Source organism: Aminobacter sp. BA135 (assembly GCF_050859125.1).
GTDB lineage: Bacteria > Pseudomonadota > Alphaproteobacteria > Rhizobiales > Rhizobiaceae > Aminobacter > Aminobacter ciceronei.
Genome location: NZ_CP139574.1, coordinates 171,073 through 225,101, shown reverse-complemented (window position 1 = coordinate 225,101; position 54,029 = coordinate 171,073). Strand labels below are relative to the sequence as shown.

The window sequence follows — 54,029 nt, the reverse complement described above, 5'->3', positions numbered from 1 at the left end:
TCGATGCGGATCATCGCCGGCTGGTAGGTGACGGTGACCCCGGGCTTCTTGCCCATGAACTCGGCAATCGCCCGTGCTTCGACGGAATCGTTCATCGTGACCCCGCACTGATGCGAGATGGTCTGCTCGAAGGTGATGTCCTTCATCGACTTGAAGATGTTGGACTGTGAGGCGTCGCGTGCTGCAGTTGACATGACAATTGCTCCTTGTTCAGCGCTTGAGGCCGAGTTCGCCGAGGATCTGACCAATCCGTTCCTCGGACTGGGCACGAACGTCCGTGAAGGAAATCGGCTTGGAATGCGGCATCGACCAGATCGGCTGAAGGCCGATGGCTGCCTTGTCGGCGAGTGCGCCGTGTTTCTTGACCCAGCCCTGGAAGAGCTTCCTGTTGGCCGCGCCGTGCTTCTCGTCGTTGGCCAGCAGGTAGATGAGGTCGATGGTGTTCGCGAGGTTGCGCTCGTAGTCGGCCTCCGCCGCCGAAACCACCGGCGGCGTGATGAAGTCGTGATTGGCGGCAGCCGCCTGCATGAGGAAGCCGGAGCGGAAGAGTTCGCCGACAAGCGGTTCGAAGATGATATTGATGGCGAAGTACTGCTCGAGATAGTCGGCCGTTCCCATGATGGTCTCGACCGCCTCGCGCGTTCCTTGCCAGATGCCGTCTTCGAGCCAGTGCTTCTTGCCGAGTTCGTCGTCCCAGCCATCGATATCCATGCCGATCTCGGCGAGGTACAGCGTGATGTCCTGGGCCAGGCGCAGCTTGTAGGACGAGTTGGTTAGCGTCGCGTTGTTGATCATCTGGGTGTAGCCGTAGCGCTGTGCCTGCATCAGCGACGTGCCGAGGCCGAATTCGGCGTGCTTCCAGGCACCCAGATGCGCCTGCAGGATCTTGACCCAGACCTTGTCGAAGGTCTTCGGCGCGCCGGCCCTGCGGGCGTTGGTGATGACGCTTTGCACCATCGTCTCGATCTTCGACTGGCGCTGGTAATGCGTGCGCTCCCATTCCTGGTCGGGCGCGCGGAAGGCGTGCCAGTTGGAACTTTGCGCTGCCGTGTTGTCCTTGATGTAGGCGCCCTTGCCGTTGGAGAAGGAGATGATCCAGTCCTGGATCAGGTAGCGCTCAGGGTCGGGCTGGACGTCGACGGTGACGTCCTCGTAATGCGTGGCGCGCTGGCCTTTCGGGTCGAAGTACCGGTACTTCCGGCTGTCGGAGTCGGCGAATATCGCCGCACCTGCGGCTCCCGATCCGACTGAACTCGAAGTTGCTGGCATGGTCTCACTCCCTTGTTGCAGTTGCTCTGGTATTGTCCGGTCCGGCTCAGTGAGCCGATGTGCCGCCGGACGATGTGGTGAACTTGTCGAAGAAAATGCGTTCCAGTTCGAAGCCGTTCATGAACAGCACCGGCTGCAGCGCATCGATCATCGGCGGCGGGCCGCAGGCATAGACGTCGCCCTGCCCGTCGACCGCGAGTTGCTTGAGCTTGGCGTCGACGCTCTCATGCACGAAGCCGCGCTCGCCATCCCACGCCTCACCGTTGACGTGCGAGAGAACCGGGATGAAGTTGACGTCGGGATGCCGGTCGACGAGCTCGGCGATCCTGTCGAGATAGAACAGGTCGTCGGGCGTCCGGGCGCCATAGAAGAAGTAGACCGGTCGTTTTTCGCCGCTGTTGAGGTGATCGTTGAGGATCGACCAGACCGGCGACATGCCGGAGCCGGCGCCGACAAGGACTAGAGGTCCTTCTCGCTCCTGGCGGCGAAAGCAGGTTCCATAGGGTCCGACGACGGTGACTTCGGCTCCGACCTTGATGCCTCCGGAATCGAGCTCTCCGGAGAACTTTCCTTCGGGATATTTCTTGATGATGAAGGAGAGTTTTTGGGTTTGGTCCGGCGTATTTGCCATGGAGAACGAGCGCGTAATCGTCTCCCCTTTTTCCGTGGTGACCGTGATGTCGACATATTGCCCCGCCCAGAACTTTATCGGGGAGCCGAGTTCGATTTCGATGCCGCGAATGTCGTGGGTCAGGTGCTCGACGTGAGCGATCCGACCTTTGAACGTCTTCACGGCAATCGATTTCGCCAGAACCTCCTCGTCATAGTTGAGAAGTTCGACTTCCATGTCGGAGTAGGCGATGGCCCGGCACAGCAGGATGTGACCGGTGTCCTTCTCCATGTCGTTCAGCGCGAAGGTCGAGTATTTGAGCATGTCGACTTCGCCGTCGAGCAGCACGCATTTGCAGGCTGAGCACTGTCCTTCCTTGCAGCCATGCGGCAGCGCAATGCCCTGGCGAAACGCCGCATTCAGCACCGTCTCCCCGTTCTCGACCTCGAACTCGACGCCGACGGGCTCCAGGCGCACTGTGTGAGCGTCACTCATTAAATTAGCCTCCCGATAGCGAGTATCTTCACTGGTGCTCTTGGCTTCTGACCGAGCGAGCCCTTGTAGCCGGCCGTCACCTTCCTCAAGTCGTCAGCGGGCGGGTGGGCGCCCGTGACGGTGAAAACGGTTGCGGCGATTGCAGCCCAGGCCGCGATGGCGATGGGCAGGGCGAAGCGGGCGCGTGTCATGTCGACCACCAAGCGGTGGGCGGGCCGGTGGTGACCGGCCCGCCTGACCGTCAATTGAACGGCGTGATGGTGAAGCCGGCGCGGTACTCGGCGAGGTGCTTTTCGCGATCGGCCGGCGACATTGCGCGCAGCGCGTTCAACGGCGACCCGAGTGTGTGGCCGCGGACGTCGTCGAGCGTCCACATTTCCTTCGGGTCGAAGCGCAGATGCGGCTGCGGGACCAGCGTCTTGCCATCGGAACGGACGAAGTTCAGGTCCTTGATGGCGTCGGCCAGATCCCAGCCGTCATAGAGCGTCTCCCACTCGCGCTTGCCGCTGAAGCGGCCCATCGCCGGCGTCGGACGACCCTGGTACTCGTCGGCGAAAGCCTCGACGGCGGTCCAGCGATCGAGCTCATGGGCGAAGGTGTGCAGCTTGCCGTCGATCTCGTCGACCACCATGTCCTCGCGGATCAGGCATGGCACCAGGCAGCTCCAGCAGCGGTGCGGATAGACGTAGCCGACGTCTTCGTTGAAAGTGATGATCTTCTCGCCGCGATGGCTGAGCTTGTCGTACCACTTCCAGAAGTCGCCGAACTGCGCGTACCAGCCGGGATACTTCTGCTCGAACCACTCGAAGTCCTTCTCGCCCTGGGCTTCGATGCGCCAGAAGTTGACCGGCCAGCCGACCGCGAAGAATTGCGCGACCTTGTGGACATAGAGCTTCTTGGTGATGCGATTCCACGCCTCGTGGACGTCGTCGTGATGGACCTTGATGCCGTATTTCTCCAGCGGCAGCATGTAGGTGCGGTAGTAGTCTTCGAAGATCCAGCGGTGCCACATTTCCGCATAGGACTCCTTGTCCTTGTCGCGGTTGGTGGTGCCGTATTCGATGAAGGTGCCGATCGCCGCGTCGACGATGGCGTGGTTCTGCCAGAAGGCGTAGCGCAGGTCGCGCTCGAGCAGTAGATGGTTCTCCGGCTCCTTCAGCGCCGCCATCAGCAACGAGTGACCGTTGCCGATGTGGCGGCTTTCGTCCGACTGAACCGACAGGAACACCGTCGGCAGCGCATAGTCGCCGTTGCGGGCGGCTTCCGAAGGCATGGCAACGAACAGCGTGTTGGTGAAAGCGGTCTCGGCCACCACGGTCAGGTACATGCAGGCCGACGTCATCGTATCGCCGGTGATGAAACCTTCACCGAATTGGCGGCCGATGGTCGTGGCGTAGCACTTGCCGAAGGCCTCCTCGGTGATGTCGAAGCCGGCCGGGTCGATGTAGTTCTCCATGTACCATTTCTTCAGGTTCATCTGGATGGTCGAGTGACGGAACTCGTCGACCATCTGCATGGTGAAGCCGGTACGCAGATCCTCGCCGGGGGCCAGGCGGGCGACCATCGCCATCGAGCGGGCGGCGGAGATTTCCGGGAACGGGATGATGGCGAGGAAAAGCTTCATCCACTCGACCCAGCGCGGCTCGACGTTGCGGAACATGTCGCCGCGCAGGGCGGCGTCGAGCGCGCCATAGACGCGGTTGTCCTTTTCCTCCTGCATCGGGAAGTAGGACCGCAGCACCTGTTTCATCGGGTCGCGCGGCGCCTTGGCAATCTTGTAGTCGGTCGGAAACGTCATCGCTTCCTGGACGTAGGTAGGGTTCCAACCGAGGTCGGAAATCTTCTTGGTCGCCTCACCGACGGAAATTCCGCGCTGCGAGGTAATCTTGTTGAGCGTCAAAGACGTCATAGCCATAAGCCTCCACTGGATTGCGCCGTGGGCCTCATGGCCCAGGCAGGAAGCGGCACACACTCGCCGCAAGTTTGAAGTTCGATCGACATGCCAAAGGGTGGCGCCGTCAGGCGCGGCCCCAGGCCAGCCGTTCAAGTGGATCACGGCAAAGGTGCGGGAAGAGGCCTCGGCAGCCCGTCGAAGCCGCCCGCATTTGCGGACACGCCATCGCACGAGGCCGGCCGAAATCTGTCTCCTCCATTCCTTCGTTCTTGTGGCACCGCTCCGGTGGGCGGCGGGCTTCTTATGCGAAAGTACTATGCAAGGGGTGTGCCAACTCCGGGAAAACCCCATCGAGCCGACGAAACGCGGCTCGGCGACGGCAGGCAACGGACCGAGAAGCCGAAAGTGTAACGTTATTTTACATACGTAAATTACACATGTAACGATTATTTATATTTCGTTTTTCTCGCCACCGCACAATAATAATATCAACATTTGGTACCAATATCTGGAATGCGTCGCCAGCAATGGCCCGATGCTTGATCTGGAATGACCATGACGGACAAGGATGGACTGCCAGGACCGCTCGGTCACGATCAGGACGTGACGACCGACCTTGTTCGCCTGATGCCGCGCGACCTGATCTTCACCATGCGCTTCCTGGGCGAGAGCCAGCACCGGCTGCAACGCCATTTCCAGGATTTCATCGAGACGGAGATGGGCTCGGCCGGCATGACCCCGCAGACCCATCCGATGATCCATTCCTTCATCGAACGCCACGCGATCATGCTGCGCGACTTCGTCTTTTCAGGCGTCTCGCTGTCGCGTCAGTTCCATGTTGACGAAATCGAGCGGCTCATGGGCGACACCACCTCGTTGCTTCGCGTCGACATCTGGGATGATCTCAAGAGCTACATCGCGGCAGCGGAAACGCAGTTCAGGTCGCAGGTTCCGGTTCTGCCGAATTTGCTCTCCGGCTGGGAAAGCCCGGCCTCCAGCGCACCGGACGGCGGGCAATGACCAGCCTTTCAGTGCCTCGCCCCGCCGCCTTGCCACGCTCCGAGGATCGACACCGGGCTCTCCGCAGCGCTTTGTGGGCGTCGGCCATCAGGCTGGTCAGCGTCTCTGGATCGAGCGCGGCGAGTGCAGCTTGCGCTGCCGCCGTGGCGTCCCCGTCACCCACTCCGGCCGCCCGTTCGATCGCAACAAGGCATGGATGCCCGCGCTCCAGCCTTCGTTCCGCAGTCGAGCGCAGAGCCTCGAAGAATGGCTTGCCGATCGTATCGAAAATTCAGCTGCCTCACCTTGCGCCGCCCGGTCGTCATCGCATGCGCTATCGCAACGATAGGGGATAGCTATGAACGATCAAGCATCCTCGGCGACCGAGCTGCTGCAGCGGCGGCTGACGCTGGTCGGGCAAATTTCGACGCTCAACGCCCAGGCGCTGAAGCTCCGGCAGTCGCTCGCAGGCATTGAGATGGAAGTGCTGCGACTGGAACTCGAGATCGGCAGAACGGCCACCTCTGCGCAACTGGTGCGGGATTTGCATGAGGCTGAGAAGAACGCCGAGGCGATCCGGGCCGCGCAGACTGACTGCGACGATCGGATTGCCGCTGCCGAAGGGGAAGTCGCCGAACTCGACCTCTTGCTCGCAACGGCGCGCCGAACCTGACGGGAGGAAAACATGAACCAGCAGACCATTCGCAACTTGACCCTGTTCGATCTCCTGGCGCGCAGTTGGAAGCGCCCATCGCCGATCGCCGACGTCCGCTTCAGCGCCGACGGCACGGCGGTTGCGTTTTTCGGCACCGACGGCAGCATCGCCATCGCGCCGACCACGGATGCCGAGCCCCCCGAGCAGCGCATCAGGGTCAGTGTCGATCTCGGCCAGACGACGATCAGGCCGCGGAAAAACCCGCAGCACCGATCACCGCCGCCGCCATTCGCAACGATGGCGACGCCCCCCTGGCGGCGTTTCGGAAAACAGGCTTCGTCTGCGGCGATGCAACCGGCGCCGTCCTTGGCCTCACCTGTACCGCGCGGTCGAGGAAACACTGTTCCGTACGGAAGCCGGTCCGGTGATCGCGGTCGACCATTCCGAGCAGACCGGCATCACCATAGCCACCGATGGCGATCACCTCTCTATCTGTCGCGCGCCTCTGGCGACAAGACCCGCTATGGACGCGGGCCCGGCTCCCACATCGAGGCGCTTGCCATATCGCCTGACGGAAGCCAGGTGGCCGCGTCATTCGCCGACGGCCTGTCGATCTGGAACCTTGATGGCGCCACGCGCGGCGCTGCACGAAATCGCGCTGCCCTCGCGGCCACATTGCTTGCAGTGGAAAGCCGACGGCAAGGCCCTCGCCTGCAGTCTCGAAGGTGGCGGTTTTGGCCTTGTCGACTTGCAGCGCGGATGCGTGGCACGCTTTCCCGACTTCCCTGCCTCCGTGCGATCGTTGTCGTGGAGCAACCCAGCCGATGCGTTCGTCGCGTCGGGCGCGTTCCGTATCGCGGCATGGTCCTCGCACGCATCGCAGAAGGGCGAAGACCGCGCCGCACTGGTGACCGCCGCGCCGGACTGGTGCTGGTCGATGCCGTGGCGGCCCATCCGAGAAAGGCGCTCGTGGCTGCGGGCTACGCCAACGGGCAGAGATCGTCGCCGAGATCGGCGCGCGCGACGAAATGCTGGTCCGTTCCGTGGGCGGCGTGGTCACCGCCCTTGCCTGGTCTGCCGACGGTGCTCATCTCGCCTTGGGCGACGCCAGCGGCACAGCCGCAATCGTCACCTTCCCCATCAGATGTTCAAGTAGCCCTTATCAAGGAGGAAACGATGCAGACCCATCTCACCGCCGATGAACAGAGCAAGGACGAATTCTTTCAGCAGCTGGCAACGCTGTCGGAAGACATGGTTGCGAAACACGGCAAGGATTTCAGCATGGGCGCGCTGGTGCTGGCGGCGCGCTGGATCGCCGAAAACCGGATCGGCGAGAGCCGTGACGGCAAGGCGACGTCAAACTAGGCCATCACCCCGGCCGAGTCCGCGTGCGGATATCGGCCTAGGGGATCGCATCGTAGTCCGGCCGGCAGCAGGCGGCGTGGTGATCGGGTCATGCCCGAACCTGCCGGCCGCCCGCACTCGCTGCCTGTTCGCGCTGATGGAGCAGGCAGACAGTCCGCAACATCGAAGCGAGGTTCGATACGCCCTGATGGATTTCTACGGCTTCGTCATGCAACGCCGAGATCAGCTTCGAGGTCGACAAGCCCTCGCCGCGGGCGATCTCGTCGAGCACGTTCCAGAAGGCCGACTCCAGCCGGATGCTGGTCGAATGTCCGGCAATCCGGAGCGAGCGGCTCACCTGCTCGAAGCGCTGAGGCGCCTGGGTAGCCAGGACTCTGCACATATCGGTTTCTCCCACCTGCATCTTCCTCCTGAGGCAACACGGTCGTTGGGCGCGAGCGCCGTTGCCGGCTCGCAGGCACGTCTCCACCGCCCGATCGCTCCGCCGCCGGCGCGACATCCGGCAGCGGACCTTTCGATCTCTCGGCCAGATCAGGGACCTGGCCGAGAGACAAGCTTACGGGATGAGCACGGCGCGACCGTGGATCTTGCCGTTGTTGAGATCGTGCAGGGCCCGGTTGGCATCGGCGAGGCGGTATTCGACCGTGGTCAATTCGACCAGGCCGCGGTCCGCCAGAGCCATCAGCTCGACAAGTTCGGCCCAGGTGCCAACCAGATTGCCGATGATGTTCTTCTCGGTGATCACCATGTCCACCGTCGGCACACGGATGTCCTCGCCATAACCGACGACATAGTAGCTCCCCATCGGCCGCGTCATGGCGAGGCCTTTGGTGGTGGTGCCGCGCTCGCCGACGAAGTCGATGACAGCCTCGGCACCTTGCCCCCCGGTCAGAGACAGGACGGCCTCGACCTCGTTTCCGTCCGCAAGGACCAGCTTGTCGGCGCCGATCTTGGCCGCCAGGGCCAGCGAAGCCTCCGACTTGTCGACGACCACGACGTCTGCCGCACACATCGCCTTCAGGCACTGGATGCCGATGTGGCCGAGGCCGCCGGCACCGATGACGACACAGTTTTCGCCGGGCAGCAGATGACGCGTCGCCTTCTTGACCGCGCGATAGGCCGTCAGGCCGGCGTCGGCATAAGGCGCGACTTCCTTGGGCGACAGCGTCTTCGGCAGCGGCACGATGTTGCGTTCGGAGGTGCAGAGATATTCGGCATAACCTCCGTTGCAGTCGAGCCCCGGGAACTTGCCTGGCCCGTGCATGTCGAAGCCGCGTCGGCAGGCGAGGCATGTCCCACCCGATATCTTAGGATGAACGATCACCGGATCGCCGACCTTTATGCCTTCCACCTCCTTGCCCACCGCCTCGACCCAGCCGGCATTCTCGTGGCCCATGATCAGCGGCAGCAACTGGCTGCCATTGGGATCCATGTGCGGACGCCAGACGCCCTCGATGATGTGCAGGTCGGTCCGGCATACGCCGGCGCCGCCGATACGGACGATGACATCGGTCGACTTGTTGATCTTGGGGTCGGGAACGTCCTGGAGCGATACCCATTGGTCGGCCTTCAGGCTGTCGTCGTAATTGGTCAGAACCTGCGCTTTCATCTTTCTCTCCCTTGCAGCCGGAAACCTTGGTCCGACCGTCGCCAAGGTACGTCGCAAGTCACGTGCCAACCGCACAATTGTAATAGTATCAACATGTTGCGCGAGAGGCACGGCTTCGCATCCGTCCATCTTCTGAACGGTCGAACCGACAAACTGTTCAGTTTCTGGCTACCGCAAACCGACAGTTCCAGCCGGACCTTTGGGTCGGCAAAATCATCTGGGAGGAACCATGCAACACCTGTCCGGAATTGATCGCGCCCGCGCAGCGCTCGAAGGCGGCGCCCGTCTTCCCGCCGGCACCCTGTCGCCTGCCGTCGCCGACAGTTGGCTGCGCTGCCGCGACCTCGGCCTCGATCCGCGGGCCACGCCGCAAGGTGGGGTGATCACCTTTGCCGACGTCAATCGCCGGCGTGAGGCGAGTTCTGGCCTGCGACGCCTCGCGCTTGCCGAAATGCAGCTGCTGCATTCCCAGATTGCCGGTTCGAATTTCATGATTGCGCTGGGCGATGCCGATGGTGTGGTGCTCGACACGATCAGCGATCATCGCTTTTCCGACAGTGCGGCCGGGCGGTCGATCATCCCCGGAAGCATCTGGAACGAAAGCGATCGCGGCACCAATGCGCTTGGCCTCGCCGCATTGAGGCGCGAACCGGTCGCCGTCTATGGGCGCGAACATTATTTTTCCTGTCACGGACATCTGAGCTGCATGGCCGCACCAATTCTCGATTCCGGCGGCCGCGTCCTCGGATTGCTCGATGCGTCCTGCTCGGAAGAAGCGCGCCAGCAGCACACCCATGTGCTGGTCAGGATGGCCGCCTCCCAGATCGAGAACGGCATGATCTTCCAGGAGCGTACGGAAAGCTTCATCTTCGCCTTCCATCCGCGCGTCGAATATCTCGATACATTGTCGGCTGGCCTCCTGGCTGTCTCAAGGGACGGCGAGGTCCTGTCGCTCAACCGTCCCGCCAACAGCCTCCTGGCGGGGCTGTCGACGGCAAATGGTGTGCATTTCGACGCCTTGTTCGAGGCGGGTTTTGACATGGCGATGGATGGGCTGCTGAATGGCGGCGTCATTCGGACACGCGACCGCGCCGGCAGCGGCGTTTTCATGGTGTGCCGACAGATCGGCCATCGCGGCTCGATCGAAACGCCGCGCCGCGCCGGCGCGGCGCCTGCCGTGCTTGCCTCGCCAGGCGCGCCGGACTTCGTTTGCGAGGATCATGAGCTCAGGCGAGCGACGGCCGAACTTGCAGAAGCCGTGGCGCTGCGCATGCCCGTCCATGTGACCGGTGAAACCGGCACCGGCAAGGAGTTGATGGCACGGCATGTCCACGCCCTCAGCGGCCGCAAGGGCGAGTTCGTGGCAGTGAACTGCGGTGCCGTGCCCGAGGCCCTCTTCATCGCCGAGATTTTCGGCCACGAGCGTGGCGCCTTCACCAATGCACGCACGGAGGGCGCACCGGGTCTTGCCCGCACGGCCGACGGCGGCACGCTGTTCCTGGACGAGGTTGCCGACATCCCGCCTTCTGCGCAGACGGCGCTGCTGCGCTTCCTCGACAGCATGGAGCTACGCGCGGTCGGCGGCCACAAGACACACAAGGTCGACGTGCAGATCGTCTCGGCGACCAACCGCAACCTTGAGGAACTGGTCGCGTCACGCGCTTTTCGCGCCGATCTGTTTTATCGTCTCAACGCCTACACCGTTCGGCTGCCTCCGCTGCGATCCCGCTCGGACTTCGCCCTCGTCGTCCAGCATCTCATGGACAAGATCGCGCCGGGCATAGCCATCACCGATGCCGCGATCGCGAGGCTGTCGCTGCGCAACTGGCCAGGCAACATCCGTGAGCTGCATTCCGTCCTGCAGCGCGCGCTGGTGCGGCGACATCTCGAATTCGTCGACGAGGACTCCTTCGCCGACCAGGAGATTGCTGCCGAAGACTGTTGTGAAGAGTGCCGCGACCATCCGTTGAACCGACACAAATGCCGCGAGATCAGAAGCGCATTTCGCGCTGCCGGCGACAACGTCTCGAAGACGGCTCGGATGCTTGGCCTCTCCCGCACCACTGTCTACAAGCACGCCCGCTGACGCTAGTCGGCTGGCCGGCAGCCGCTGGTAAAGTGGTTCGGGAATCCGGAAGCGCCCCGGATCGCTACGCCTGCCCGGCGAAGACCTTCGCACAGAATACCGGGGCGGGCAGACGACAGGCAGAAATCCGGCCACGCCTCGCGTAGCCGGACTCTGGAGCGCTTGCGACTGTAGGGCACGCCGAGCGCCTCAGGCTGATGCGTGCGCGACCTGAGACCGGCAAGCAGCACCAGCGAGGCGGCATAAGGTAGGATCAGGAAGAAGTGGTGCGGGATCGAGACGCCGACCACCTGGGCATGGATGGCGACCGCCTCGAGCAAGGCGAAGATGAAGATCGCGCCGACCACGCGGAACGGCATCCAGTTGCCGGCAATGATGGCGACGACGACCAGCCAGCCGCGACGGGCGATGAGGTCGGGAACGAAGCGGTCGGAATAGCCAGCATCAGCACCGCCAAAGCCGACATCAGGCTGCCGAACATGATCGCCAGGCACTGGCGCCAGCCAACACTCAGACCCTTGACATCAAGTGCCTTCGGGTTCTCGCCAACACAACGGATCTCGAGGCCGTATTTGGTGCGATAGAGGAAGATCCACACCGCGACCGGCAACAGGAAAGCGAAATTGGTCAGCAGCCGCTGCGAGAACAGGATCGGGCCAAGGACAGGGATGTCGGATAGCAGCGGAATGTCGACCTGGTCGAAGCCGGCGAACTTCGGCGGCTAGCGGCCGATGACATAGGTCTGGAACCAGAACAGGGTCAGCAGGACTGGGGTGACTGATTTGGCGTCAAACTGCTGCATTGCACAATAAACGAGCAAAAGGTGACGCGGATGATCATTCGCTGATCGCAGGCGTAAGAACCCGCGCAAGTGCAACTTTTGCATAACCTGCTGAAAATCCTATTCGAAACCCGCCATGCGCAAACTGGCATGCATTGTGCAATGCAATAGCCAAGACCGAGAGGTCAGACATATCGGCGTCCAATGGCGGGCGTCTCAGGCAAAGCTGCCGACCAGATGACCGCGATCCCGGATGTACGGACGCGCGACCCTGGCCGGCAGCTTTTTTGTTTTTTGACTGGTCAACAGCGCTGACATGCGCCGAACGGAGATGCCAATGACCAAACGCGGCGAAACCGGATCAATTTTCAAGGATCTGACACGACGCAATTTCCTGACGAGTTCTGCCACGACGGCTGCGCTGTTGATGGCAGCGCGCAAACTGCTTCCCTCAGGCGCCTATGCCGCTCCGGTGACGCCGGAAGTCACAGGAGCCAAACTCGGCTTCATCGCCTTGACCGACGCCGCGCCGCTGATCATCGCCAAGGAAAAAGGGCTGTTCGCCAAGTTCGGCATGCCTGATGTCGAGGTGTTGAAGCAGGCGTCCTGGGGGGCGACACGCGACAATCTTGTGCTCGGCGGTGCAGCCAATGGCATCGACGGAGCGCATGTCCTCACGCCGATGCCCTACCTGATCCACTCCGGAAAGGTGACGCAGAACAACCAGAAACTGCCGATGGCGATCGTGGCGCGGCTCAACTACGACTGCCAGGGCATCTCAGTCGCCCAGGAATATGCCGGGACGGGCGTCGGTCTCGATTCTTCCAAGCTCAGGGAAGCCTTTGCCAGGAAAAAGGCCGAAGGCAAAGAGGTGAAGGTCGCCATGACGTTCCCCGGCGGCACCCATGATCTGTGGCTCCGCTACTGGCTGGCAGCCGGCGGCATCGACCCAGACAAAGACGTCTCCACGATCGTGGTTCCGCCGCCGCAGATGGTCGCCAACATGAAGGTCGGCAACATGGACGCGTTCTGCGTCGGCGAGCCGTGGAACGAACAGCTTGTACATCAGGGCGTTGGCTTTACCGCGGCCACGACAGGCGAATTGTGGAAGGGCCATCCGGAAAAGGCACTGGGGCTGCGCGCCGACTTCATCGACAAGAACCCGAACGCGGTGAAGGCGCTCCTCATGGCTGTCATGGAGGCTCAGCAATGGTGCGACGCTATTGAAAACAAGGAAGAGATGGCCAGCCTTGTCGGCAAGCGTCAGTGGATGAACGTGCCTACGCCGGACATCATCGGCCGATTGAAGGGCGACATCAACTACGGCAACGGCCGCGTCTCAACCGGCACCGACCTCTACATGAAGTTCTGGAAGGGCGGCGTCTCCTATCCCTTCAAGAGCCATGACGCATGGTTCCTTGCCGAAAACGTGCGCTGGGGCAAATTTGCTCCCGACACCGACATCAAGGCGCTGGTCGGCGAAGTCAACCGTGAGGATTTGTGGCGCGAGGCGGCCAAGGACCTTGGCGTCGCACAGGCGGACATTCCCGCATCGCCATCGCGTGGAATCGAGACCTTCTTCGACGGTAAGAGTTTCGATCCGGAAAACCCCTCCACCTATCTCGCGTCACTGTCAATCAAAGCCTCGGCCTGATCCAGCACCGGCCGGCGCGACGGCGCCGGCCGCAAGCCACGGAGTTTCTTTCCAATGTCCGTCCAGCCCATCGAGGAAACCGTTGTGAAGGCGTTTCCAATCTTCTCCCAGGCCCCCGAGGTCGTCGCCCTTGCGACGCCCCCAACTCCGCGCTTTAACGCCGGGCAGTTCGTCGGCAAGGTTGCGGGCGCCCTGATTCCACCGATACTGGTGATCGTCGCCATTCTCGGGCTGTGGCAGGTGCTGTGTTCGGAACCGGCGCCAGCCTGCCGCCGCCCAGCCAGGTGTGGGCCGAGGCCTACGACTTATCGCCTATCCGTTCTTCGACTACGGGTCACAGGACATAGGCCTCGCCTGGCGCGTTCTGACTTCGCTGCAGCGCGTGGCAATCGGGTTTGGACTGGCGGCGGTCGTCGGCGTCGCCCTGGGCGCGTTGGTCGGCCAGTCGGTCTGGGCGACCCGTGGTCTCGACCCGGTGTTCCAGATCCTGCGAACTGTGCCGCCGCTGGCCTGGCTTCCATTGGCGCTCGCAGCGTTCCGTGACTCGAGCCCGTCGGCGATCTTCGTGATCTTCATCACCTCGATATGGCCGATCATCATCAGCACGGCGGTGGGCGTCCGCAACATCCCGCAGGACTACCGCAACGTTGCGCGCATCCTCCGGCTCAATCAGCTCGAGTTCTTCGTAAAGATCATGGTGCCGGCGGCAGCCCCCTACATTTTCACCGGCCTCAGGATCGGCATCGGCCTTTCCTGGCTCGCCATCGTGGCGGCTGAAATGCTGACCGGCGGTGTCGGCATCGGCTTCTTCATCTGGGACGCGTGGAACTCCTCGCGGCTGCCCGACATCATCGTAGCCCTAGCCTACATAGGCGTGACCGGCTTTGCCCTCGACCGGCTGGTGGCGGCAGTCGGCGCCTTCGTCACCCGCGGCACATCGGCAAATTGAGGAGAGGCATCATGAAGGCCTATCTGAAACTCGACCACATCGACAAGCATTTCGACCGCGGTGCCCAGCGTGCGGAAGTGTTGAAGGGCATCTCATTGGACATTGCCGAGCGCGAGTTCGTTTCCATCATCGGCCATTCCGGCTGCGGCAAATCCACACTTCTCAACCTGATCGCCGGACTGACCACCGTCTCTGCGGGGGCAGTGCTTCTGGAGAACAAGGAAGTCAACAGCCCCGGTCCCGAACGCGCGGTGGTATTCCAGAACCATAGCCTGCTGCCGTGGCTGACGGTCTACGAGAATGTCAGCCTGGCGGTGTCCAAGGTCTTCGGTGGCACCAAAAGCCGAGCCGAACGCCATGAGTGGACCATGCGCAACCTCGACCTGGTGCAGATGGCGCATGCCGCCGACAAGCGTCCGGGGGAGATCTCGGGCGGCATGAAGCAGCGCGTTGGTATTGCACGCGCACTCGCCATGGAACCGAAGATCCTGCTGCTCGACGAGCCGTTCGGCGCACTCGACGCACTGACCCGGGCGCATCTTCAGGACGCAGTGATGGATATCCATGCCCGGCTCGGCAACACGATGGTCATGATAACCCACGATGTCGACGAAGCCGTGCTGCTATCCGATCGCATCGTCATGATGACCAATGGTCCGGCTGCGCGGATCGGCGAGGTGCTGAACGTCCCCCTGCCCCGGCCGCGCCGGCGCATCGAACTTGCTTCAGACCGCACCTACTTACGCTGCCGCGAGGCAGTGCTGAAATTCCTCTACGAGCGCCACCGCTTCGTCGAAGCTGTGGCCTAGGGATAGCGCTTGCCGAAACGTTGCCCGCGCCGAAGCGCGGCGTGCAAAGCACTTAATCAAGGGAACATTGATGCGAACCCTACCCAGACAGCTCAGCAAATGTGCCCCTGCACGCATCGGCAAGCTCTCCGTGTTGCCGATCTTTGTAGATCTCCGCGGGAAACGTGCCGTTGTCGCCGGCGGTTCCGAAGCTGCGCATTGGAAGGCGGAACTTCTCGCGGCGGCGGGCGCCGAGGTCCATGTCTATGTGCGGACGCAAGAGCTTTGTGACCAGCTTCGCCTGTTCCTTGAAAGAGAAACGCCGGGCGCTGGGCTGGTCCATCACGATCGCGATTGGGGAGAAGATGTTTTTGAAGGTGCGGCGATCGCCGTCGCTGATGCTTCCTCCGAAGAGGAAGCACGTCGGTTTCACCAATGCGCGGTTGTCGCCGGTGTCCCCGTCAACATCATCGATCGGCCGGAGTTCTGTCAGTTTCAGTTCGGCTCGATCGTCAACCGCTCCCCCGTTGTCGTGGGAATTTCGACCTCAGGTGCTGCCCCCATACTCGCCCAGGCAATACGTCGCCGCATTGAAACGTTGCTTCCGGCTTCACTCGCTGCGTGGGCAGCATGGTCACAGGCGATGCGCGCTGCCCTCCATGATCGGCTGCGCGCCGGCGCTCCGCGTCGGGCATTCTGGGAACATTTCGTCGACCGCGCCTTTAGCCGTCAATTCTCAGACCGAGACGCGCGCGATCTTTTGCTCGAAGCGGACAGGATCGCCTCTCATGTCGATCAGTCAAAAGGACGGGTCATTGTTATCGGCGTTTCAGGCGATGCCGACCTGCTGACGCTCAAGGCAGCACGCGCGCTCCACGCCGCCGATGTCGTCCTTTACGACGACTTTGTCTCGGATCAAATACTGGAACTGGCCCGACGCGAAGCCACGCGCATCATGGTTGAGACGCATCGCAGTCACGAGATCCGCCGGCAGGAGGATCTCGACCAGCTGATGGTCGAGCTTGTAACCGCCGGCAAACGCGTGGTGCGCCTTGTTTCTGGTGCTTCAACGTATGCGGAGGTAGCGCAGATTGAACGCGATGGTGGTGCTGCCAGAATAATGGCCGGCGTCCCTGCCATGGCATTCGACGAATTCGCACGTGGTGCGCCTTCGCTTTGAAGCAGGTCCCCAAGGTGCCCTTTCGCTTGCCAACGAGCGATGGAACCCAACACGAGTTGAACATCACAGGTCTGAGCAAGAGCCTTCGCAAAAGTAGTTTTTCCGGTCCCTGGGGGTCCGCTTAAGCGGGCCACGGGAGAACGTCATGAGAGCCCAGGCATTCGGCCGAGCGGTGTTTTTCCGCGACGGCGCCCACATTCGTGAAATCCAAGACATCAACGACGCTTTGGCGTTCATGGGCGCATGGCCAACCAGTCGTCGCGGTCCGATCTATGATTCAGCCCTTCGTGCATGTCATGCAGCTCAGGTGGGGCAGTTACATGCCGATGGTGCGAGCGATGCCATCCGTGCCTTCGCGCGTTCCGTCGGGATCCTTGAGCAAACGCCTGTTGCGATCGACCCTTGGGTGATCGCGGCCCAAGTCCTGCGCGGCGCACCTATTTGATCAGGAGGCCTCACACTTCAAGGGCCAACTGCCGCGACAGGGCTATCTTCCACCACAGCGATCGCTGGAACTCTTCGGTGCTTGATCAGTTACCGACACGCCACTCCAACGAAGGGCCGAGTGCACTGCATTTTTCCGCCCTCACCCAAAGGATGCCTTCTGTCCCAGGCGGCAGGTCAGCCATGCATTGGAGTATGTACGATGCTGCTGAATGGAAAACTTGTCGAACTGGATCAGCCAGCCACCTTCTATGAAGACCGTTTCAATCGCGGGCGAGTTCTTCCCTCACCTGTCCCAAGCCGTCCGCCACGCGATATCGATCCCGTCGGCAAGGCAGCAAGATGCTGCGAGTATCGTCACACAGTCGGGCGAGCAGTATGGCTGGCCAGAAATCTGCTTGCTGAACGACCATATCCGCAACGCGGAAACCAGACGGCGGAATTGATCTCATTTCAGCGACGTTCATGGCGACCCTCACAGCAGTCTGCATGGTCTTATCGTGTGGACGAGTTCGCTGGATGGCACGATGCGTTCACAGGGCTTCCAGCGGGCACCTCTGTGCAAAGGTTCAACGATCGAGACGGAACGGCTCGCGCTTTCGGGAATTGATCAACAGGTGGACACCAACCCCTGCCGGCGGAACCAGGTCGGCATAGGAGGATCCTATGGAACAGTTCAAGATCGTACCCTTTGACGCTGTTTTTTTGCGGATGCGGTGATCGCATCGACGACCAATGCCATGTTGCAATCGGGGCATGGCGGGCCGGACGTTTTCTACGTTCCGTTCAGGGACATCTACTTCGAGTTTCTGGAACCGATGAACAGGACTGTCGATCGGCCAGGTTGGGGAGTTGCCCGCTCCTGGGGTGTATCGGCCGTCGGCGAGGCTGCCCAGGACTTCATGTGGGCGGTACCGGGGCCGGACGATTCGACGCTGACAGGACATGGCACGTTCAATCCCGAACTCGCACGCATTGATGCCGCTCCCGCCGAAGGGAGCGACGCTGACAGGCCAAAGCTGCCCACCGACGACAGCATGGTGAGGCATCTGGTTGAAACGTCTGATCTTTCCGCTCTGCAGGCCCAGGAGCTTGTTCGTCGTCACGGTCACGACAGGGCGAAGCTCGAAGAGATCGCCGAGACGTTCAAGGCAGAAAGCTGACACCCTGTTCGGACGGGCCGGCGGGCCAAAGGTCGGAACCTCGACTGTGGTGAGGTGTTAACTCCTCATGTCCCAGCAGTGGAGAACGTCACCATGTTACGACTATCAGCCGCGCAATTCTGGTCGCGATGACAGGTTCCCAGCCTATACGCACAGACGCTCGTACTCGAACCTGCACAGCAGACCATCGTAAGGGAGTATGTGATCGCCCACCCAGTCACACCAGTACAACCGCCCCCTGACTTCCAAATCGTGGAGGGAGCTGTGCTGCCTGACATTGTGGAGATAACCCCTCTCGACGCGCCGGACCTGTGTGCGAGTTACAGCTACTAGTGGTGATCGGCCAGCAAACCCGTTCTGGTCGAGCCGGGCACGCGCAAGATCGTCCAGATCATTGAGTAACGGACAGTGGCTAGGCCCATCCATTGCCTTGGATGGGCCTCTTTGTACTGCTCCGGCGAAAGACGGGTGAACTAACGCTCGTGAGTTTCGGTCTGGGCCAGCCATCTGGCCGCAACTGTTTCCTCCACATCCATCCATTGATTGCCGCGGCTCCTGATCGAGGCGATTTGTGATTGGAGCTTCCCTGCGGACCAGGATTCGATCACCCCAGGATGAATGTAGCCTTTCCTACAGACAGCGCGCGTGTTGCCGAGACGAAGCGCCACCTGATCGATGACTTCATTGGAAACGCGGGCTGCCGCTCGTTTCCCTTCCGGCAAAGGGCAGTCGGCAAACAGCGTCAACGCCCTGACGGTGCCGCCCCAGGTTCGAAAATCCTTCGATGAAAACTGACCACCAGCGGCTTCGCGGATGTAGTCGTTGACTTCGTCGGAGTTGACGGCCGCCCGTTGGCCATCGTCGCCGACATACTGAAACAGGCTTTGGCCCGGCAGTTCCTGGATCTGCCGGATGACGCGAGACATTCGACGATCATTGAGCTTGACCAGCCATTCCTTGCCAGACTTACCCTTGAAAGCGAATTTGAGCTTCGACCCTTCGATTTCGACATGGCGGTTACGGAGCGTCGTCAAGCCGAAACTGCCGTTGTCGCGGGCATACATGGCGTTGCCGATCCGGATCATCGCATTGTCGAGCAGCCAAACGATCGCCGCGAGCACCTTGTCGCGTGGAAGTCCGCGCCTTCCGAGATCACGATTTATCCGTTTCCGCAGTCTTGGAAGCGCCTTGGCAAAGGCAGCGAGACTGGCAAACTTTGCCTGACCACGGTTCTCCGACCATTTGGGGTGATACCGGTATTGCTTGCGGCCACGCTGATCGCGTCCGGTCGCCTGGATATGTCCTTTGGCATCCCGGCAAATCCAAACATCCGTCCAGGCTGGCGGGATCGCGAGCGCATCTATCCGATCGATGGCGGCTGCTTCCGTCAACCATTTCCCGCTGGCGTTCCTATAGCGGAACCGCTTTCCGGAACGATGGCGTGAGAAGCCTGCTTCCCCGTCATTCACATATCGCAAAGAGGCGGCTGCCGCCGCGTCCTCCGGTGGGTGCTCAATCCGGTTGTCCACGCTGGTGCCTAGGCCCCGCGGCCGGCAAAACGCCGGCCGATTAGATCACGTCGGAAGCTATTGCTCGCTATGCCGCCCGTGCTGCTGTCGCGGGCTTGTTGATGGTCGTTACGGCCAGGTTGGTTAGCTTGTTGTTGGTCGCTTTCTCCTGATCGAGGATTTCGCTCAGCAGCGTATGGGCTTCCTCGTGGCCGAGGTCCTTCGCCCATTCGCGAAGGGATCCATAACGCGAGATTTCGTAATGCTCGATAGCCTGGCAGGCGGCGAGAAGCCCCGCATCCAGCGCGGTGCCGGAGGCCTCCTTCATCAAACCGTCGGCTTCCTTGATCAGGCCCTCAATCGCGTCACACTTCTCGCCCGATGCCTTCTTCCCGATCGACTTGAAAACCTGCTCGAGCTTCTTGATCTGCCCCTTCGTTTCCTCGAGGTGATCCTCGGCCGCCTTTTTCAGCTTGGTGTCCTTTGCCGCCTTCGCCACTTTCGGGAGAGCCTTGGTGACCGCGTTTTCGGCGAAGTACATGTCCTCGAGGGTATGCTCGAATATCTCAGCCAGCGTTTTCATTATGGGAATCCTCCTGCCGGAATTGGCAGGTAGGAATGGATCAGGCGGGCAGATGGTTCCCCTCCCCAAGCACCGTAGTGAACCTTCCGCGTATTGATGCGTTCCGGTCTCGCTACGGGCCGTGTCAACCGGGCCTGACGGTACGATGAACAGGAGGTCTTTTTCCCGGTTTCTCCTCCTGGCCAACGAAATGGCAGACGAGCATCTACCCCGTCCGCCCCGTAGCACTCATCGCGCGCACGTCCGCTGCCAAGGGAACGATGGCGCCGACCCAGCGTTCGAAAGCCAACAACCAAGGGGAAGTCTCATGATGCGCCTAGTTGCCCTGCTGCTGTTCGGATACTGCACGTACCGTATCGGCCGCGAGTTCATTGACAGTGTTCCGGACGAATTCGAGTTCGTGGGTGAACCTCACGCGCTGCTCCCGTCTCCAGAGCGACAAAGGCACGATGCCCACGTTGCTCGCAAAAATCGGGCACTGAAACGGCGTTAGGTCCCAGAAAATGTCGATGTGGTTGACAGGCAGCCGAGCGCTTCCATGAAAGCAGGATTCCCAATGCAGAAGTCCAATCTCGCCTATGCTTTCATCGCCATTGTGGCGGCGGCCATCATCGCGCTGTTCACCGTCGGAGCGTTTGATGCGTTTGATGAAGCGAAAGACGGACACATGTCCGGCAATCGACACGTTGCTCTGAAGCTGGATTAGCCCGGCGATCACATTTGCACTCCCGTTGGAACTGATGGCCAGCTGAGGGGTTGGTCGAACTCACCAGCCAAGGAGTTAGTGATGGACCACACAAATCACGTACGTCTCGTCGAGGCAGAGCTCACTCCGGACATCCTGGAGAACGCCACCGTTTATGGGCTCGATGATGAGGACATCGGATCGGTTTCTCATGTGCATGGCGCGGGCGGCACCGCCCAAGTCGTCATAGATGTCGGCGGTTTCCTCGGCATCGGCGCGAAACCGGTGGCCGTTCCCGCGCGGCAGTTGGATTTCATGCGGGACGAAGATGGCGAAGTTCACGCCGTAACATCGTGGACGAAAGAGCAGCTCATGGACATGCCTGAGCACATCGACTGACACGACAGGTGGCGCGCGGCGACAAGGACAAATACACCGACAAACAAAAACGCAAGGCCGAGCACATCGAGGAAGGCTACAAGGAACAGGGTGTGTCCGAAGAGGAAGCCGAGCGTCGAGCCTGGGCGACCGTCAACAAGGACTCCGGCGGCGGCAACAAGTCCGGTTCCGGCAGGGGCAAGCCGGACACCAATGTTTCCGCGAAGAAGGGCGGACGCTTGGGCGGCGAAGCGGCCGCCCGGCGGCCCGCCGCCGCACGTTCCACCTCGGCCAAGAAGGCGGCGGCCACGCGAAAGCGCAACGCGGCTCATTGAGCGACGGAGAGGGCGATGTCAGCGCAGGCAGAAGCGACGAAGCAGCGTTCGATCCAACTGAAGGAGGCAAATGGATGACCGCAGTGATCAGAACGCCGACGGCAAAGCCATGCAGGCGGGTGCCAGGCTCTATCCGGTGCCGCCGTTTCCAAAACAGTAGCTCCCCAAGCCTGGGCAGGAAGCAAACGTTATAGGCCCGCCCCCTGTTCGATGCGCCCTACTACAAGGACTCCGAAAAGCTCGCCGGCAAGGTGGCCCTGATCACAGGCGGAGATTCTGGGATAGGACGAGCCGTCGCTGTGCTCTGTGCGCGAGGGCGCGAACATCGCTGTCAATTACCTCAACGAGCACCGGGACGCGGAACGCACCCGGGAAGCAGTCGAAGCTGAAGGCAGGAGATGCTGTCTCCTGCCTGGAAATCTAACCGACAGGAAGACCTCATGCAAAGTAGTTGCGGAAACCATGAAGACCTTCGGTCGCCTCGACGTGCTCGTGAACCGCCTTCCAGGTTCATTCAACCGATTTCGCTGACCTGACGGAAGAGCATTTCGACACGACACTCAAGACCGACCTGTACGGCTACTTTCACATGAGCCAGGCGGCCATTGAGCATATGGAACCCGGCTCGGCGATCATCAACACCGGATCAGTGACTGGGATACGTGGCAGCAAGGCACTCGTGGACTATTCGATGACCAAGGGTGGTATTCATGCTTTCACCCGGGCGCTTGCAGCCAACCTCATTGATCGTGGCATCCGCGTCAACGCTGTGGCTCCAGGGCCTGTCTGGACACCATTAAATCCTTCGGACAAGGAACCGGAAGACGTGTCCACATTCGGTGCAAAGACTCCGATGAAGCGCCCGGCCCAGCCCGAGGGTGTAAGGCTAAGCTGCGCAGTCGGTCGCTTTCTCTCGGCTTCCAAGCCAGGTTGGGATGGTTCACTGCCTCCGCCCAGTGCGATCTGCCCTGAGCTGCTTATCGGCGCGTGGCACGCAGGAGGCGTCATGTATGTATGAGCCTCGAAGGCGTCCGCTTCATCCATCAACAACAGGTTTTGGCTCCAAGGGTATGAAGCGGCATGCAATTGTTCGTAGTGCTATTGCATATGCGTTCCGATGCGGATTATTTCGAAAGACATGGTTCGTCGATTTTATAGTCTCCCGTCGCTAGCTGCGCTTGCGGCCTTCGAGGCTGCGGCAAGACATCTTAGTGTGACAAAGGCAGCAGAGGAACTGAACGTCACTCCCGGTGCCATTTCCAAGCAAGTTCGGACGCTTGAGGACGAGCTCGGCAGTCCGCTTTTCATCCGTCGTCACCGGGCCTTGGCACTAACGCGTGCAGGAGAAACGATGGCAGGCGCCCTGCGGGAGGGATTTGAGCGCATCGCCTCGACATTCCTGCAGGTGAAATCAGCAGGTGGCCACTCGAATGTCACCATAGGCTGCACCATGGCTATGGCTCACCTATGGCTGATGCCGCGCATGAGTGCCTTCTGGACAAGTCACCAAGACATCGTGGTGGATCATGTGATTTCGGATCAGCCAAGAGGTCTTGACCGGCCGGACATCGACCTCCGGCTGCGCTACGGTAACGGAGAATGGCCCGATGAGATGTCGGCAAAACTCTATGACGACCGAATACTGCCGGTGGCAAGTCCCGAATTCGCACGTCAACATCCAGTCACGACGGTAGAAGACCTCGCCAAACTGCAGTTGTTGTCGGTCGAAGGCATCGATTGGGACTGGACGACCTGGGCGGGTTTTCTTCAACAAGTCGGTTGCCCCGATCGTCGTCTCAATGTGCGCCGGTTCAATAGTCACGTGATTGCGCTGCAGGCGGCGCGCGCCGGCCACGGAACTGTGCTTGGCTGGGCAAGCTTGGTTAAGCCTCTACTCAAGACAGGTGACTTGGTCCCCCTCACCGATGCCGAAATAATAGCGCCGCATTCCTACTTCGTGACCTGGAGCGCGCGCCGTCCGCTGAGCCGACAGGCGCGCATTCTGAGGGACTGGCTGTTGACCCTGAACGATTGAGTTGAAGTCAATCGACAGCAGTAGTTTATTCGCTTGATCATATGGGTTGCCGGGCGTTCTCTTTATCGCAAGGGAGCCCGCAACATGAGCACCACGGACACCGTCGAGGCCGAACTTTCCCCTGTTCATCGCCGTGGCGCGGGCGCATCGGCCGCAAGGCCCTTCGCGCGCGCCGATGGCGTCATTTCCGACGCTGGTTCGTAACATCCCCGTTTATGAAATCGTCCCCGACGAGGCAGTGGAACTCATTCACGATGAGTCGCTCAAGATCCTCGAAGAAGTCGGGTGCGAGTTCCGCGACGATGAGGCGATCTCGATGTGGAAGGCGGCCGGCGCCGATGTGTCCGGCACCCGCGTCCGTCTTGACCGCGCCCTGTTGATGGACCTGGTTGCAAAGGTTCCATCCGAATTCACGCTGAACGCCCGCAACCCCGACAGGACAGTTCAGGTTGGCGGCAAAAATTCGATTTTCATACCGATGTATGGTGCGCCATACGTACGTGACCTGGACAACAAGCGGCGCTACGGAACGCTGGACGATCTCAACAATTTCCACAAACTCGCCTACATGGCGCCCGCTTTGCATTCTTCCAGCTCAATCATCTGCGAGCCGATGGAGATTGCTGTGCCGAAGCGGCACCTGCACATCATACATTCGGCGCTGAAGCATTCCGACAAGCCATTCATGGGCATCGTGACATCGAAAGAGCGTGCAGAAGACACGATGGCGATGGCAGGTCTCGTATTTGGCGAGGAATATGTGAAGGATAATCCGGTTCTCGTCGCGATCACCAATTGCAATTCGCCGCTCGTGTGGGACGCCACCATGCTGGATGCGATGAAGGTCTATGCGCGTAACAACCAGCCGCTGATCCTTGCGCCCTTTGCGCTGTGCGGTGCTTCAACCTCGGCTTCGGCTGTTGGAGCGGTTGCCCAGGTCAACGCCGAAGCGCTGGCGGGCGTGGCTTTCACGCAGCTCCTGCGCCCGGGATCGCCTCAACTTTATGGGCAGTTCATGGTCACGGTCGACATGAAGACCGGCGCCCCGATGGGCGGCACGCCTGAAGCCGCGCAGATGATGTATCTGATGGGAGCGTTGGCGCGGAAATACAGCCTGCCGTGGCGTACCTCAGGCTTTCACGTCGGGTCAAAGCTGAACGACGCACAGGCCGGCTATGAGTCGAACATGTTGATGCATGCAGCAATCCTTGCCGGCGCCAATTACATCTGGCACGCAGCCGGCTGGCTCGAAGCCGGATTGACGTGCGGCTACTCGAAGTTCGCCACCGATTGCGAGCAACTTGTCGGCTGGTACAAATATGCTGGCGGATTGCCTTTCGACGACTTCCAGGAGGCGATGGCGGCAATCCGCGAGGTCGGTCCACAGGGTCATTTCCTCGGCACCGAGCACACACTCAAACATTTTGAATCCGCCTTCTTCATGCCAAGCGTGATGGATTTCAACTCGTTCGAGCAATGGAGCGCCGAGGGTGCGAAGGACCATGACACGCGCGGCCGCGAGAAGGCGCGCAACATGCTCAAGGACTACGAGGAGCCCAAGCTCGACGAAGGCATCGCCGAGGGACTGCGTGACTTCATTGCGCAGCGCGAAGCAAACCTTTCCGACACTCTTAACTGAGCCGTGGCCCACTATGGTGACGACCGCACGCATTCAGCATGTCACATTCCGGTGCAGAACCTGCTCTCACGCGTCAGGACCTGATGGGTGGAGCTCGGCTCGCCAACAGCTGCTGCGATGAGCGCCCGTTCCTCGGTCCGAGCAGGTAGCCATCCATGAAGGGCTTCGCGACACGTTAGGGTGAATCAAACAAAGGGGAGAACTGGCAATGCGTTTCTTCAAAAGCAATGGTGATCGGGTGCCTGCCCCGATCGAGAAGATGGGCGCCGAAGTGCGGGCCGGACGCATGGATCGGCGCGAGTTCCTGGCCCTGGCGAGCGCACTTGGGGCCTCCACGGCCGTTGCCTACAGCATGGCCGGCCTTGCGCTTCCCACACCTGCTATGGCGCAGGAGGGCCAAAAGGGTGGCACGCTAAGGGTGGCGATGGCAGTCAAGGGTCAGAAAGACCCACGCACCTATGACTGGGTCGAGTTGGGCAATATCGCACGTAGCTGGCTCGAACCGCTGGTAAGCTACACGCGGGACTTCACCTTTGAGCCAATCCTGCTCGAAAGCTGGGAAGTCAATGACGATGCCACCGAATATGTGCTTCATGTGCGCAAGGGCGTCACATGGACGAATGGCGACACCTTCGATGCCGATGACGTGATCTACAATCTGACCCGCTGGTGCGAAAAGGACGTTGCCGGGAACTCGATGGCGGCCCGCGTCGGTGGGCTGATCGACGAGGCTACTGGCAAAGCCAAGGAAGGGGCGATCTCCAAGGTCGACAGTGCGACAGTGAAACTGAAGCTCAGCTCCCCCGATATCTCGCTGATCCCGAATTTCACGGACTATCCCGCCCTGATCGTGCACCGCAGTTTCAACGGTGACGATCCGATCGGCAAGCCTATCGGGACAGGTGCTTTCGAACTCGTGTCCTACGACGTCGGCTCGAAGGCAGTTGTGAAACGGCGCGAGAGCGGCAAGTGGTGGGGTGGGGAAGCGCTGGTCGATAGCGTCGAGTTCATCGACTATGGAACGGACTTCTCGGCGACGGTCAATGCCTTTGAGTCCGGAGAAATCGACATCAACTTCGAGACGCCATCGGACTACATCGACATTCTCGACAAACTGAACCTTGTAAAGTCGGAGGTTGCCACGGCCACGACGCTCGTTGCACGCACCAACATCACGCACAAGCCTTATGACGACAAGCGCGTCCGCAACGCCCTGCAAATGGCGGTCGACAACAAGGTCGTGCTCGACCTCGGCTACAACGGACGCGGTGACGTTGGCGAGAACCACCATGTTGCGCCCATCCATCCCGAATATTATCCGCTTCCCAAGAAGACGCGGGATATGGCCGGCGCCAAGAAGCTCATGGAAGAGGCTGGCCAGGCCGACTTCGAGCATGAGTTGATCACCGTCGAGGACGACTGGCAAAAGAACACCGGTGACGCAATCGCCGCCCAGTTGCGTGAAGCCGGCATCAAGGTGAAGCGGACCGTGCTGCCGGGTTCCACCTTCTGGAACGACTGGACGAAATACCCCTACTCGATGACTATCTGGTACATGCGTCCGCTTGGCGTGCAGATCCTTGCGCTCGGCTACCGGACTGGCGAAGCTTGGAACGAGAGCGCCTATTCGGACCCTGCCTTCGATTCAAAGCTGAAAGAAGCCCTGTCGATCAACGATCCGGCCAAGCGCAAGGAAGTCATGAAGGATCTGGAGACGATCCTGCAGGACTCCGGGGTCATCATCCAGCCATTCTGGCAGAAGCTCTTCAGCCACACAGGCGCCAAGGTGAAGAACTACGGCGTTCACCAGACATTCCAGATGGATCTTCAGAAAGTTTGGATGGAACAGGCCTGATCTCTCCATCCCGTCGGGTCCGGCATGTGCCAAGCGTGCCGTCCCCCTCCACTCCCCCTCCCACTGGATGGAATGTGCCTGCATGTCCGACGAAATCATCCTGTCCGAGCTTTCCGACGACGAACTCGTGCAGCAGATGCACGACGACCTGTATGACGGGCTCAAGGAAGAAATCGAGGAAGGGACCAACATCCTGCTCGAGCGTGGCTGGGCGCCCTACAAGGTGCTCACCGAAGCACTGGTCGAAGGCATGCGCATCGTCGGCGAGGATTTCCGCGACGGCATTCTGTTCGTGCCGGAAGTATTGCTCTCGGCCAACGCCATGAAGGCGGGCATGCACATCCTGCGCCCGCTGCTCGCCGCCACCGGCGCTCCCAAGCAGGGCAAGATGGTGATCGGCACCGTCAAGGGCGACATTCACGACATCGGCAAGAACCTCGTCGGCATGATGATGGAAGGCGCCGGCTTCGACGTCATCGACCTCGGCATCAACAATCCGGTCGAGAATTATCTCAATGCGATCGAAGAGCATCAGCCCGACATCATCGGCATGTCGGCGCTGCTGACCACGACCATGCCCTACATGAAAGTCGTCATCGACACGATGAAGGAAAAGGGCATCCGCGACGACTATGTCGTGCTGGTCGGCGGCGCGCCGCTCAACGAGGAATTCGGCAAGGCCGTCGGTGCCGACGCCTATTGCCGCGATGCGGCTGTGGCTGTCGAAACCGCCAAGGACTACATGAAGCGCAAGCACAATCTGCGCGCATGAAGGCGAGTTGACCCATGCGCATCAGGGAAATCCGGATCTACGGCAAACCCCTGCCTGTAAAGGGCGGTGTCTATCGGATGGCCAGCGCCAGTGTCGCCAAGCTCGACTCAACGATCATCGAGGTCGTCTCTGACAATGGTCTGTCTGGTTGGGGCGAAACCTGCCCGATCGGACCCATTTACCAGCCCCATCACATCCTCGGCGCCAGATCGGCCATGCAGGAACTGGCCCCGGCGCTGATCGGTTCCGAGTTTGTTTCGGTGCGGGATATCTATCGCAAGATGGACGGGGCGCTCGCTGGTCATGGCTACGCAAAGGCCGCAATCGACATTGCCATTCACGATCTTCTTGGAAAGAAGCTTGGGGTGCCGGTATCCGTGCTTTTGGGTGGTGCTCTGACAGGCAAGGTGGCCTCCTACTATTCGACCATCGTCGGCGAGCCGGACGAAACGGCCAGAATTGCCTTGGAGAAAGCCAGGGAAGGTTATCCGCGGCTGCAGATCAAGGTCGGTGGGCGGCCGGTCGAGCAGGACATCGAGACCATTCAAAAGGTCTGGGAGGCCGTCGGATTTTCCGCAAGGATAGTCGTCGACGGAAATCGCGGACTGACCGTTGCCAATGCGGTAACTGTCGATCGACTGTGCGCATCGATCCCGTTTGTGTTCGAACAGCCATGCAACACGATGGACGAGATTGCGTGCCTCAAGGGCAGAATTACGCACCCGGTCTATCTCGATGAGAACACGGAAGACCTGAATGCTGTCCTGCGTGCAATCTCATTGGGAATAGCCGACGGATTTGGCTTCAAGGTCACGAGGCTCGGAGGGCTGAGCAGAATGACAACCGCTCGCGACATGTGCGCCATTCGATCCCTGCCGCACAGCTGCGACGACGCTTGGGGTGGTGACATCATTGCGGCTGCTTGCGTTCACCTTGCTTCGACAGTCGAGCCGCGCCGGTTCGAAGGCGCCTGGATCGCCCAGGAGTACATTTCTGGAAACTACGACAGCCAAAACCCTGTGTTGATCAAAAATGGGCATATCGTCGTCCCGGACCGACCCGGGCTTGGCGTTATTCCGGACGACGGTGTTTTCGGCGAACCGATTGCCGTTTTTGGGGGCTGAATGCGCCGTCCCGGACTCAACTTGTAAGGGATTTCGGGGGCCGACCGCCAGACCGCGCCGATGCAGCGTGACGTCAAAGGCATGCTTGAGGGAGACGCACATGTCCGGGCAGAAGTCGTTCAAGCGATTGTTCTCGCCAGTCGCGATGCGCGGCAAGACGCTTCGAAACCGCATCGTATTCGGCGCGCATACAGCCAACATGGCGGTCGAAGGCGTGCCCACCGAGCGGCATATCGCTTATTATGCCGAGCGCGCCATCGGTGGAGCGGGAATGGTCGTTGTCGAACCCATGCCGGTCCATCCAGCGGCCGTCCTGACCCGCGGCAATTTTCGCCCGGCCGACGACAGCGTCATTCCGAGTTTTCGCAAGGTCGCCGAGGCGATCAAAGAGAACGGGGCAGTCGCTATCCAGCAACTCTATCATGTCGGCCAGCATGCCGATGCGGACAACTCGTTTCATGCTGGATGGTCACCGTCCGGCCTGCCGAGCTACCACGATTCCGACGGTTCGCACCGAATGACCGAATGCGACATTGGAGTGACGATCGATGGTTTTGTCCAGGCGGCCCGCCGCTGTCGCGAAGCGGGTTTCGACGGCGTGGAGGTCTGGGCCGCTTACCATTCCCTGCTCGACCAGTTCTGGACACCCTGGTCCAATCGGCGCGATGACCGCTGGGGTGGCAGCCTGGAAAACCGCACCAGGATGAGCCGCGAGGTCATGGCCCGTATTCGTCGCGAATGTGGCGATGACTTCATCATCGGCCTCGCAATCAGCGACGAGCCCGAAGTTGCGGTCGCGCTGCAGCGCGAGGCACTGGCCGAGATCATCGATCTCCACGACCGTGACACGCTCATGGACTACGTCACCTGCGGTTCTGGCAGCTATTTCGATTTCTACAAGATCATGCCGACCTTCATGTTTCCCGAAAAACTTGGCGCCGATCTGGCATCGGTGATCAAGTCCACGGTCCGCCATGCACTGGTCACCGCCGAAAGCCATGTCCGCACTCCGGAAAACGCCGAAAGCGTACTAAGTGAAAGCCTTGCCGACCTGGTCTCGCTCGTGCGCGCACAGATTGCCGATCCGCATCTGGCCAACAAGGCAGCGGATGGACGACCGCAGGACATCCGCGGCTGCCTCTCTTGCAATCAGATGTGCTGGGGACGACGATCACGCGACTACTGGATCAGTTGCGTCATCAATCCATCGGCTGGCCGCGAATGGGAATGGGGCGGCGACCGCTTCACGCGGACCGTGCGGCCGAAGCGCGTCTTCGTTGTCGGTGGCGGACCGGCCGGCCTCGAGGCGGCGCGGGTCGCTGCCGAGCGCGGACATCGGGTGACGCTCGCCGAGGCATCCGATCGTCTCGGCGGCCAGTTCCGCTTGGCGGGGCTGCAGCCGCGCGCGCGCCCAGATCCTCGACCTGATCGCCTGGTATGAGGGTCAACTTCAGCAGTTGCAGGTCGAGCTGCGCTACGGCGCATATGTCGAGGCCGACGACCTGGAGCGCGAGGCATTCGACCACGTCATCGTTGCCACCGGCTCGCTGCCTCCCGACGGTGCGTTCCAGCGCGCATTGCCGCAATTCGAAACCATTCCAGGGGTGCGCCGATGTTTTCGGCTGAAGCTGTAATGGCACGTGAGGTTCGGCCGGGCAAGCGCATCATCCTGCTCGATGACGGCGGCAATTGGAAGGCTGGAACAGCATGGAGACTGCCGAGGACGGCCATGCCGTGACACTCGTCACCCCCGATCCGCTGGTTGGCAGGAACTACAGCGCATGGCTGTGGACACACACTTTCGCCGAACGCTCACCCGTCTCGGGGTTCGGTTCCTCATCGAAAGCGCTATCGTTCATTGGGACGGGAAAACGGCTGATGTCGCGTCCCTTCTCGATGGGACCGAGACCCAGATCGCGGCAGACAGCCTCGTATTCGCCAACACAAACCTGGCGGAGGACACGCTATCGAACGAACTTTACAAGCGAAGCATCAGCCATGTTTGCGTCGGCGACTGCACCGCATCGCGCCAGGCAGCATTCGCGATCCATGATGGGCGCAAGGTTGCGCTTGCGCTCTGAAATTATAGGAGAATGTCTTGAAAATCGGAGTAATCGGCGCAGGAGGTTGGCTCGGCGGAGCAATCGTCGAGTCGATGCTGCTTGCGGGATCACAGGTCCCGAACCCTGTCCCTGTCCTATCGCAGCAAGCGGCCTGATAGATTTCACGGTGCCAACTGGACCACCGATAATCAGGCGGTTGCCGATCGGTCAGACGTCATTATTGTTTCGGTGCGTCCGCAGGACTGGCCATCCGTCGCTGTGAGTACGCCTGGCAAGCTCGTGATCTCCGTCATGGCCGGCGTACCTCTCGCCACCCTGTGCGAACGCCATGGCACAGAACGGGTAGTACGCTCATTGCCCAACGCAGCCGCCGAAGTCCGAAACTCCTATACGCCCTGGGTGGCGAGCGATGGTGTCAACGAAGGCGATCGCGCCGCCGTCCGTGCAATCTTTGGCGCCTGCGGCGTGCAAGACGAGGTGACGAGCGAGAGCGACATCGATTACCTGACTGGGCTGACGGTTCAGGGCCAGCTTTCCCGGCACTCCTTGCAACTGCAATGATGAAGCACGCTATTTCCCATGGCGTGTCGCCCGAGATGGCGCGCCGCGCGGTGAACATGGTTCTTGTTGGCGCGGGTCGATTGATTGAGTTGCATGGCGATGCGCCTGAAAATGTCGTGGAAACATTCCTCGACTATCGCGGCACTACGGCAGCCGCCATCGACACCATGCGCCTCGCAGGCTTTGAACAAGCCGTTGCTCGGGTTGATGGCAGCGCGTTCGAAGAATCCCTCTCGATCGGCTCATCTTGAGCGTGGTCACCATCAGCTAGCAGCTGCTCCTGCGCCTCGTGGGCCCGGTCGATCTCGCAGAGCAGATGCCTGGCGTCGGCGACGGTCACGATTGCGTCGAGCCTGGTCTTCTGGCGCACCTCGTCGTCTACGAAGAAGGTCTGCGCGACGGGAGCCGGATCGGCCAGTGTTCATCTCGAACACCTCCTCGTCGGCATCGACGATCAGGTCGGTGTCGATGCCGACCTCGCCGAACTCGTTGACGATGACGGCATATTTCTTGCCGTGCTGCTCGGACAGGATGCGGTTGAGCAGGGTGGTCTTTCCGGCGCCCAGATAGCCGGTCAGCACGGTGATGGGTGTCTGGACGGATGCTGTCGCGGACATGGCTGGTCTCCTTATCGTTGGTCGGTCAGGCCCGCCCGGTGGTCGTGGCGGAGCCGAAGAAGCTGCCGATTCCCATGGCGAGTTCGGCGATCACGCGCCTGATGCGCGAAGTCCGGTTGTCGAGAGCAACGTCGAAGAGGCGGCGCACCGGCTCCGATTCGACGCCGTCGGTGACGAAGACCAACCGCGTGCGGTGGTCATCGCTCGGCCACGCATCGAGCATGCGCATCGGATAGCTGCCATGCGGCAACCGCCCTCGCAGGCATTGCAGTCTTTGTTATTGTCTATTGCGCTCAATTAAGTTCTTGGGCGAGCCCGATGAGCAGCCCTCCGGGCCCGCGGATGTAGCAGAGCCGATACGCGTCTTTATAGTCGACGACTTCGCCTGCGAGCTGCGCCCCGCGATGGCGGAGCGTTTCAAGCGTCTCGTTGATGTCGTCCACGGTGAACATGACGCGGAGGTAGCCTAGCGCGTTGACCGGGGCGTTGCGGTGATCTGCGACGACTGCCGGCACCAGGAAGCGGGAGAGCTCTAGCCGGCTGTGGCCGTCCGGCGTGCGCATCATGGCAATCTCGACCCGTTGATCGCCCAGCCCAGTGACACGCCCGGCCCATTCTCCTTCGATCATGGTCCGCCCTTCCAGCTCGAGGCCGAGCTCGCGAAAGAAATCAATCGACGCTTCGAGGTCATCGACGACGATTCCTACATTGTCCATCCGTTTGAGCGCCATGTGTCCAATCTCCAGAATGTTGTCCAAATTGCAAACTCATCGATAGCTTGCCAGGTGAAACACCTTTCCAGATCCTAGCGAGAAACGCCCCCGATCGTCTCGATCAGGGACGAGTTTCGCCGACGTGCCCACGGGTATTATGGATTCCTATTCTGACGTTCACCGTGTGACCAGGCGATGGAGAAAGTATGGTTCCACTGGCAGTTGGGCTCGGCGCTCTACGAAAAGAACGATTGCAGGGCCGCGCTGACGGTGATGAGCAAAATGCCCAGAATCCCGAGCGGCGCACATCGAATGCTTGCGGGGACCCACGCGTGTCTCGGAACACGAGCAAAGGAAGCGCTTGCGGTTTTTCTCAATGTCTCGCCTGGCGACGCCATCGGCAAACAACGCAGGCAATGGGAGAAGATGAACACCGCCCCCGGAAGTCTCGAGCGCTGGATCGGACAAATGCGGTTTGCCGGGTTGTCGGAATGATCGGCTGTCCCGTGCATTACCTCGCAGGAGACCGATTGGCGGCGCTGTCGCCGATTTCGACAGCTGCGGCAAGGATTTAAAGCGACAACAAAGCTCGAAAAGCGCAATGGATTGCCCCACCGACCAGGCCGGCTGACCTTCACGGTGTTCTCGGGCATCTTCCAGCCCTTCTTGCGCGACAGCTGGACACGAACGGGCGCTGTCATAGCAGCAACCCTTGCGCCGGCGTCTGCGCGGCCTCTTGGCATCGCCGGAAATCGATATGGTGCTGGTGCCCAGCCGGTGGGTCAAGGCCGCGTATGAGGCTGACTTGCCGGGTCTTATCGGCAAGATTGCGATCTGGCCGGCGGGTGTAGACGCTGATTATTGGGCACCCTCAGGCGGGGCCCGAAGCACCGTCCTGCTCTATGAGAAGCGCCAGCCCGAAGCGGCAGAACAAGCAGCGGAAATCATTCGAGCGTCCGGCTTCGAGCCCGTGACGATCCGCTACGGACACTACCAGCCCGAGGAATTCAAACGGGCTTTGGACCAGGCAATTCTCTGTGTCGTGGTTGGTCAGAGCGAAAGCCAAGGTCTTGCGCTAGCCGAGGCCTGGTCAATGGACGTTCCGACCTTCGTCCGGCGTTTTGATGTCATCCCCGACGAGGGAACTCCCTGCAGCGCTGCCGTAGCTCACTCCGTCGACCGGTGCATTCTGGTCGAACGATGATGAACTTCGGCATCTGTTGTCATCGGACACGAACGGCTACGCCCCCCGAGATTAGGTACTGGCAAACAACACCGATCGGCATGCAGCCGAAGCCCTGCTTCGGTTCGCGTTCCCGGCGTAGATTAGCGCGCCACCCGACGCTGCTGCTTCAAGCAAGCTGCTTCGATGTTCCGAAGGTCCTCGATAGCATTGAGCCTGTGAAAGGTCGGACAATCACCGATTTCGGCGAGAACGATTGCGATTACTGCGAGGCCAAAATTCATCCGATCGATCCGCTTGGCGATCTCTTCGGTTGCATCAAAGGCACCCGTGGCCCGCAGGACCATGCGTCGGATACGGGCGGTGGGGAACGGATGGTCGGCACTCTCGATGAGGCGAGCGATATCCGCAAAACCATCACGCGGTAGCGGCCACGAATAGGCTCTCACGACCTAGTAGCCCAGTTGCCAGAGCACGGCGCTCGAAGCGCCGAATAGTACTGCGATCCGTCCAGTCCATGTGCGAGGCCTCCAGATGCGGAGGCTACAACGCAGATTTCAAGGAAATGATCCATGTATCTCCGATACGCGCTTCTGGCGCCGCTTTCGCTCGCCTTCAATCTCTTCGTCATGGTGACAGCGCCGGTCTGGGCTTCATGGGCGGCGCTTGCCGACATCGAGCGCTTGCCCTGGGTTTTCGCATGGGTGCACACCCATGACGACGACATCTATGGCCCGGTCGAGAGCTTGGCGGCGGTTCATGGTTGCATGCTGGTGGCTCTGGCGGAACCCCGGCTATGGCTTTGACGCCTATGTGCTCGGCTTCGATGCCGACGGCGTGTTGATTGTGTCCGACAGTGGTGTCGCCGACTTCGACCGCGGCCGAACGGTGTCGCGCCTGGTCGTCATGCAGGCCGCCGACGGTCGACGCTATTTCTCCTATCGCCGCGACCAGATGTTGGCGGACAACCGCTTCGCCAAGATTTGGATTGGCTGGCATTGGGCGGCAAATGACGGGCACCGCCACATGATCAAGGTCATGTTCAATCCCTTTCGGAGTGTTTCCTGAGGCGGGCTCATATGCTCGTACGACCGGATGCAATCAGCGCGATCCTAATAGCCTGCCAGCCAAAAAATGCCGCTGGCAGTGCCGAAGGCTACGGCGATGTAGAACAGGTCCGTCCATCGCGGCCCCGGAAGGTCGCTCACGTGGTCAAAAGCTGCCATGTGATCGACACGAGACCCCCCAGAACCACGGAGATATATAGCGCGTCTTCGAAGGTCATTGTCGCTGCGAGACGACTTCAGATCGGTCGTCATTTTCGCCTCCCTAGGAAGCTCACTTAACTCCCGGCATTGCCGAGTGTTCCATGCCCACCGGCTTATATCGTCACCAGCCACAGAATCGTCCCTGCGGCCGCAACGAAGACCGCCCAGTAGAACCAGTCCTGCCAGGTCATAGGTGAGAGCGGTCGCACTGCGCCCGCGCCTCCCGCGCGTGTTCCCATCCTACTCTCAAAACCGAAGGAAATCCCATGGATCGCAACTTCCAGCGGGCGCTCGAGCTCGTCCTGAAACATGAAGGTGGCTGGTCGGATCACGCCGATGACCCTGGCGGCCCGACCATGAAAGGCGTCACGCTGGCGAACTTCCGCCGCTACGTGAAGGCGGACGCCATCAAGGACGATCTGCGCCGGATTACCGACGCGCAGCTGGCGACGGTCTACCGGCGCTTCTATTGGGACGCGGTGCATGGAGCCGAACTCCCCGATGGCGTCGACTATGCCGTGTTCGACTTCGCTGTGAACAGCGGGCCGGTCCGGGCAGCGAAGTACCTGCAGGGCGTTGTCGGTGTCGTGCAAGATGGCCGGATCGGCCCAGCCACCATTGCCGCCACAAAGGCAATGATGCGGGCCACGGTCATCAACGACCTTTGCGACAAGCGCATGAAGTCCTGCGCGGCCTGAAGACCTTGCCGACCTTCTGCAAGGGCTGGACTTCGCGTGTGTCCGGGGTCCGGGCCCAGGCGCTGAAACTGGCGGAGCCCGGGCCCGCGTCATTACCTGGGCCAGTCGAGATCAAGAAGACGGCCGCGGTGGCAACCACAAAACCCGAGCCGCGGTGGCAACCACAAAACCCGAGCCGCGGATGATCGAAGAGCATTTCCCGGACCATGACGCGCAGCGCCAGGGCGTCGCATAGGTCGTGCGGGAGACGTCACTCAGGCAGGCGGCTCTTCTCGGCTGCTGCAAGTGCTGCTTGGACCAGGGAATCAATCATCTCATCCGGGTAGACCTCATCCGGGCAGTATTCTTCTGCAACAGTCCGAGCCAATTGGCGCAATGTGTCTGGAGCCGTCGAGCCTGACGCCGCTATCTGTCTCATTACTGCCTGGATGACGTCGAAGTCGAAGGCGGATATTGGAGCTATCATAGCTTCCGTCCTCTAATGTGGGGCGGAAGCTTGATCTGCGCTCACAGCCGGCGATGCCCATACAGTTACCGCCGATGGAATTAGCGTATTCCTAGAAATCTCGATTAGCTACTCATCTTGGATTGCAATATGCAATTCATGGGCTGAGCACTTCGGTTATCGTCGCATGCCGAAGCTTCTCTTCGCCCTTGAGGTGCCTCGCGATGACGCGCAGAGCCGGCTGGACAGGCACCGCGGCTTTGTTGCCGGCGCCGATCGGCGTGGCGAACTTGCCGCTGTGGAGATATTCCAGCGCCTGCCACAGCTCGTCGCGCCTTGCCTGCGGCATAGATTGATTGGTGGTTCCGGCGCGCTGGTGTTTTGGCGGCATCGTGGTGGCCTTCGAGGCGATTGAAAGCAAACCTCTAGCAACGGCCCGCACAAGGCGACCAGTCATCTCGCCCACCATCTGGGCGTCCCCGCCCGTCTCGCCGTCATCGGCACCGGCAGGTAATCACCCCTTTTGCAGCCACTCACGGCTGAGTTTACCGGCCGTTAACGCTGCCGCGGCACCATGGCTGAAGCGGCCTTGTTTGCAGTACCGCCGACTAACCCCCCAATCACCCCGCTGCCGAAAGGTGGCGGGCCTTTTTTGGTTTTTTGGGGAACCTCAGCCCAAATCGTAGATTATCAGAAAGCCTGCACAAGGCGACGTGGTGTTGTCCCTTTCGACCACGTTCGAGGTGAAAGCCTGCCGGAGTTTTACCCACGGCAGGCTTTCACATATCGCGGAACCATTCCCGTATTGCCGAATTATGATGCCGGAGCGACCCGACACCCCCCCCACCGTCGTTCGCTCCTGAGCAGCAGGCCTGCCGCTTCTATTCCAACTGGAAGCGGTAGGCCTTTGCGTGAAAAAGGTAGGCGAAATGACCGACGAACCAAGGGAACCGCTTAGCATGGGAGACTTCTTGGTTCGTCGCTTGATGGAAGAGACCGGCGTCACTGAACAACAAGCTCGTAAGCTTGTTGCGGATCTCGGATATCAGTGGTCATCCCTTGTAAGAGAAGCCCGGATCTTAGCGAAAAAACGCTAACGCCGGTACGCTTCGGCCCTATCCGACCTTCCTGATGCGCCCCTTGTCGATCCGAAATATTCCGCTCGCGCCACCCTGGCGCTCGAAGTCGGTTTGCAGCTCATCCCAAATGCCAAGATGCCGGCCGCAATCCTCACACGAGATCGGCGTATCCGACTCTACATTCTCAGGGATACGTAGGCGAATGGTGCCGCAATGAGGGCATTCGAGCTTGTGATTGAGGTACTGAGCGTCGCCCATGATCAGATCCTCCGGCTATGCCTAAATCGTATTCAGGCGAGGACGGATTTCAAGGGGTGAGGATATCCACCACCGTTGCATGCCGCAATTTTTCCTCGCCGCGCAGGTGCTTTGCCATGACTTTCAGAACGGGCTGGACAGGCACCGCGGCCTTGTTGCCGGCGCCGATCGGCGTCGCGAAGTGGCTGGTGTGGAGGGATTCCAGGGCCTTCCACAATTCATCACGTTGCGCTTGGGGGATGGCCGGTATTGCTCGGCCGACATATCGCAGCTTGGAATCGGTTCCCTCGGCCAGCAGCAGCGACGGTGCCTCTCCACGCTTGCGCTCGTATCCGATCACCACGAATTCACCTGTCATGTAGGCCTTCGTCTTCAGCCAATCCTTCGACGGACCGCTGCGGTAGATGCTCGCGCGGCGTTTCGAGACGATGCCTTCGAGGCCCATCCTTTCCACTGCGCCGAAAAATTCAGCGCCGGAGCCCTCGAAAGACTGGCTGAATTGAATAGGCGTGTCAGGCCGGGGTGGGCCGAGCAGGATCTCAAGTCGGAACCGTCGTTCCTCGCAACGCACCTTACGTAGGTCATTGCCGTCCACCCACAGAAGGTCGAAGGCGTAGAACAGCAGGCTGGCGTTCTCCCAGCGAATAGCCGTCGCAAGCTTCTTGAAGTCAGATCGGCCAGTCTCGTCTTGCACGACCATCTCGCCATCAAGGATGGCGTCACATCGGATCGTCTCCCGCGCGGCAACCAGCACCGATCCATACTTGTTCGACCAATCATGGCCGTTACGGGTGTAGCCGTAGACGTTGCGGCCGATGAGGTGGATCTGGGTGCGGTAGCCGTCATACTTGATTTCGTGGGCCCAGCGGTCGCCTTCTGGCGGCTTTTCGACCAGCGTCGGAATACAAGGCGGGATGAACGCAGACCGGTCCTTGTCTGTCATCAATCAGCCGTTGCGAAAGCGGCCCGCTTGGTTGTTGCCAAGTCGGGCCGCCCGCATTGCGTGGTGGGGTGGGCATGGCAGCCGACGCAATACTCAACTCTTGGATTTAGGCCTTGCATCGACGTCGCACCTCACCGTGCAAGGCTTAGTGTTGCTCGCGCGAGAGTTGCGGGCAATAGCCCAATGGATGAGGGCAACCTAGCCAATTCGTAAGCGCTGTGCCGCCCACACATCGGCCAGCTTCGGGCTTGCGGGCAACTTTGCCATCACTCCATGTCGGGGACTTCGCCGGCCTGGTAGAGGATCGTGGGCTCGCCATACTCGCCGATCGCCGGATTTGCTTCCCGGCTCCATGCGATAACGCCGGCGTGCTCGCTCTCGATCATCTTGGCCAAGCGCCTGGCCGCGTCTTCGCTCTCCATCTGGCGAGGGTCGAACGCGGGCTTCAGGTCGCCTTCCTCGTCGCGGTTGAACGCAGCCACCACGATGAGCTTGGGCATTTTCTGTTGTGGGACGACATGACCGGTATTCGACATCGAGGAATCTCCTAGATCAACGACGCCTGGGATTGAGGTGAAACGACCTGCGTCTCCGGAAGATCCACTACGGTCAGCATGTCGGCAGGCAGCGGACGCTGCAGTTTGCTCGCCTCTGACCAAGGGGCGGTCAGCCACGTTTCGATCTCTTCTGGCGTCGTCAGGATGACCGGCATTGCCTTTTCGTGGATCGGGGCAACGACAGCGTTCGGACTGGTCGTCAGGAAGGCATAAACTTCCCAGTCGAGGACGCCGTCACGAATGGTGCGCGCGCCGCGCCATGGCGTCCACAGCCCTGCGAAGACCGCCAGCGACCGAACTTCATTGAGCGCAAACCAGAAATTGCGGTGCCGGCCAGTGAGCGGGTCTTTGTCGCCCTCGATCGGGCTCGGCTCTGAGAAGCTGGTGAACGGCACCACGCATCGGCTTTCGACACCGAGAAAGGGTGCCCAATGCTTGCTGTCCGTCCGTCGGATGTTGGTAACGCCCTTGTCGGGCTCTTTCTCCAGCAGCGCCTTGAAATCGACTGTTTGCCCCTTCGCTTCAAGCTTTGCCGCCCGGGCCTTGGTGGCTTGGAATTGCACGTTCGAAGCCGTGGGCATGCCCCAATTGAGCATCGCCAGTTGCCGGCGCCCTTCGAAGTTGCGCACTACAGGCCCATTGCGGCCGGGATAGACGTCGATCGACGGCTCGAGGTTGCCGGCGATGTCGTCGAGCACCTTGGTCAGCGCGCGCAGTTCGTCCTGGGATGATGAGAAATTGTAGAGGTTGCACATTGGGGAAGACTGCCGTGGCGTGCGGGTGCCGTCAATCGCGGCTGCACCCTAGTGGACCCTCACCGGGTTCATATGGAGCCGGGTCTTTGCCACATGCCTTCACCGCGGCTGCCTGTGCTCTGTACCAGATGACCGAAATCCTCTCGTCTTCCTTGATGGGTTCCAGGTCTTCGCCGTCTAGGGAATAGAGCGGCTCGTGCGCATTCTCGACCTTCCATGTCGAGTAATCGCCTTGTTCAGCGGTAACACCGTACATGTCGAGGATTGCCTGAGCTGCTGCTAGGCCCCGTTGGATTTCGGTTGGCGAAGCGCCGGGGATTTCAAGTGTAAGGGGCATCAGTGGATCCTCCCTGAGCCGTATACTTCCTGCCTTCGGCCCGGTGTTCGAAGCAGAACCAATGCGGCGTTTGCTTGCCGGTAGCGAAGCCCCATCCGCCGTCCTTCTTGCAGCCTGGATGCTCGCAAAAATGCTCATAAATGCCGCCGGGCTTACGCGGTGCCGTGTTTTGCTCGTCGCTCATGCCCATAGGTTAGCGTGATGTGAATTGACTCCGCAAGGAGTTTGTTCCTATTTCGTTCTCATGCCGCAGCCGAGCCGAACCATACCCTTTCCGCTTTCCATGCTGAACGATGCCCGCGATCTGGTCGAGGTTCGGTGCACCTATTGCAAGCGAGCCCATGTCTATTACCCGACAGACCTCATTCAGCTGTTCGGCGACGTCGACGTTGACTCCCTTGCCGGCCGGATGAAGTGCGAGAGTGTCCCCGGCGGCCATGGGTTCCTCAAAGTAGAGCGCGTTTTCTCAGGCTCCAGGGAGATGGTGGGCAAGAAGATCCGGCGGCTTGTTGCCATTCAGGTGAAGCGCGTGCCGGTCTGGAAGGAAGAGTAATGGCCGACGGCTCAAATCACACTTCTGATGATGACCTGGAGTGCGAGGATTATTGCGCCTTTGACGGGACGCGCCGCATCGGTCGCGTTTATTCCGACAGCATCAGGAGTGAAAAATGCTGGCGGTGGTTCCCGGTGTGGGGAGGCGCGCGTGGTACTGACCGCTGCGAAAGCCGCGTGGCGGCGATGATGGCATTGGAGTCAGCCTACCTCGATGTGCTGGCTAGACTATTCAAAGCGGGCCAAGGCGCCTGAGCGGGCGACCCTGACCTCATTGAAGGAGTGGCTTTTTCTCCGATTGAACAATGAACTCGGCAAGACAGCTCAACACGTCCTCGACGATTTCCATTGATGGCCACTTCAGCATGGGCACATTGGAATCTGCGGATCCGAGGATCGGGATGAGCTTGAAGCCCCTGTCGTCTTGGGACCATCCTTCCACCATCACTGTAAACTTCATATTCGGAAACCGGCGTTCAAGCTCGGCGGCCATGTAGACATGGTTAGAGTCAAACCATTCGCCCGAGGGTGGGACGACAATGAACTCTCGGGTTTCGTCGTCTTCCGATTGGATTGGTCTCATTGCGATGCCGTGGCGTTTACAAGTGGGGCTGCGTCATGGCCCTTCCGCCATTGCCATGGCAGGGCAAATGACCCTGCCCACATGCCGCGCCTTCACGCCTGCGCCGCGGCCTCGGCCTCGGCCTCGGCATAGGCGCCGTTGCTGTAGCGAGGCCAGTCGAATGCGTGCCCTGCCTCGACCAAGGTCTCGGCAACTCCTTGCCTCCGGCTGTGCAACGTGCGACGACGCGCCCGTATCTGTCACGGTCGACTTTATGACAGGTGGTCGGCCGAGCCACCTCGAGATTTTGGTCGAGGGCGAACGCGGCAACCTGGCCGCAGCGATACTTCGCGCCGGCGGCGTCAAAACAGAGTTGGCGGCTCTCCGGTGCGTCAATGCCGTTGAGACGGATGCGCTGCCCGTGGATTTCGATGGTGTCGCCGTCAACGACCGAGGCGACGCCGATGATGGGTTCGGCGACGGCAGGGCTTGCTGCAAGGAACGCGGCGAGCACAATTCGCAACCTCATGCGGCCTTTCATGCCAAAGGCGCAATTTCGACAGATACGACACGAACCGTTCCCCTGTTTCGCGAAAATGAGATCGCGACCGATCTTCCGGCGCTCGCCGACTGCATAGTTTTCTGCAGCGGCGGCATTGCGCGTGCCATGGGTACGGTCCCATCCGCATAGGTCGTGACAACACTGTGCGTGATGGGCATCGCGAGTGCGGCAGTGATAAGCGGGTGGTCCTTGGGAATTCCCCTGTTTGACCGGCTCTTTACGCGAGGTCGTCGACGGTAATGCCGAGCGCGGCGGCGATTTTCTTGATCGTCTCGAAGCTGCCGTCTCGGGTGCCAGCCTCGATCTGCGATAGATAGCCGCCACTGATCTCTGCTTTCGCAGCCAGGTCCCGGGCGGTCAGCCCGCGATACTCGCGCCAAACGCGGATCTTGTTCTCGCCATCGATCATGCGATTGACGAACTCAGCCGGGATTAGTTCTTCCTCGCCAGCGGCAAGCTTGCGCTCGAAAGTTCTTGCCGCCTCGATGTCCGCGAGGTCTTCGGCGGATTGGCGCAGTTTGAGATAATCGACCTCGGGCATGATCACGAGGCGCTCGCCCTTTTCAGTAGTGATGACCTGTGCGCTCATCTTGGCCCCCTAGTCGTATGCGCCGCCGCGCGGCGCGATGTAGATGATGGCGATCACGTCGCCAGCTTCTGAGAAGATTACTCGCCAGTCGCCAACCCGAAGGCGGCGGCGGCCATCCATGCCCTGCAACGTCTTTACGTTGTTGGCAAGGCTGGCCGGGTTTTCCGCATACTGCTCGATCTTGCGGGAGGACGGGGAAGCCATTGCCGACGCGGCCTGCCGTCTGGCCGTCATCCTAAATGGCGTTCTCTCCATCCAAGGACCGCCAGGTGCGGGCAAGACCTATACCGGCGGCCGGATGATTCTCGATCTGGTGCGTACTGGCCGCCGCGTCGGGGTTACGGCCAACAGCCACAAAGTGATCCGCAACCTCCTTGATGCCGCGATCCGGGAGGCGGACCTGTGCGGGTTCGACCTGCAATGCCTGCATAAGGTTTCGGAAAAGACGGACTATGTTCCCCACATCGCGTTCACGACCGACAACGGCGAGGCGCTCGCCGGTGTTTTCCCTGTCGTAGCAGGCACCGCCTGGCTGTGGTCGCGGTCAGACGCTTTCGGCGCGGTAGACGTGCTGTTCGTGGACGAGGCCGCGCAGATGTCGCTGGCCAACGTGCTCGCGATCTCGCCCGCCGCGACCAGCGTGGTCCTTCTGGGCGATCCGCGCCAGGTCGAGCAGCCAATGCAGGGATCGCATCCGGAGGGTACGGATGTTTCGGCGCTTGATCGCCTGCTCGATGGGCGGACAGACGATCGGCCCTGGCGAGGGCCTCTTCCTCGACCAGACATGGCGATTGCACCTGGATATATGCCGGTTCACGTCCGAGCTCTACTATGAGGGCCGCCTCCAATCCCGTCCCGGCCTTGAGCACCAGGCCATCCTGATGGACGGCCCGCTTGGCGGGACGGGACTGCGCTATGTTGCCGTCCAGCACAGCGGCAACCAGAGTTCCAGCCCGGAGGAAGCGAACCGCGTGCGGGATTTGGTGAACGGCATCCTTGCTGCAGGGGCACAGTGGCGGGACCGCGACGGAACTATGTCGCTGCTCACCTTGGACGATATTCTCATCATCGCGCCCTACAACGCGCAGGTCTTCGAAATCCAGGAACGCCTGCCGGGCGCGTGCGTCGGTACGGTGGACAAATTTCAGGGGCAGGAAGCCGCCATCGTGATCTACTCCATCACGACCTCCAGCCATGCCGATGCGCCGCGCGGTATGGAGTTCCTCTGCAGCGCGAATCGCCTCAACGTGGCGACGTCGCGCGCCAAGGCCATGTGCATCCTCGTCGCCAATCCGGACGTGTTCGAACCGGAGTGTCGCACGCCCCGACAGATCCAGCTCGCCAACGGCTTCTGCCGATATCTGGAGATGACGGAGGTTCAATGAGCGGCGAATAGGCGCCTTGCCGTTTGACAGGATCGGGGCCGTATCCAGACGGTTCGGTTTTGGCGGCAGTCCGCGAGATAGCTGCCATCCCGGAGCCTGTCTCCCGTAAGCCGGTTGGTCAGCGCATGGTTCCAGGCGCGCATATCTCAATGAATTGCATTCACCTGCAAGCTGAATTCATTTGCCTGCCGGATGGAAAGGCGGAAAACTCCTGGAAGCTGCCCGCTGGGCGAGCCCAGCGCCACCTGATCAACTCCGGCAGCCGCCCTTTCAAGGAGGGAGAAAATGGCCGGCAGTCATTCAGATGCGAGCGGACCCGATCTCGCGCAAGGTATTGCAATAGCCGACCTTCCCGATGGCGGCAGGCTTCTCGGCCATCGTGATGGTGAGCCTGTATTGTTGGTGCGCCGCGGCGAGGAGATTTTCGCTGTCGCCGCTGCCTGCTCGCACTATGGGGGACCGCTGGCCGAAGGCCTCATCGTCGACGAAACCGTCCGTTGTCCCTGGCATCACGCCTGCTTCGACCTGCGCACCGGAGAGGCGTTGCGAGCACCGGCGCTCATGCCTCTTGGCTGTTGGTCGGTCGAGCAACGCGGCGACAGGATAATTGTCGGCGAAAAGCGCAAGAAGCTCTCGCCTGCTCCCCGCGCAGGCGATTCCGGGACTCCGAATAGCATCGTCATTGTCGGCGGTGGTGCCGCCGGGTTTGCGGCCGCCGAGAGGTTGAGGCGCGAGCAATATCAGGGTCCGATCATCATGTTCAGCGATGACGAATCCCTGCCAGTAGATCGGCCCAACCTATCCAAGGACTACCTTGCCGGCACGGCACCAGAGGACTGGCTGCCGCTGCGCAAGGAAGGCTTCTACGCCAAGAACGGTATCGATCTGCGTCTCGGGGCCAAGGTCGCTGAGCTCGATGTCAAGGCGAGCGACGTCGTACTCACCGATGGGACGAGGATGGCTTTCGACAAGCTGTTGCTTGCGACAGGCGCCGAGCCGGTCCGGCTGACCATACCCGGCTCCGACCAGCCCCATGTCCACACCTTACGCTCGCTGGCCGACAGCCGCAGCATCATCGCCCAGGCTGGAACGGCCCGCCGCGCCGTCGTGCTCGGCGCAAGTTTCATTGGCCTGGAGGTCGCCGCTGCCCTTCGGACCCGTGGAGTTGAAGTGCATGTAGTCGCGCCTGACAAGAGGCCGATGGAGCGGGTACTCGGCCCGCAGATGGGCGATTTCATCCGTGCCCTGCATGAGGAGCACGGCGTCATCTTCCACCTTGAGGATACCGCCACGAGCATCGGTGCAAAGAACGTCCATCTACGCAGCGGCCGAACCATCGCCGCCGAGATGGTCGTGACTGGCATCGGCGTGAGGCCGCGGCTGGGTCTCGCGGAAGCGGCAGGTCTTGCCATGGATCGCGGCGTGCTCGTCGACACCTGTCTCGAGACCACCGTGCCGGGCATTTTTGCGGCCGGTGACATCGCGCGCTGGCCCGATCCCCATACTGCTGAAAACATCCGGGTCGAGCATTGGGTCGTGGCGCAACGCCAGGGAGCAACTGCTGCGCTCAACATGCTGGGACACCGGATACCATTTACCGACGTGCCGTTCTTCTGGAGCCAGCATTACGACGTTCCGATCAATTATGTCGGCCATGCCGAAGGATGGGACGCAATCGAGGTTGAAGGCGATATCGCTGCCAGGGATTGCCTCGTGCGGTTCAAGCGTGGCGGACGCACGCTGGCAGTCGCCACCATTTCCCGCGACGGCGAAAGCCTTGCTGCGGAATTGGCGATGGAGCGCGACGTCTAGCGCTTCGGATCGACCCAAGCGCAGCCTTCGTTTCAAGCCCGCCGCATCGCAGACGACATCGCGCGGACTCGCCGGCTCACCGGTTGAGCGCGCCCCAAACTCGAGCATTACGCTCGGCGCGACATATCCCGAACCGGTCGCCGTCGCCTCGTAGTCGATGAACAGCTTGTCGTCTTCGATGCGGATCGCCGCCGACGCCCGTGAAGCCACGCTCGGATGCGCTCACCTGCGCCGGCGTCACCTAGCCGGACGATCGGCGGCTCCTGCCTTGGATCGCTGACGGCGAGGCTTCCTCGGTTGGAATGGCTAATGTGGCGAACGCAGCCGCACCTGTCGCCGCGGCCAGAACGCCGGCCAACATCACAAGATTCCGCTTTCTCATGTCCATCGCCTCGCATCGAATATAGATTGCATTCGCACTCTATATTCGATATAGATGTCGAACGAAATCTAAAAGAAGGAGGCTGACGATGCGGGTAAGTCGCATTCAGGCTGCAGAGAACCGCGAAACCGTAATCAACGTGGCAAGCCGCCTCTTCAGGGAGCACGGCTTCGACGGCATCGGTCTCAAGGATCTGATGAAGGGCGCCGGTCTGACCCAGGGCGCCTTCTACAAGCAGTTCGCATCGAAGGACGACCTGGCCGCGCAGGCGTCCAGGCGGGCGATGGAGCGCGCCTTCAACCGCTTTTCAGCTGCGGCCGCGGAAAATCCCGACGATCCCCTTGGCGCGGCAATCGCGCTCTACCTCAGCACGGAACATCGCCAAGACCGGATGGACGGCTGCCCGGTGGCGGCACTCGGTTCGGATGCAGCCAGACAGGGCGCCGACGTGAAGGCGTCGTTCGAAGCAGGCATCAGGGAATACCTCGAGATGCTCGGCCGTTGGGTTGGCGAAGCTGAGGGCAAGGAGTCCGGCGGCAAGGCCATGGCGATTCTTTCGACAATGGTCGGCGCGATGGTTATCTCGCGCGCAGTCAACGACGAGCAGTTGTCGAAGCAGTTCCTGCAAGCGGCCGGCGAAGCGGTTGCGCGCCAGGCCCAGCCCAACCCCCTCCATCCCCGACACGGAGCTTATCACCATGGATGACGTCATTATCATCGGCGGCAGCTTTGCCGGCCTCGCCGCCGCCCTGCAGCTCGGCCGTGCCCGCCGCAAGGTTATCGTTCTCGATACCGGGCTGCCGCGCAACCGCTTCGCCGGTCATTCGCATGGTCTGCTCGGCCACGATCACAAGCCACCGCTGGACATCCTGGCCGAGGCGCGGCGGCAGCTAGCGCGCTATCCCTCGATCAGGCTCGTCAATGCCCGGGCCGATAGCGTCTCCGGCGCCATCGACGATTTCTCCGTCCTCACTGGCGATGGCGAAAGCCTTGGGGCGCGCCGCCTGATCCTGAGCTATGGCATCACCGACCAGGTGCCTGATGTGCCGGGCTTTGCCGAAGGCTGGGGCACGTCCATCGTGCCCTGTCCCTATTGCGACGGCTTTGAAGTCGCCGGCCAGCATTGGGGCCTCGTCTGGTCCGGCCCGCAGTCGATGAATCAGGTCAGGCTGTTCCACGATTGGACCGACAGGTTGACGGTCTTCGCTGATGATCACGACATTCCGCCCGATATCCGGTCCGATCTGGAGCGTCGCAACACACCTGTCGTCGATGGCCGGATCACCGAGATCGCCCATCACGGGGGGCATGGCGCCACCGTCAAGCTCGATAGCGGCCCCGATGTCGCTGTCGACATCCTGTTCGCGCATCCGCGCAACAAGCCGTCCGCAAGCCTGCATGAATCACTGGGCCTCGTCACGGTCAATACGCCCCTCGGCATCGTCCTCAAGGTTGACGAGCGCCGTGAAACAAGCATGCCCGGGGTCTACGCCGCCGGCGACCTCACCAACTCGCAATTGCCTTCGGTCACCACGGCATCATGGCAAGGCGCGATGGCGGGCATCTTCGCCCAGCAGTCGATGCTGGCTTGACAGCGAAGATGGGGATGAGCATGGCCGTCGAACCGGACAGCGCGGGTGTGCGCTTCCCTCCGCCCTTCGTCTATCTGGGAGCGCTGCTGTTGGGGCTGGCGGCGGAGTGGCTCGTTACCTTGCGCTCCTTCGGCATCGACTGGCGGTTGCTGGTCGCGACGGGCGCGCCGCTTTTCGTTGCCGGCACGGCGATGATGCTTGCGGCGGCTGGGCTGTTCCGGCGGCTGGGCACGAACGTTCGGCCGTCGCAGCCAGCGACCAAAATCGCAACGACCGGTCCTTATAGGTGGACCCGCAATCCCATGTATCTCGGCATGGCGCTTATCTATGCCGGCCTTGCGATCGGCTTCGACGGGCCGATCGCCTTCGCCTTGCTCCCGTTGGTGCTGATCGCAATCCAGACGCAAGTGATCGCTCGCGAGGAGCGCTATCTCGAAGCGAAATTCGGCGACGACTACCGCTGCTACAAGGCCGCGGTTCGCCGCTGGCTCTGACTAATCCGCCGCTGCCGCCTGCGGGGCCGCGAAACCAGCATGCCCCGGCATGGCCGCGGCTCATCTTGAAGGTTGCCAGCCTCTGTTACAGCCAATCGACAAGAAAGGTAATGATCCTCATGAATACGACCAATTCTGGCGTCGCCCTGGTGACCGGAGCATCCTCCGGCATCGGTCTCGCCACCGCCAAAGCGTTGCGGAATGCGGGCTTCCGGGTGTTCGGTACCAGCCGCCGCGCCACGGCGGAGATATCCGACGGCATTACTATGCTGGCCTGTGACGTTACCGACGATGAATCCGTGGCGAAACTGGTCGACCGGGTCCTGGCAGAGGCCAGCCGCATCGATCTGCTCGTCAACAATGCCGGCATGGGCCTGCTTGGAGCCGCTGAGGAATCCTCGACTGCCCAGGCCCAGGCGCTGTTCGACGTGAACGTGTTCGGCGTCCTACGCGTGACCAATGCGGTGTTGCCGATCATGCGGCGCCAAGGGAAGGGCAGGATCGTCAATTTGAGCTCGGTGCAGGGATTCATCCCAGCTCCCTATTTCGCGCTTTATTCGTCGACCAAACATGCCGTTGAAGGCTATTCCGAATCGCTCGACCACGAATTGCGCCCTTTCGGAATTCGCGTCGTGTTGGTCGAGCCGGCCTATACCGGTACATCATTCGAAGAGAATCTCGCAAAGCCGGATCACTTGCTCGGTATCTATGACGCTGCACGCGCTGGCATGACCGCAACCGTGCGGAAGGCGATGGAAAAAGGCGATACGCCCGAAGTGGTTGCCGAGACCGTTTTAGCGGCTGCAACCGATTCCGCTCCGAAAAGGCGCTATGCGGCCGGAAAAATGGCGCGCCAGGTCAGTTTGCTGCGCCGTTTCGTCCCCACGTCCGCATTCGACAAAAGCCTACGCAAACAGCTCGGGCTGCCGGTCTGACGGCGATCAACGAGGTCCTGCTTCGTCCGGCTGGGTTGGACTATAACGGATGTGGAGTCGGAGGGGCGTTTCGTTTGGGGTCACAAGCCCGACGTAAGCATGCGCCGTAGGCCGCCTTGTTGAGAAGCATTTCGGCGTTCAGCTTTTCGCGTTCGTAATCCGTGGAGGGCTCGACACGGCCACGCGACGGGACACAGCCGGCGCACTTTGTCGCGCTGATCGCACCAGCCCTCCTGACTTCCGATGACGGTTCATACGAACATCATGATCACCGCATAGCCGACGGTTACCAGCACCAGACCGGCAACCAGCATCGGCACGAGCGTACTGCCTGAATCTTGATCGTTCATGATTTCATTCCTGCTTCTGAGTGAACGGCGCTTGTTGCAGCTGCGGAGGAGCGTGGTGGTGTCAGTTTGCTGCTGCCGCAGCTTGTTCCAGTTCGAAGGACTCCTCACTGACGATGCGGTTGTCGGCATCGACGATTGCACGCCAGACCGAGTTTCGATTGCGCACGGTCAGGCGCTTTAGGCCCTTGTCGCCATCGATGCCGCACTCCACCCTGCTGGTTACGAGGCCGAGGCGCATTCGTCGTTGAAGTTCGTGCTCTTCAATGGAAAGCCGCTGCGCCAGGAACCTTGGCTCCAGGACATAGTCTCCGCTCTGGTCAGGCTCGAGCTTCATCCGGTTTCCTTCATCGCGGCGATGCTGTGCGACATAAACATACATTGACGATATATGTTTTAATCTGCATCGTGAAGCCTGAACAGACGTCAAAAATTGACGACAAAGGGCCGCACCAGGCTCATTGACGGCGGGAGCCCGGCATGACCGAAGACACAAAACGTGAAACAACGATCGTCATCGACGGTCGCGTGCTGCCCGGACAGCTGGATGAGCAGATAATCCGCGACGTGGTTCATGGCTTCTATGCCGAGATTCGGAGCGACGCCCTGCTCGCACCGCTGTTCAACAAGGCGATTGCGCCGCATGACTGGCCACCACACCTGACGAAAATGTGTGACTTCTGGTCATCTTTGATGCTTCGCACCGGCCGTTACGACGGCCGCCCGCTCTCACCACACCTGACCCTTCCTGGCCTGGGCGAACAGCATTTCCGGCGATGGCTTAGTCTGTTTCGCGCAACCGTCAACAATCTCTGTCCGCCGGAGATCGCGGCGCTGTTCATGGAACGGGCTTTGCGTATCGCGCATTCCTTCCGCCTTGCCCTGGCCCACAATCGCGGTGAAAGCACCTTGACCGTAGAGCCGATCACGGCCGAAAGCCTGTAAGCTGCCGGACAATCGGCAAGCAGGCACGCGGTGAAGGTTGGATCGAAATGAGACTGACGAATTTTTCCGACTACACGCTCAGAATGCTCATGTTTGCGGCGTCGGCGGGGGATCAGCTGTTCACCATCGAAGAGACAGCGCGCGCCTTCGGTGTGTCGAAAACGCATCTCAACAAGGTGGCCAACACGCTGACACGCGCTGGCTATCTTGTCGCGGTTCGCGGCAGATCTGGTGGGTTGAAACTCGGTCGCCGGCCAGAAGACATCCGGATCGGCGACGTCATCCGGTTGACAGAGCCGGATTTCGCACTGGTCGAGTGCTTCGCTACCGGGAACCAGTGCACAATCACACGGTGCTGCAAACTTTCCACCATGCTGCACGATGCGCTGTTGTCGTTCCAGAGCACCCTTGATCGGTACACGCTCGCCGACATCGCGCTGAAGCCCACCGATTTCCTGGGGGACACATCCCGCGCCTAGCGACGTGCCGACATGGGCAGTGCCAGTGATGGCGCAGCCCGGTGTTGGCCGTTGCGACCGGCGGCGGTACGCCCGATTTTTCGCTGCACGCCGAGCACGAGACCGACGGCGACCTGCACTACCCTCACTGCATTTAGCCCGGGGAGGATCTGTGACCGGGCGGTGTCTACGTGAGGATCAGCCCTGCAGGAGGCCATTTGTCCCTAGACTTTGGGGCGCCTCCCGCCTATTCGCACAGTTCGTTCAGGGGGGTGGGGGACCACTGAGGGAGGCAAATGAGGAAAGCCGAAATCAATTCACCTGCTCGTGTGAGCACTGACCCCTTCTATTCCTCTGACTGTCGCCTCGCATTAGAGCCGTCGATCCAAGGCTTGATGGACATGGCCATAAAGGCAGGTTGGACCCCGAACGAAGTCTCCTACACCATCATGATGCTGGGCGTTCAACAGCTCGAGCTTTGTTCCACCGATGAGCAACATCGACTGGACGCCCACTAACGTCACCCGACACCATAAATGGTCGTTCCAAGCAAATAGACCGAGCGCACTTCTTTCCCCCAGGCTGCTCGCGCCTTTAGGCCGTGCGAGCAGAGCCAGGCTCGAGCCTCGGCACCTTGCAGTGAAGTCCGCACGACTTGCTGGTGATCGTGATATCTGCTTTGCTGTCATTTGACCTCGGGGGAACCATGAAATGGCACCAGGCAAGATTGTCTGCCCGATTTGTAGAAATGGGGCCAAGAAGGGGCCCGCTGCGACCGGTGACTATTTGGCTGTCGACTGCACTTCGTGCGGACGCTTTCAAGCTTCCGAATCCTTTCGAGAATCCGCCAAAGCCCAATCAATAGCAGCTCGACGGCACGCGCTTGAGCTGGCGAGGTTGAGGGCCCCGTACGGGGCGATGCCTCACGTAACCACTTACGACATCCCATAGCAGGCGCAGTTTGCAGACCCCTCGCCGGTTTGAGCGCTCAACTGGCGCTGTGGGAACCGTTTGGGCGACCAAGGGGCCGGAAGTTGAACCTCTGCTTCTCGAAGAAGGAGATAGGATAGCAGTCATACCGGTCGTTGCCCGTCAGAGCGTCCGCGAGCTCACAGATGGCGATCAAGCAGTTTCGATAAGCGAAGCGATCGTCACTTCCACAGCACATGAATCTAGTTCAAGCGGAGTTTAGATCTGATCATTTGCAGTCGTTTTTCAGACCTTCAATAGTCCTCCGGCACTCAAACACCAGAGGAAACCAGATGCGAATAAACACCCTTTTCTGCAATGTTGTGAGCGCTTGCCTGCTCCTTTCCAGCACAGCTTTTGCCGATGTCGCCTTGAACGGTCGCGATGCAACGCCTGAGATGATCGTCCGCGTGGCCAATGGCGAGGCAGTTGCAGTGGATGGTGAAAGTCTCGACAAGGTCGCGCGTGCCTATGCCCTCCTTCTGCAAGGAGCAAAGGAAGGACAAGAGATCTACGGCCTGACCGTCGGCGTCGGGTGGAACAAGGACCGCAAGATGGTCGATGCGACGGGCGAGCTTACGCCGGAGCTGATGGAGGTATCGCGCGAATTCAACGAGGGGCTTTTACGTGCCCACTCCGTCGGAGTCGGGCCAGACACCGCCTTGCCCGTCGTGCGGGCTGCTATGGCCGTGCGCCTAAACAACATCCTCACCGGAGGACCGGGCGTCCAACCCCATGTCGCCGAGATGCTCATCGCCTTCCTGAACAAAGGCATCACTCCGATCATGCCGTCTCGCGGCTCGGTCGGCCAGGCTGACATGACGCTTCTCAGCCATATCGGCCTTGCCATGCTCGGCGAAGGCGAAGTCGACTATCAAGGTCGCCGGATGCCGGCGGCCGATGGCTTGAAGGCCGCCGGTATCGAACCGCTGAAACTGTTCGGCAAGGATGGCCTGGCGATCCTGAGTTCCAACGCCTACGCTGCCGGTCTGGCTGCCATTGCCATCCACGATGCTGAGCAGCTGCTTTCAACATCGCGCCTCGTCTATGGGCTCAGCCTCGAGGGCCTAAACGGCAATGTCTCGCCTCTTCTCGAAGACGTTGCCAAGCTTCGGCCCTTCCCCAGCCATATTAGCGCAACGGCCGACCTGCGCGCAGTACTTGACGGCAGCTACCTATGGCAGGCGGATGACAAACGCATCCTTCAGGATCCGCTAAGTTTCCGCACCGCGCCGTATCTGTTCGGCAGCTTCGCCGACAGCTTGGCCCGCACAAAGGCGCTGGTGGAAATCCAGATCAATTCTTCGGACGACAATCCCGGTATCGCGGTGGGCGCCGAGCCCAGGTCTGATCTGGCGCAGGCACGGCGTGGCTATGTCGATGGCGGCGCTGTCCTTCCGACAGCGAACTTCGAGCCGCTACCTTGGGTCGTCGCCTTCGAGGAGCTCGGCATCGTCTTGGCGCACCATACGACAGCATCGTCGGAGCGCGTCCTGAAGCTTAACAATCCGACCCATACGAAGCTGCCGCGCTATCTCGGAACGGAGAGTACACATCACGCCTTTCTCGTGGTCGAAGCACCGCTGATGGCCCTGGCGACCGAGAACCGGGCGCTCGCGCAGCCAACCTCATTCGATTCCCGCCCGATTGCCGGCGGCGTCGAGGATGTCGGAACGAACGCTCCCTTCGTCATGGAACGAGTGCGGGCGCAGATCGACAATAGCTTCGCCATCCTCTCCATGGAGTTGCTGCACGCCGCGCAAGCCGCGGACCTGCGGCTGAAGGAGCATCCGGAACGCAAGCTGGCGTCGGCGACCAAGTCTTTTCACGATGCTTTCCGCCAAAAGGTGCCATTCCTGGATCGGGACCGGTCCATGACCCCAGACATCGCTGCCGGATCGGACTTTCTGAAAGACTATGCACTAACAAACTGAGTTTCGCCGGCAACGCCTCCTGCGGCTCGCAACCTCACGGTTGCGGGCCGTTTGTATGTCCAGGAAACGTCGATGTGGGGCGATCACACCAGGCGCTGGATCCATTGCAGGAACTCGCGGATGGCCTTCTCCCTACCGCGTCGCTCCAAGTGAACGAGATACCACCCGCCGGGCTGCAT

General features: G+C 60.8%; 58 protein-coding genes and 9 pseudogenes (2 of these 67 only partly in view). 42 read left to right on the top strand and 25 right to left on the bottom strand.

Annotated features, from left to right (window positions below; all coding sequences use genetic code 11):
* The 4 genes from SLT36_RS31745 to SLT36_RS31730 form a co-directional block, all read right to left on the bottom strand.
* Positions 1 to 194 carry the 5' portion of an MmoB/DmpM family protein gene (locus SLT36_RS31745; protein ID WP_055978152.1) on the bottom strand. Its footprint begins 175 nt before the window's first position, so the window shows 194 of its 369 coding nt (coding positions 1-194); it begins with the start codon at positions 192 to 194; the stop codon falls past the left edge of the window.
* A gap of 16 nt (positions 195 to 210) precedes the next feature.
* Positions 211 to 1,269, bottom strand: a complete 1,059-nt coding sequence (locus tag SLT36_RS31740; protein WP_432289295.1) for an aromatic/alkene monooxygenase hydroxylase subunit beta — start codon at positions 1,267 to 1,269, stop codon at positions 211 to 213.
* Between the two features lie 46 nt (positions 1,270 to 1,315).
* Positions 1,316 to 2,374, bottom strand: coding sequence for an NADH:ubiquinone reductase (Na(+)-transporting) subunit F (locus tag SLT36_RS31735; protein WP_432289293.1), 1,059 nt, complete (start codon positions 2,372 to 2,374; stop codon positions 1,316 to 1,318).
* A 241-nt stretch (positions 2,375 to 2,615) separates the two neighbouring features.
* The gene (locus tag SLT36_RS31730) at positions 2,616 to 4,283 is read right to left on the bottom strand and encodes an aromatic/alkene/methane monooxygenase hydroxylase/oxygenase subunit alpha (protein WP_432289292.1); all 1,668 of its coding nucleotides are present in this window, start codon (positions 4,281 to 4,283) and stop codon (positions 2,616 to 2,618) included.
* 540 nt (positions 4,284 to 4,823) lie between these two features.
* Between SLT36_RS31730 and SLT36_RS31725 the strand changes: the two genes are divergently transcribed.
* From SLT36_RS31725 to SLT36_RS31715, 3 genes are all read left to right on the top strand, one after another.
* Entirely contained in the window at positions 4,824 to 5,288 is a 465-nt protein-coding gene (locus tag SLT36_RS31725) for a hypothetical protein (protein WP_067969673.1), read from the top strand.
* A gap of 337 nt (positions 5,289 to 5,625) precedes the next feature.
* The gene (locus SLT36_RS31720; protein ID WP_432289290.1) at positions 5,626 to 5,940 is read left to right on the top strand and encodes a hypothetical protein; all 315 of its coding nucleotides are present in this window, start codon (positions 5,626 to 5,628) and stop codon (positions 5,938 to 5,940) included.
* A gap of 1,158 nt (positions 5,941 to 7,098) precedes the next feature.
* Positions 7,099 to 7,287: a hypothetical protein gene (locus SLT36_RS31715; protein ID WP_432289685.1), complete on the top strand. Its 189-nt coding sequence runs from the start codon at positions 7,099 to 7,101 to the stop codon at positions 7,285 to 7,287.
* 88 nt (positions 7,288 to 7,375) lie between these two features.
* On the opposite strand, the gene SLT36_RS31710 is transcribed toward SLT36_RS31715, so the two are convergent.
* Both SLT36_RS31710 and SLT36_RS31705 read right to left on the bottom strand, forming a co-directional pair.
* Entirely contained in the window at positions 7,376 to 7,669 is a 294-nt protein-coding gene (locus tag SLT36_RS31710; RefSeq protein ID WP_067969143.1) for a ribbon-helix-helix domain-containing protein, read from the bottom strand.
* 174 nt (positions 7,670 to 7,843) lie between these two features.
* Positions 7,844 to 8,896: an NAD(P)-dependent alcohol dehydrogenase gene (locus SLT36_RS31705; protein WP_432289288.1), complete on the bottom strand. Its 1,053-nt coding sequence runs from the start codon at positions 8,894 to 8,896 to the stop codon at positions 7,844 to 7,846.
* A gap of 229 nt (positions 8,897 to 9,125) precedes the next feature.
* Here SLT36_RS31705 and SLT36_RS31700 point away from each other — a divergent pair, with 229 nt between their 5' ends.
* Entirely contained in the window at positions 9,126 to 10,982 is a 1,857-nt protein-coding gene (locus SLT36_RS31700) for a sigma-54-dependent Fis family transcriptional regulator (RefSeq protein ID WP_432289287.1), read from the top strand.
* Between the two features lie 253 nt (positions 10,983 to 11,235).
* On the opposite strand, the gene SLT36_RS31695 is transcribed toward SLT36_RS31700, so the two are convergent.
* Positions 11,236 to 11,580, bottom strand: coding sequence for an ABC transporter permease subunit (locus SLT36_RS31695; RefSeq protein ID WP_432289684.1), 345 nt, complete (start codon positions 11,578 to 11,580; stop codon positions 11,236 to 11,238).
* A 520-nt stretch (positions 11,581 to 12,100) separates the two neighbouring features.
* On the opposite strand from SLT36_RS31695, the gene SLT36_RS31690 reads away from it, so the two are divergent.
* From SLT36_RS31690 to SLT36_RS31675, 4 genes and pseudogenes are all read left to right on the top strand, one after another.
* On the top strand, positions 12,101 to 13,417 hold the full coding sequence (locus tag SLT36_RS31690) for a CmpA/NrtA family ABC transporter substrate-binding protein (protein WP_432289286.1): 1,317 nt from the start codon (positions 12,101 to 12,103) through the stop codon (positions 13,415 to 13,417).
* A gap of 54 nt (positions 13,418 to 13,471) precedes the next feature.
* Positions 13,472 to 14,366, top strand: a pseudogene (gene ntrB / locus SLT36_RS31685) (nitrate ABC transporter permease).
* Positions 14,367 to 14,377: 11 nt separating this feature from the next.
* A complete protein-coding gene (locus SLT36_RS31680) occupies positions 14,378 to 15,175 on the top strand; it encodes an ABC transporter ATP-binding protein (RefSeq protein ID WP_067969157.1) in 798 nt (265 codons plus the stop codon).
* A gap of 70 nt (positions 15,176 to 15,245) precedes the next feature.
* Positions 15,246 to 16,334, top strand: a complete 1,089-nt coding sequence (locus SLT36_RS31675) for an NAD(P)-dependent oxidoreductase (protein ID WP_432289285.1) — start codon at positions 15,246 to 15,248, stop codon at positions 16,332 to 16,334.
* Positions 16,335 to 16,408: 74 nt separating this feature from the next.
* On the opposite strand, the pseudogene SLT36_RS31670 reads toward SLT36_RS31675, so the two are convergent.
* A pseudogene (locus SLT36_RS31670) lies at positions 16,409 to 16,468 on the bottom strand (AAA family ATPase); the annotation flags it as partial.
* 11 nt (positions 16,469 to 16,479) lie between these two features.
* Between SLT36_RS31670 and SLT36_RS31665 the strand changes: the two are divergent.
* The 3 genes from SLT36_RS31665 to SLT36_RS31655 all read left to right on the top strand — a co-directional run bounded on the left by SLT36_RS31665 (position 16,480) and on the right by SLT36_RS31655 (position 17,941).
* Positions 16,480 to 16,779, top strand: coding sequence for a DUF982 domain-containing protein (locus SLT36_RS31665; RefSeq protein WP_432289283.1), 300 nt, complete (start codon positions 16,480 to 16,482; stop codon positions 16,777 to 16,779).
* A gap of 211 nt (positions 16,780 to 16,990) precedes the next feature.
* The gene (locus SLT36_RS31660) at positions 16,991 to 17,224 is read left to right on the top strand and encodes a hypothetical protein (RefSeq protein WP_432289281.1); all 234 of its coding nucleotides are present in this window, start codon (positions 16,991 to 16,993) and stop codon (positions 17,222 to 17,224) included.
* Positions 17,225 to 17,494: 270 nt separating this feature from the next.
* Positions 17,495 to 17,941, top strand: a complete 447-nt coding sequence (locus SLT36_RS31655) for a DUF427 domain-containing protein (RefSeq protein ID WP_432289279.1) — start codon at positions 17,495 to 17,497, stop codon at positions 17,939 to 17,941.
* Between the two features lie 473 nt (positions 17,942 to 18,414).
* Here the strand turns inward: SLT36_RS31655 and SLT36_RS31650 are convergent, their stop codons facing one another.
* The gene (locus SLT36_RS31650) at positions 18,415 to 19,470 is read right to left on the bottom strand and encodes a DNA topoisomerase IB (protein WP_432289277.1); all 1,056 of its coding nucleotides are present in this window, start codon (positions 19,468 to 19,470) and stop codon (positions 18,415 to 18,417) included.
* A 67-nt stretch (positions 19,471 to 19,537) separates the two neighbouring features.
* On the bottom strand, positions 19,538 to 20,032 hold the full coding sequence (locus tag SLT36_RS31645; RefSeq protein WP_432289276.1) for a ferritin-like domain-containing protein: 495 nt from the start codon (positions 20,030 to 20,032) through the stop codon (positions 19,538 to 19,540).
* Positions 20,033 to 20,588: 556 nt separating this feature from the next.
* On the opposite strand from SLT36_RS31645, the gene SLT36_RS31640 reads away from it, so the two are divergent.
* The 12 genes and pseudogenes from SLT36_RS31640 to SLT36_RS31585 all read left to right on the top strand — a co-directional run bounded on the left by SLT36_RS31640 (position 20,589) and on the right by SLT36_RS31585 (position 31,730).
* A complete protein-coding gene (locus SLT36_RS31640; RefSeq protein WP_432289275.1) occupies positions 20,589 to 20,738 on the top strand; it encodes a hypothetical protein in 150 nt (49 codons plus the stop codon).
* Between the two features lie 81 nt (positions 20,739 to 20,819).
* The gene (locus SLT36_RS31635) at positions 20,820 to 21,116 is read left to right on the top strand and encodes a PRC-barrel domain-containing protein (protein ID WP_067969184.1); all 297 of its coding nucleotides are present in this window, start codon (positions 20,820 to 20,822) and stop codon (positions 21,114 to 21,116) included.
* Positions 21,117 to 21,124: 8 nt separating this feature from the next.
* Positions 21,125 to 21,430, top strand: coding sequence for a plasmid stabilization protein (locus SLT36_RS31630; protein ID WP_067969187.1), 306 nt, complete (start codon positions 21,125 to 21,127; stop codon positions 21,428 to 21,430).
* Positions 21,431 to 21,445: 15 nt separating this feature from the next.
* A pseudogene (locus tag SLT36_RS31625) lies at positions 21,446 to 22,313 on the top strand (SDR family oxidoreductase); the annotation flags it as partial.
* A gap of 234 nt (positions 22,314 to 22,547) precedes the next feature.
* Positions 22,548 to 22,766, top strand: a pseudogene (locus tag SLT36_RS31620) (LysR family transcriptional regulator); the annotation flags it as partial.
* Positions 22,767 to 22,781: 15 nt separating this feature from the next.
* Positions 22,782 to 23,465, top strand: a complete 684-nt coding sequence (locus tag SLT36_RS31615) for a LysR substrate-binding domain-containing protein (RefSeq protein WP_246790476.1) — start codon at positions 22,782 to 22,784, stop codon at positions 23,463 to 23,465.
* A gap of 41 nt (positions 23,466 to 23,506) precedes the next feature.
* Positions 23,507 to 25,104, top strand: a pseudogene (locus SLT36_RS31610) (trimethylamine methyltransferase family protein).
* 208 nt (positions 25,105 to 25,312) lie between these two features.
* The gene (locus SLT36_RS31605; RefSeq protein ID WP_432289273.1) at positions 25,313 to 26,959 is read left to right on the top strand and encodes an ABC transporter substrate-binding protein; all 1,647 of its coding nucleotides are present in this window, start codon (positions 25,313 to 25,315) and stop codon (positions 26,957 to 26,959) included.
* Positions 26,960 to 27,041: 82 nt separating this feature from the next.
* A complete protein-coding gene (locus SLT36_RS31600; protein WP_432289272.1) occupies positions 27,042 to 27,731 on the top strand; it encodes a corrinoid protein in 690 nt (229 codons plus the stop codon).
* A gap of 14 nt (positions 27,732 to 27,745) precedes the next feature.
* The gene (locus SLT36_RS31595; protein ID WP_432289270.1) at positions 27,746 to 28,855 is read left to right on the top strand and encodes a mandelate racemase/muconate lactonizing enzyme family protein; all 1,110 of its coding nucleotides are present in this window, start codon (positions 27,746 to 27,748) and stop codon (positions 28,853 to 28,855) included.
* Positions 28,856 to 28,955: 100 nt separating this feature from the next.
* A pseudogene (locus SLT36_RS31590) lies at positions 28,956 to 30,936 on the top strand (FAD-dependent oxidoreductase).
* 17 nt (positions 30,937 to 30,953) lie between these two features.
* A pseudogene (locus tag SLT36_RS31585) lies at positions 30,954 to 31,730 on the top strand (pyrroline-5-carboxylate reductase family protein).
* Between the two features lie 23 nt (positions 31,731 to 31,753).
* Here SLT36_RS31585 and SLT36_RS31580 read toward each other — a convergent pair.
* From SLT36_RS31580 to SLT36_RS31570, 3 genes and pseudogenes are all read right to left on the bottom strand, one after another.
* Positions 31,754 to 32,096, bottom strand: a pseudogene (locus tag SLT36_RS31580) (CobW family GTP-binding protein); the annotation flags it as partial.
* Between the two features lie 25 nt (positions 32,097 to 32,121).
* On the bottom strand, positions 32,122 to 32,325 hold the full coding sequence (locus SLT36_RS31575; RefSeq protein ID WP_432289268.1) for a hypothetical protein: 204 nt from the start codon (positions 32,323 to 32,325) through the stop codon (positions 32,122 to 32,124).
* A 64-nt stretch (positions 32,326 to 32,389) separates the two neighbouring features.
* Complete coding sequence (locus SLT36_RS31570; RefSeq protein WP_432289682.1) at positions 32,390 to 32,827, bottom strand: VOC family protein; 438 nt, start codon at positions 32,825 to 32,827, stop codon at positions 32,390 to 32,392.
* Positions 32,828 to 33,004: 177 nt separating this feature from the next.
* Between SLT36_RS31570 and SLT36_RS31565 the strand changes: the two genes are divergently transcribed.
* The 6 genes from SLT36_RS31565 (at position 33,005) to SLT36_RS31540 (ending at position 35,958) form a co-directional block, all read left to right on the top strand.
* Entirely contained in the window at positions 33,005 to 33,304 is a 300-nt protein-coding gene (locus SLT36_RS31565) for a hypothetical protein (protein ID WP_432289266.1), read from the top strand.
* Between the two features lie 262 nt (positions 33,305 to 33,566).
* Positions 33,567 to 34,013 (top strand): hypothetical protein, encoded by a 447-nt coding sequence (locus SLT36_RS31560; RefSeq protein ID WP_432289265.1) that lies wholly within the window; start codon positions 33,567 to 33,569, stop codon positions 34,011 to 34,013.
* An 80-nt stretch (positions 34,014 to 34,093) separates the two neighbouring features.
* Positions 34,094 to 34,420, top strand: coding sequence for a hypothetical protein (locus SLT36_RS31555; protein ID WP_169808407.1), 327 nt, complete (start codon positions 34,094 to 34,096; stop codon positions 34,418 to 34,420).
* A 144-nt stretch (positions 34,421 to 34,564) separates the two neighbouring features.
* Positions 34,565 to 34,798, top strand: coding sequence for a DUF7338 family protein (locus tag SLT36_RS31550; protein WP_432289264.1), 234 nt, complete (start codon positions 34,565 to 34,567; stop codon positions 34,796 to 34,798).
* Positions 34,707 to 35,060 carry a DUF7338 family protein gene (locus tag SLT36_RS31545; RefSeq protein ID WP_432289263.1) on the top strand — a complete coding sequence of 118 codons (354 nt, stop codon included), beginning with the start codon at positions 34,707 to 34,709 and terminating at the stop codon, positions 35,058 to 35,060. Before SLT36_RS31550 ends, SLT36_RS31545 begins: the two co-directional genes overlap by 92 nt.
* 466 nt (positions 35,061 to 35,526) lie before the next feature.
* Positions 35,527 to 35,958 (top strand): glycoside hydrolase family 108 protein, encoded by a 432-nt coding sequence (locus SLT36_RS31540; RefSeq protein ID WP_432289262.1) that lies wholly within the window; start codon positions 35,527 to 35,529, stop codon positions 35,956 to 35,958.
* Positions 35,959 to 36,560: 602 nt separating this feature from the next.
* Here the strand turns inward: SLT36_RS31540 and SLT36_RS31535 are convergent.
* The 6 genes from SLT36_RS31535 to SLT36_RS31510 all read right to left on the bottom strand — a co-directional run bounded on the left by SLT36_RS31535 (position 36,561) and on the right by SLT36_RS31510 (position 40,332).
* Positions 36,561 to 36,872 (bottom strand): hypothetical protein, encoded by a 312-nt coding sequence (locus tag SLT36_RS31535; protein WP_432289260.1) that lies wholly within the window; start codon positions 36,870 to 36,872, stop codon positions 36,561 to 36,563.
* Between the two features lie 646 nt (positions 36,873 to 37,518).
* The gene (locus SLT36_RS31530) at positions 37,519 to 37,740 is read right to left on the bottom strand and encodes a hypothetical protein (RefSeq protein WP_432289259.1); all 222 of its coding nucleotides are present in this window, start codon (positions 37,738 to 37,740) and stop codon (positions 37,519 to 37,521) included.
* A gap of 49 nt (positions 37,741 to 37,789) precedes the next feature.
* Complete coding sequence (locus SLT36_RS31525; protein WP_432289257.1) at positions 37,790 to 38,683, bottom strand: ATP-dependent DNA ligase; 894 nt, start codon at positions 38,681 to 38,683, stop codon at positions 37,790 to 37,792.
* 266 nt (positions 38,684 to 38,949) lie between these two features.
* Complete coding sequence (locus SLT36_RS31520; protein ID WP_432289256.1) at positions 38,950 to 39,219, bottom strand: hypothetical protein; 270 nt, start codon at positions 39,217 to 39,219, stop codon at positions 38,950 to 38,952.
* Positions 39,220 to 39,230: 11 nt separating this feature from the next.
* Complete coding sequence (locus SLT36_RS31515; protein WP_432289254.1) at positions 39,231 to 39,938, bottom strand: SOS response-associated peptidase family protein; 708 nt, start codon at positions 39,936 to 39,938, stop codon at positions 39,231 to 39,233.
* Between the two features lie 88 nt (positions 39,939 to 40,026).
* Complete coding sequence (locus SLT36_RS31510; RefSeq protein WP_432289253.1) at positions 40,027 to 40,332, bottom strand: hypothetical protein; 306 nt, start codon at positions 40,330 to 40,332, stop codon at positions 40,027 to 40,029.
* A gap of 283 nt (positions 40,333 to 40,615) precedes the next feature.
* Here SLT36_RS31510 and SLT36_RS31505 point away from each other — a divergent pair, with 283 nt between their 5' ends.
* Positions 40,616 to 40,885 carry a hypothetical protein gene (locus SLT36_RS31505; protein ID WP_432289251.1) on the top strand — a complete coding sequence of 90 codons (270 nt, stop codon included), beginning with the start codon at positions 40,616 to 40,618 and terminating at the stop codon, positions 40,883 to 40,885.
* Positions 40,885 to 41,139, top strand: coding sequence for a hypothetical protein (locus tag SLT36_RS31500; protein ID WP_432289250.1), 255 nt, complete (start codon positions 40,885 to 40,887; stop codon positions 41,137 to 41,139). The genes SLT36_RS31505 and SLT36_RS31500 overlap by 1 nt, the downstream gene beginning before the upstream one ends.
* A gap of 16 nt (positions 41,140 to 41,155) precedes the next feature.
* Here SLT36_RS31500 and SLT36_RS31495 read toward each other — a convergent pair whose 3' ends face one another.
* Positions 41,156 to 41,467: a hypothetical protein gene (locus SLT36_RS31495; RefSeq protein ID WP_432289248.1), complete on the bottom strand. Its 312-nt coding sequence runs from the start codon at positions 41,465 to 41,467 to the stop codon at positions 41,156 to 41,158.
* Between the two features lie 253 nt (positions 41,468 to 41,720).
* On the opposite strand from SLT36_RS31495, the gene SLT36_RS31490 reads away from it, so the two are divergent.
* Positions 41,721 to 42,137: a hypothetical protein gene (locus SLT36_RS31490; protein ID WP_432289246.1), complete on the top strand. Its 417-nt coding sequence runs from the start codon at positions 41,721 to 41,723 to the stop codon at positions 42,135 to 42,137.
* 88 nt (positions 42,138 to 42,225) lie between these two features.
* Here SLT36_RS31490 and SLT36_RS31485 read toward each other — a convergent pair whose 3' ends face one another.
* Both SLT36_RS31485 and SLT36_RS31480 read right to left on the bottom strand, forming a co-directional pair.
* Complete coding sequence (locus tag SLT36_RS31485; RefSeq protein ID WP_432289244.1) at positions 42,226 to 42,597, bottom strand: helix-turn-helix domain-containing protein; 372 nt, start codon at positions 42,595 to 42,597, stop codon at positions 42,226 to 42,228.
* A gap of 9 nt (positions 42,598 to 42,606) precedes the next feature.
* On the bottom strand, positions 42,607 to 42,801 hold the full coding sequence (locus tag SLT36_RS31480; RefSeq protein ID WP_432289243.1) for a type II toxin-antitoxin system RelE family toxin: 195 nt from the start codon (positions 42,799 to 42,801) through the stop codon (positions 42,607 to 42,609).
* On the opposite strand from SLT36_RS31480, the gene SLT36_RS31475 reads away from it, so the two are divergent.
* The 3 genes from SLT36_RS31475 (at position 42,716) to SLT36_RS31465 (ending at position 45,794) form a co-directional block, all read left to right on the top strand.
* Complete coding sequence (locus SLT36_RS31475; protein WP_432289241.1) at positions 42,716 to 43,432, top strand: AAA family ATPase; 717 nt, start codon at positions 42,716 to 42,718, stop codon at positions 43,430 to 43,432. The two genes, SLT36_RS31480 and SLT36_RS31475, sit on opposite strands and share 86 nt — an antisense overlap.
* Positions 43,332 to 43,982, top strand: a complete 651-nt coding sequence (locus tag SLT36_RS31470; protein ID WP_432289240.1) for a DEAD/DEAH box helicase — start codon at positions 43,332 to 43,334, stop codon at positions 43,980 to 43,982. Before SLT36_RS31475 ends, SLT36_RS31470 begins: the two co-directional genes overlap by 101 nt.
* 285 nt (positions 43,983 to 44,267) lie before the next feature.
* Positions 44,268 to 45,794, top strand: a complete 1,527-nt coding sequence (locus SLT36_RS31465) for an FAD-dependent oxidoreductase (protein ID WP_432289239.1) — start codon at positions 44,268 to 44,270, stop codon at positions 45,792 to 45,794.
* Here the strand turns inward: SLT36_RS31465 and SLT36_RS31460 are convergent.
* Positions 45,747 to 46,001, bottom strand: a pseudogene (locus tag SLT36_RS31460) (nucleotidyl transferase AbiEii/AbiGii toxin family protein); the annotation flags it as partial. The gene SLT36_RS31465 and the pseudogene SLT36_RS31460 overlap by 48 nt on opposite strands.
* Positions 46,002 to 46,264: 263 nt before the next feature.
* Between SLT36_RS31460 and SLT36_RS31455 the strand changes: the two are divergent.
* The 4 genes from SLT36_RS31455 (at position 46,265) to SLT36_RS31440 (ending at position 49,197) form a co-directional block, all read left to right on the top strand.
* The gene (locus tag SLT36_RS31455) at positions 46,265 to 46,882 is read left to right on the top strand and encodes a TetR/AcrR family transcriptional regulator (RefSeq protein ID WP_432289238.1); all 618 of its coding nucleotides are present in this window, start codon (positions 46,265 to 46,267) and stop codon (positions 46,880 to 46,882) included.
* Complete coding sequence (locus tag SLT36_RS31450; protein WP_432289236.1) at positions 46,875 to 47,768, top strand: NAD(P)/FAD-dependent oxidoreductase; 894 nt, start codon at positions 46,875 to 46,877, stop codon at positions 47,766 to 47,768. Before SLT36_RS31455 ends, SLT36_RS31450 begins: the two co-directional genes overlap by 8 nt.
* A gap of 20 nt (positions 47,769 to 47,788) precedes the next feature.
* Positions 47,789 to 48,262: a methyltransferase family protein gene (locus tag SLT36_RS31445; protein WP_432289680.1), complete on the top strand. Its 474-nt coding sequence runs from the start codon at positions 47,789 to 47,791 to the stop codon at positions 48,260 to 48,262.
* A 119-nt stretch (positions 48,263 to 48,381) separates the two neighbouring features.
* Positions 48,382 to 49,197, top strand: a complete 816-nt coding sequence (locus SLT36_RS31440) for an oxidoreductase (RefSeq protein WP_432289679.1) — start codon at positions 48,382 to 48,384, stop codon at positions 49,195 to 49,197.
* Between the two features lie 411 nt (positions 49,198 to 49,608).
* Here SLT36_RS31440 and SLT36_RS31435 read toward each other — a convergent pair whose 3' ends face one another.
* Positions 49,609 to 49,926: a DUF6522 family protein gene (locus SLT36_RS31435; protein WP_432289234.1), complete on the bottom strand. Its 318-nt coding sequence runs from the start codon at positions 49,924 to 49,926 to the stop codon at positions 49,609 to 49,611.
* Between the two features lie 98 nt (positions 49,927 to 50,024).
* Here SLT36_RS31435 and SLT36_RS31430 point away from each other — a divergent pair, with 98 nt between their 5' ends.
* From SLT36_RS31430 to SLT36_RS31420, 3 genes are all read left to right on the top strand, one after another.
* Complete coding sequence (locus tag SLT36_RS31430; RefSeq protein ID WP_432289232.1) at positions 50,025 to 50,489, top strand: group III truncated hemoglobin; 465 nt, start codon at positions 50,025 to 50,027, stop codon at positions 50,487 to 50,489.
* Positions 50,490 to 50,536: 47 nt separating this feature from the next.
* On the top strand, positions 50,537 to 50,968 hold the full coding sequence (locus SLT36_RS31425; RefSeq protein WP_067969310.1) for an RrF2 family transcriptional regulator: 432 nt from the start codon (positions 50,537 to 50,539) through the stop codon (positions 50,966 to 50,968).
* A 1,241-nt stretch (positions 50,969 to 52,209) separates the two neighbouring features.
* Positions 52,210 to 53,850, top strand: coding sequence for an HAL/PAL/TAL family ammonia-lyase (locus SLT36_RS31420; RefSeq protein WP_432289662.1), 1,641 nt, complete (start codon positions 52,210 to 52,212; stop codon positions 53,848 to 53,850).
* 83 nt (positions 53,851 to 53,933) lie between these two features.
* Here SLT36_RS31420 and SLT36_RS31415 read toward each other — a convergent pair whose 3' ends face one another.
* Positions 53,934 to 54,029, bottom strand: partial view of a LysR substrate-binding domain-containing protein gene (locus SLT36_RS31415; RefSeq protein ID WP_432289660.1) — the 3' end only. The gene runs 783 nt beyond the window's last position; only the last 96 of its 879 coding nucleotides appear in the window; the start codon falls outside the window, past its right edge — the gene reads right to left on this strand; the stop codon is at positions 53,934 to 53,936.

Coding starts and splice junctions, on each gene's coding strand:
- SLT36_RS31740 (WP_432289295.1), bottom strand. CDS start 1,269: ATGCCAGCAACTTCGAGTTCAGTCGGATCGGGAGCCGCAGGTGCGGCG.
- SLT36_RS31735 (WP_432289293.1), bottom strand. CDS start 2,374: ATGAGTGACGCTCACACAGTGCGCCTGGAGCCCGTCGGCGTCGAGTTC.
- SLT36_RS31730 (WP_432289292.1), bottom strand. CDS start 4,283: ATGACGTCTTTGACGCTCAACAAGATTACCTCGCAGCGCGGAATTTCC.
- SLT36_RS31725 (WP_067969673.1), top strand. CDS start 4,824: ATGACGGACAAGGATGGACTGCCAGGACCGCTCGGTCACGATCAGGAC.
- SLT36_RS31720 (WP_432289290.1), top strand. CDS start 5,626: ATGAACGATCAAGCATCCTCGGCGACCGAGCTGCTGCAGCGGCGGCTG.
- SLT36_RS31715 (WP_432289685.1), top strand. CDS start 7,099: ATGCAGACCCATCTCACCGCCGATGAACAGAGCAAGGACGAATTCTTT.
- SLT36_RS31710 (WP_067969143.1), bottom strand. CDS start 7,669: ATGTGCAGAGTCCTGGCTACCCAGGCGCCTCAGCGCTTCGAGCAGGTG.
- SLT36_RS31705 (WP_432289288.1), bottom strand. CDS start 8,896: ATGAAAGCGCAGGTTCTGACCAATTACGACGACAGCCTGAAGGCCGAC.
- SLT36_RS31700 (WP_432289287.1), top strand. CDS start 9,126: ATGCAACACCTGTCCGGAATTGATCGCGCCCGCGCAGCGCTCGAAGGC.
- SLT36_RS31690 (WP_432289286.1), top strand. CDS start 12,101: ATGACCAAACGCGGCGAAACCGGATCAATTTTCAAGGATCTGACACGA.
- SLT36_RS31680 (WP_067969157.1), top strand. CDS start 14,378: ATGAAGGCCTATCTGAAACTCGACCACATCGACAAGCATTTCGACCGC.
- SLT36_RS31675 (WP_432289285.1), top strand. CDS start 15,246: ATGCGAACCCTACCCAGACAGCTCAGCAAATGTGCCCCTGCACGCATC.
- SLT36_RS31665 (WP_432289283.1), top strand. CDS start 16,480: ATGAGAGCCCAGGCATTCGGCCGAGCGGTGTTTTTCCGCGACGGCGCC.
- SLT36_RS31660 (WP_432289281.1), top strand. CDS start 16,991: ATGGAAAACTTGTCGAACTGGATCAGCCAGCCACCTTCTATGAAGACC.
- SLT36_RS31645 (WP_432289276.1), bottom strand. CDS start 20,032: ATGAAAACGCTGGCTGAGATATTCGAGCATACCCTCGAGGACATGTAC.
- SLT36_RS31640 (WP_432289275.1), top strand. CDS start 20,589: ATGCAGAAGTCCAATCTCGCCTATGCTTTCATCGCCATTGTGGCGGCG.
- SLT36_RS31635 (WP_067969184.1), top strand. CDS start 20,820: ATGGACCACACAAATCACGTACGTCTCGTCGAGGCAGAGCTCACTCCG.
- SLT36_RS31615 (WP_246790476.1), top strand. CDS start 22,782: ATGGCAGGCGCCCTGCGGGAGGGATTTGAGCGCATCGCCTCGACATTC.
- SLT36_RS31605 (WP_432289273.1), top strand. CDS start 25,313: ATGCGTTTCTTCAAAAGCAATGGTGATCGGGTGCCTGCCCCGATCGAG.
- SLT36_RS31600 (WP_432289272.1), top strand. CDS start 27,042: ATGTCCGACGAAATCATCCTGTCCGAGCTTTCCGACGACGAACTCGTG.
- SLT36_RS31595 (WP_432289270.1), top strand. CDS start 27,746: ATGCGCATCAGGGAAATCCGGATCTACGGCAAACCCCTGCCTGTAAAG.
- SLT36_RS31575 (WP_432289268.1), bottom strand. CDS start 32,325: ATGCGCATGCTCGATGCGTGGCCGAGCGATGACCACCGCACGCGGTTG.
- SLT36_RS31570 (WP_432289682.1), bottom strand. CDS start 32,827: ATGGCGCTCAAACGGATGGACAATGTAGGAATCGTCGTCGATGACCTC.
- SLT36_RS31565 (WP_432289266.1), top strand. CDS start 33,005: ATGGAGAAAGTATGGTTCCACTGGCAGTTGGGCTCGGCGCTCTACGAA.
- SLT36_RS31560 (WP_432289265.1), top strand. CDS start 33,567: ATGGTGCTGGTGCCCAGCCGGTGGGTCAAGGCCGCGTATGAGGCTGAC.
- SLT36_RS31555 (WP_169808407.1), top strand. CDS start 34,094: ATGCAGCCGAAGCCCTGCTTCGGTTCGCGTTCCCGGCGTAGATTAGCG.
- SLT36_RS31550 (WP_432289264.1), top strand. CDS start 34,565: ATGTATCTCCGATACGCGCTTCTGGCGCCGCTTTCGCTCGCCTTCAAT.
- SLT36_RS31545 (WP_432289263.1), top strand. CDS start 34,707: ATGACGACGACATCTATGGCCCGGTCGAGAGCTTGGCGGCGGTTCATG.
- SLT36_RS31540 (WP_432289262.1), top strand. CDS start 35,527: ATGGATCGCAACTTCCAGCGGGCGCTCGAGCTCGTCCTGAAACATGAA.
- SLT36_RS31535 (WP_432289260.1), bottom strand. CDS start 36,872: ATGGTGGGCGAGATGACTGGTCGCCTTGTGCGGGCCGTTGCTAGAGGT.
- SLT36_RS31530 (WP_432289259.1), bottom strand. CDS start 37,740: ATGGGCGACGCTCAGTACCTCAATCACAAGCTCGAATGCCCTCATTGC.
- SLT36_RS31525 (WP_432289257.1), bottom strand. CDS start 38,683: ATGACAGACAAGGACCGGTCTGCGTTCATCCCGCCTTGTATTCCGACG.
- SLT36_RS31520 (WP_432289256.1), bottom strand. CDS start 39,219: ATGTCGAATACCGGTCATGTCGTCCCACAACAGAAAATGCCCAAGCTC.
- SLT36_RS31510 (WP_432289253.1), bottom strand. CDS start 40,332: ATGCCCCTTACACTTGAAATCCCCGGCGCTTCGCCAACCGAAATCCAA.
- SLT36_RS31505 (WP_432289251.1), top strand. CDS start 40,616: ATGCTGAACGATGCCCGCGATCTGGTCGAGGTTCGGTGCACCTATTGC.
- SLT36_RS31500 (WP_432289250.1), top strand. CDS start 40,885: ATGGCCGACGGCTCAAATCACACTTCTGATGATGACCTGGAGTGCGAG.
- SLT36_RS31495 (WP_432289248.1), bottom strand. CDS start 41,467: ATGAGACCAATCCAATCGGAAGACGACGAAACCCGAGAGTTCATTGTC.
- SLT36_RS31490 (WP_432289246.1), top strand. CDS start 41,721: ATGACAGGTGGTCGGCCGAGCCACCTCGAGATTTTGGTCGAGGGCGAA.
- SLT36_RS31485 (WP_432289244.1), bottom strand. CDS start 42,597: ATGAGCGCACAGGTCATCACTACTGAAAAGGGCGAGCGCCTCGTGATC.
- SLT36_RS31475 (WP_432289241.1), top strand. CDS start 42,716: ATGCCCTGCAACGTCTTTACGTTGTTGGCAAGGCTGGCCGGGTTTTCC.
- SLT36_RS31480 (WP_432289243.1), bottom strand. CDS start 42,801: ATGGCTTCCCCGTCCTCCCGCAAGATCGAGCAGTATGCGGAAAACCCG.
- SLT36_RS31470 (WP_432289240.1), top strand. CDS start 43,332: ATGGGCGGACAGACGATCGGCCCTGGCGAGGGCCTCTTCCTCGACCAG.
- SLT36_RS31465 (WP_432289239.1), top strand. CDS start 44,268: ATGGCCGGCAGTCATTCAGATGCGAGCGGACCCGATCTCGCGCAAGGT.
- SLT36_RS31455 (WP_432289238.1), top strand. CDS start 46,265: ATGCGGGTAAGTCGCATTCAGGCTGCAGAGAACCGCGAAACCGTAATC.
- SLT36_RS31450 (WP_432289236.1), top strand. CDS start 46,875: ATGGATGACGTCATTATCATCGGCGGCAGCTTTGCCGGCCTCGCCGCC.
- SLT36_RS31445 (WP_432289680.1), top strand. CDS start 47,789: ATGGCCGTCGAACCGGACAGCGCGGGTGTGCGCTTCCCTCCGCCCTTC.
- SLT36_RS31440 (WP_432289679.1), top strand. CDS start 48,382: ATGAATACGACCAATTCTGGCGTCGCCCTGGTGACCGGAGCATCCTCC.
- SLT36_RS31435 (WP_432289234.1), bottom strand. CDS start 49,926: ATGTATGTTTATGTCGCACAGCATCGCCGCGATGAAGGAAACCGGATG.
- SLT36_RS31430 (WP_432289232.1), top strand. CDS start 50,025: ATGACCGAAGACACAAAACGTGAAACAACGATCGTCATCGACGGTCGC.
- SLT36_RS31425 (WP_067969310.1), top strand. CDS start 50,537: ATGAGACTGACGAATTTTTCCGACTACACGCTCAGAATGCTCATGTTT.
- SLT36_RS31420 (WP_432289662.1), top strand. CDS start 52,210: ATGCGAATAAACACCCTTTTCTGCAATGTTGTGAGCGCTTGCCTGCTC.